General features: G+C 59.1%; 51 protein-coding genes and 1 other RNA gene. 17 read left to right on the plus strand and 35 right to left on the minus strand.

Annotated elements, in window-relative coordinates; genetic code table 11:
* Positions 1 to 58 precede the first annotated feature (58 nt).
* Positions 59 to 541, plus strand: a complete 483-nt coding sequence (locus D0544_RS09750; protein WP_125015750.1) for an RDD family protein — start codon at positions 59 to 61, stop codon at positions 539 to 541.
* Positions 542 to 575: 34 nt separating this feature from the next.
* On the opposite strand, the gene lptG is transcribed toward D0544_RS09750, so the two are convergent.
* The gene (gene lptG / locus D0544_RS09755) at positions 576 to 1,640 is read right to left on the minus strand and encodes an LPS export ABC transporter permease LptG (protein WP_125015751.1); all 1,065 of its coding nucleotides are present in this window, start codon (positions 1,638 to 1,640) and stop codon (positions 576 to 578) included.
* On the minus strand, positions 1,640 to 2,746 hold the full coding sequence (gene lptF, locus D0544_RS09760; protein ID WP_125015752.1) for an LPS export ABC transporter permease LptF: 1,107 nt from the start codon (positions 2,744 to 2,746) through the stop codon (positions 1,640 to 1,642). Before lptF ends, lptG begins: the two co-directional genes overlap by 1 nt.
* Positions 2,747 to 2,958: 212 nt before the next feature.
* Between lptF and D0544_RS09765 the strand changes: the two genes are divergently transcribed.
* The 5 genes from D0544_RS09765 to D0544_RS09785 all read left to right on the plus strand — a co-directional run bounded on the left by D0544_RS09765 (position 2,959) and on the right by D0544_RS09785 (position 8,920).
* Positions 2,959 to 4,452: a leucyl aminopeptidase gene (locus D0544_RS09765; RefSeq protein WP_125015753.1), complete on the plus strand. Its 1,494-nt coding sequence runs from the start codon at positions 2,959 to 2,961 to the stop codon at positions 4,450 to 4,452.
* Positions 4,453 to 4,468: 16 nt separating this feature from the next.
* The gene (locus D0544_RS09770) at positions 4,469 to 4,897 is read left to right on the plus strand and encodes a DNA polymerase III subunit chi (RefSeq protein WP_125015754.1); all 429 of its coding nucleotides are present in this window, start codon (positions 4,469 to 4,471) and stop codon (positions 4,895 to 4,897) included.
* 7 nt (positions 4,898 to 4,904) lie between these two features.
* Entirely contained in the window at positions 4,905 to 5,456 is a 552-nt protein-coding gene (locus D0544_RS09775; protein WP_125015755.1) for a hypothetical protein, read from the plus strand.
* Positions 5,457 to 5,630: 174 nt separating this feature from the next.
* Positions 5,631 to 8,480, plus strand: coding sequence for a valine--tRNA ligase (locus tag D0544_RS09780; RefSeq protein ID WP_125015756.1), 2,850 nt, complete (start codon positions 5,631 to 5,633; stop codon positions 8,478 to 8,480).
* 104 nt (positions 8,481 to 8,584) lie between these two features.
* Positions 8,585 to 8,920 (plus strand): hypothetical protein, encoded by a 336-nt coding sequence (locus tag D0544_RS09785; protein ID WP_125015757.1) that lies wholly within the window; start codon positions 8,585 to 8,587, stop codon positions 8,918 to 8,920.
* An 84-nt stretch (positions 8,921 to 9,004) separates the two neighbouring features.
* Here D0544_RS09785 and D0544_RS09790 read toward each other — a convergent pair whose 3' ends face one another.
* The gene (locus tag D0544_RS09790) at positions 9,005 to 9,463 is read right to left on the minus strand and encodes a CopD family protein (RefSeq protein WP_125015758.1); all 459 of its coding nucleotides are present in this window, start codon (positions 9,461 to 9,463) and stop codon (positions 9,005 to 9,007) included.
* 452 nt (positions 9,464 to 9,915) lie between these two features.
* Between D0544_RS09790 and D0544_RS09795 the strand changes: the two genes are divergently transcribed.
* The 4 genes from D0544_RS09795 to D0544_RS09810 all read left to right on the plus strand — a co-directional run bounded on the left by D0544_RS09795 (position 9,916) and on the right by D0544_RS09810 (position 16,205).
* Complete coding sequence (locus D0544_RS09795) at positions 9,916 to 10,908, plus strand: TRAP transporter substrate-binding protein (RefSeq protein ID WP_125015759.1); 993 nt, start codon at positions 9,916 to 9,918, stop codon at positions 10,906 to 10,908.
* Positions 10,909 to 11,071: 163 nt separating this feature from the next.
* The gene (locus tag D0544_RS09800; protein WP_243647278.1) at positions 11,072 to 11,653 is read left to right on the plus strand and encodes a TRAP transporter small permease; all 582 of its coding nucleotides are present in this window, start codon (positions 11,072 to 11,074) and stop codon (positions 11,651 to 11,653) included.
* 3 nt (positions 11,654 to 11,656) lie between these two features.
* Complete coding sequence (locus tag D0544_RS09805) at positions 11,657 to 13,054, plus strand: TRAP transporter large permease (RefSeq protein ID WP_125015761.1); 1,398 nt, start codon at positions 11,657 to 11,659, stop codon at positions 13,052 to 13,054.
* A 448-nt stretch (positions 13,055 to 13,502) separates the two neighbouring features.
* Positions 13,503 to 16,205 carry a bifunctional acetate--CoA ligase family protein/GNAT family N-acetyltransferase gene (locus D0544_RS09810; protein ID WP_125015762.1) on the plus strand — a complete coding sequence of 901 codons (2,703 nt, stop codon included), beginning with the start codon at positions 13,503 to 13,505 and terminating at the stop codon, positions 16,203 to 16,205.
* A 71-nt stretch (positions 16,206 to 16,276) separates the two neighbouring features.
* Here the strand turns inward: D0544_RS09810 and D0544_RS09815 are convergent, their stop codons facing one another.
* The 23 genes from D0544_RS09815 to rsmI form a co-directional block, all read right to left on the minus strand.
* Positions 16,277 to 17,209, minus strand: a complete 933-nt coding sequence (locus tag D0544_RS09815; RefSeq protein ID WP_125015763.1) for a histone deacetylase family protein — start codon at positions 17,207 to 17,209, stop codon at positions 16,277 to 16,279.
* Between the two features lie 100 nt (positions 17,210 to 17,309).
* Positions 17,310 to 18,257, minus strand: coding sequence for a Nudix family hydrolase (locus D0544_RS09820; RefSeq protein WP_207905815.1), 948 nt, complete (start codon positions 18,255 to 18,257; stop codon positions 17,310 to 17,312).
* A 9-nt stretch (positions 18,258 to 18,266) separates the two neighbouring features.
* On the minus strand, positions 18,267 to 19,484 hold the full coding sequence (gene argJ / locus D0544_RS09825) for a bifunctional glutamate N-acetyltransferase/amino-acid acetyltransferase ArgJ (RefSeq protein WP_125015764.1): 1,218 nt from the start codon (positions 19,482 to 19,484) through the stop codon (positions 18,267 to 18,269).
* 65 nt (positions 19,485 to 19,549) lie between these two features.
* A complete protein-coding gene (gene secA, locus D0544_RS09830; protein WP_125015765.1) occupies positions 19,550 to 22,243 on the minus strand; it encodes a preprotein translocase subunit SecA in 2,694 nt (897 codons plus the stop codon).
* A gap of 173 nt (positions 22,244 to 22,416) precedes the next feature.
* Positions 22,417 to 23,349 carry a M23 family metallopeptidase gene (locus D0544_RS09835; protein ID WP_125015766.1) on the minus strand — a complete coding sequence of 311 codons (933 nt, stop codon included), beginning with the start codon at positions 23,347 to 23,349 and terminating at the stop codon, positions 22,417 to 22,419.
* Positions 23,350 to 23,621: 272 nt separating this feature from the next.
* Positions 23,622 to 24,536: a UDP-3-O-acyl-N-acetylglucosamine deacetylase gene (gene lpxC / locus D0544_RS09840; protein WP_125015767.1), complete on the minus strand. Its 915-nt coding sequence runs from the start codon at positions 24,534 to 24,536 to the stop codon at positions 23,622 to 23,624.
* 103 nt (positions 24,537 to 24,639) lie between these two features.
* Positions 24,640 to 25,791 carry a cell division protein FtsZ gene (ftsZ, locus tag D0544_RS09845; RefSeq protein WP_125015768.1) on the minus strand — a complete coding sequence of 384 codons (1,152 nt, stop codon included), beginning with the start codon at positions 25,789 to 25,791 and terminating at the stop codon, positions 24,640 to 24,642.
* Positions 25,792 to 25,837: 46 nt separating this feature from the next.
* Entirely contained in the window at positions 25,838 to 27,073 is a 1,236-nt protein-coding gene (ftsA, locus tag D0544_RS09850; protein WP_125015769.1) for a cell division protein FtsA, read from the minus strand.
* Positions 27,063 to 27,923, minus strand: a complete 861-nt coding sequence (locus D0544_RS09855) for a cell division protein FtsQ/DivIB (protein ID WP_125015770.1) — start codon at positions 27,921 to 27,923, stop codon at positions 27,063 to 27,065. Before D0544_RS09855 ends, ftsA begins: the two co-directional genes overlap by 11 nt.
* Before the next feature lie 13 nt (positions 27,924 to 27,936).
* The gene (locus D0544_RS09860) at positions 27,937 to 28,851 is read right to left on the minus strand and encodes a D-alanine--D-alanine ligase (protein WP_207905816.1); all 915 of its coding nucleotides are present in this window, start codon (positions 28,849 to 28,851) and stop codon (positions 27,937 to 27,939) included.
* Positions 28,852 to 28,873: 22 nt separating this feature from the next.
* Positions 28,874 to 30,325 (minus strand): UDP-N-acetylmuramate--L-alanine ligase, encoded by a 1,452-nt coding sequence (murC, locus tag D0544_RS09865; RefSeq protein WP_207905817.1) that lies wholly within the window; start codon positions 30,323 to 30,325, stop codon positions 28,874 to 28,876.
* Positions 30,318 to 31,391 (minus strand): undecaprenyldiphospho-muramoylpentapeptide beta-N-acetylglucosaminyltransferase, encoded by a 1,074-nt coding sequence (murG, locus tag D0544_RS09870; RefSeq protein WP_125015772.1) that lies wholly within the window; start codon positions 31,389 to 31,391, stop codon positions 30,318 to 30,320. The genes murC and murG overlap by 8 nt, the downstream gene beginning before the upstream one ends.
* Positions 31,384 to 32,550, minus strand: a complete 1,167-nt coding sequence (ftsW, locus tag D0544_RS09875) for a putative lipid II flippase FtsW (protein WP_164880893.1) — start codon at positions 32,548 to 32,550, stop codon at positions 31,384 to 31,386. Before ftsW ends, murG begins: the two co-directional genes overlap by 8 nt.
* Entirely contained in the window at positions 32,543 to 33,862 is a 1,320-nt protein-coding gene (gene murD / locus D0544_RS09880; protein WP_243647279.1) for a UDP-N-acetylmuramoyl-L-alanine--D-glutamate ligase, read from the minus strand. The genes ftsW and murD overlap by 8 nt, the downstream gene beginning before the upstream one ends.
* 34 nt (positions 33,863 to 33,896) lie before the next feature.
* The gene (gene mraY, locus D0544_RS09885; RefSeq protein WP_125015775.1) at positions 33,897 to 34,979 is read right to left on the minus strand and encodes a phospho-N-acetylmuramoyl-pentapeptide-transferase; all 1,083 of its coding nucleotides are present in this window, start codon (positions 34,977 to 34,979) and stop codon (positions 33,897 to 33,899) included.
* Entirely contained in the window at positions 34,979 to 36,346 is a 1,368-nt protein-coding gene (locus D0544_RS09890; RefSeq protein WP_125015776.1) for a UDP-N-acetylmuramoyl-tripeptide--D-alanyl-D-alanine ligase, read from the minus strand. The genes mraY and D0544_RS09890 overlap by 1 nt, the downstream gene beginning before the upstream one ends.
* Positions 36,343 to 37,854, minus strand: coding sequence for a UDP-N-acetylmuramoyl-L-alanyl-D-glutamate--2,6-diaminopimelate ligase (locus D0544_RS09895; RefSeq protein ID WP_125015777.1), 1,512 nt, complete (start codon positions 37,852 to 37,854; stop codon positions 36,343 to 36,345). The genes D0544_RS09890 and D0544_RS09895 overlap by 4 nt, the downstream gene beginning before the upstream one ends.
* Positions 37,855 to 37,856: 2 nt before the next feature.
* A complete protein-coding gene (locus D0544_RS09900) occupies positions 37,857 to 39,578 on the minus strand; it encodes a peptidoglycan D,D-transpeptidase FtsI family protein (protein WP_243647280.1) in 1,722 nt (573 codons plus the stop codon).
* A complete protein-coding gene (gene ftsL, locus D0544_RS09905; protein WP_207905818.1) occupies positions 39,575 to 39,868 on the minus strand; it encodes a cell division protein FtsL in 294 nt (97 codons plus the stop codon). Before ftsL ends, D0544_RS09900 begins: the two co-directional genes overlap by 4 nt.
* Before the next feature lie 21 nt (positions 39,869 to 39,889).
* The gene (gene rsmH, locus D0544_RS09910) at positions 39,890 to 40,810 is read right to left on the minus strand and encodes a 16S rRNA (cytosine(1402)-N(4))-methyltransferase RsmH (protein WP_125015778.1); all 921 of its coding nucleotides are present in this window, start codon (positions 40,808 to 40,810) and stop codon (positions 39,890 to 39,892) included.
* A gap of 1 nt (position 40,811) precedes the next feature.
* Positions 40,812 to 41,270 (minus strand): division/cell wall cluster transcriptional repressor MraZ, encoded by a 459-nt coding sequence (mraZ, locus tag D0544_RS09915; protein ID WP_125015779.1) that lies wholly within the window; start codon positions 41,268 to 41,270, stop codon positions 40,812 to 40,814.
* A 285-nt stretch (positions 41,271 to 41,555) separates the two neighbouring features.
* An RNA gene (rnpB, locus tag D0544_RS09920) (RNase P RNA component class A) lies at positions 41,556 to 41,908 on the minus strand.
* Between the two features lie 8 nt (positions 41,909 to 41,916).
* Entirely contained in the window at positions 41,917 to 42,765 is an 849-nt protein-coding gene (gene rsmI / locus D0544_RS09925) for a 16S rRNA (cytidine(1402)-2'-O)-methyltransferase (RefSeq protein WP_125015780.1), read from the minus strand.
* A 132-nt stretch (positions 42,766 to 42,897) separates the two neighbouring features.
* Here rsmI and D0544_RS09930 point away from each other — a divergent pair, with 132 nt between their 5' ends.
* From D0544_RS09930 to D0544_RS09945, 4 genes are read left to right on the plus strand one after another with little or no spacing between them, the layout of a single operon-like run.
* Positions 42,898 to 44,835 (plus strand): penicillin-binding protein activator, encoded by a 1,938-nt coding sequence (locus D0544_RS09930; protein WP_125015781.1) that lies wholly within the window; start codon positions 42,898 to 42,900, stop codon positions 44,833 to 44,835.
* Entirely contained in the window at positions 44,738 to 45,115 is a 378-nt protein-coding gene (locus tag D0544_RS09935; protein WP_125015782.1) for a YraN family protein, read from the plus strand. The genes D0544_RS09930 and D0544_RS09935 overlap by 98 nt, the downstream gene beginning before the upstream one ends.
* Positions 45,116 to 45,144: 29 nt before the next feature.
* Positions 45,145 to 45,741 carry a phosphoheptose isomerase gene (locus D0544_RS09940; protein ID WP_125015783.1) on the plus strand — a complete coding sequence of 199 codons (597 nt, stop codon included), beginning with the start codon at positions 45,145 to 45,147 and terminating at the stop codon, positions 45,739 to 45,741.
* Entirely contained in the window at positions 45,738 to 46,307 is a 570-nt protein-coding gene (locus D0544_RS09945) for a BON domain-containing protein (protein ID WP_125015784.1), read from the plus strand. Before D0544_RS09940 ends, D0544_RS09945 begins: the two co-directional genes overlap by 4 nt.
* A 91-nt stretch (positions 46,308 to 46,398) precedes the next feature.
* Here D0544_RS09945 and D0544_RS09950 read toward each other — a convergent pair whose 3' ends face one another.
* From D0544_RS09950 to rplM, 7 genes are all read right to left on the minus strand, one after another.
* Positions 46,399 to 46,809 (minus strand): ClpXP protease specificity-enhancing factor, encoded by a 411-nt coding sequence (locus D0544_RS09950; RefSeq protein WP_424220781.1) that lies wholly within the window; start codon positions 46,807 to 46,809, stop codon positions 46,399 to 46,401.
* Positions 46,810 to 46,912: 103 nt separating this feature from the next.
* Positions 46,913 to 47,542 carry a glutathione S-transferase N-terminal domain-containing protein gene (locus tag D0544_RS09955; RefSeq protein ID WP_125015785.1) on the minus strand — a complete coding sequence of 210 codons (630 nt, stop codon included), beginning with the start codon at positions 47,540 to 47,542 and terminating at the stop codon, positions 46,913 to 46,915.
* Between the two features lie 87 nt (positions 47,543 to 47,629).
* Entirely contained in the window at positions 47,630 to 48,376 is a 747-nt protein-coding gene (locus D0544_RS09960; protein WP_125015786.1) for a cytochrome c1, read from the minus strand.
* Positions 48,376 to 49,587: a cytochrome b gene (locus D0544_RS09965; protein ID WP_125015787.1), complete on the minus strand. Its 1,212-nt coding sequence runs from the start codon at positions 49,585 to 49,587 to the stop codon at positions 48,376 to 48,378. The genes D0544_RS09960 and D0544_RS09965 overlap by 1 nt, the downstream gene beginning before the upstream one ends.
* Positions 49,587 to 50,180 (minus strand): ubiquinol-cytochrome c reductase iron-sulfur subunit, encoded by a 594-nt coding sequence (gene petA, locus D0544_RS09970; protein ID WP_125015788.1) that lies wholly within the window; start codon positions 50,178 to 50,180, stop codon positions 49,587 to 49,589. The genes D0544_RS09965 and petA overlap by 1 nt, the downstream gene beginning before the upstream one ends.
* Positions 50,181 to 50,488: 308 nt before the next feature.
* Positions 50,489 to 50,881 carry a 30S ribosomal protein S9 gene (gene rpsI, locus D0544_RS09975; RefSeq protein WP_125015789.1) on the minus strand — a complete coding sequence of 131 codons (393 nt, stop codon included), beginning with the start codon at positions 50,879 to 50,881 and terminating at the stop codon, positions 50,489 to 50,491.
* Positions 50,882 to 50,896: 15 nt separating this feature from the next.
* Positions 50,897 to 51,325: a 50S ribosomal protein L13 gene (gene rplM / locus D0544_RS09980; RefSeq protein ID WP_125015790.1), complete on the minus strand. Its 429-nt coding sequence runs from the start codon at positions 51,323 to 51,325 to the stop codon at positions 50,897 to 50,899.
* Positions 51,326 to 51,562: 237 nt separating this feature from the next.
* Here rplM and D0544_RS09985 point away from each other — a divergent pair, with 237 nt between their 5' ends.
* From D0544_RS09985 to D0544_RS09995, 3 genes are all read left to right on the plus strand, one after another.
* On the plus strand, positions 51,563 to 52,603 hold the full coding sequence (locus D0544_RS09985; protein ID WP_125015946.1) for an NADP(H)-dependent aldo-keto reductase: 1,041 nt from the start codon (positions 51,563 to 51,565) through the stop codon (positions 52,601 to 52,603).
* A 100-nt stretch (positions 52,604 to 52,703) separates the two neighbouring features.
* Positions 52,704 to 54,092, plus strand: a complete 1,389-nt coding sequence (locus tag D0544_RS09990) for a sodium:solute symporter family transporter (RefSeq protein WP_243647281.1) — start codon at positions 52,704 to 52,706, stop codon at positions 54,090 to 54,092.
* Positions 54,089 to 54,949 (plus strand): metallophosphoesterase family protein, encoded by an 861-nt coding sequence (locus tag D0544_RS09995; RefSeq protein WP_125015792.1) that lies wholly within the window; start codon positions 54,089 to 54,091, stop codon positions 54,947 to 54,949. Before D0544_RS09990 ends, D0544_RS09995 begins: the two co-directional genes overlap by 4 nt.
* A gap of 51 nt (positions 54,950 to 55,000) precedes the next feature.
* On the opposite strand, the gene D0544_RS10000 is transcribed toward D0544_RS09995, so the two are convergent.
* Both D0544_RS10000 and zapE read right to left on the minus strand, forming a co-directional pair.
* Complete coding sequence (locus D0544_RS10000) at positions 55,001 to 56,137, minus strand: acyl-CoA dehydrogenase family protein (protein ID WP_125015793.1); 1,137 nt, start codon at positions 56,135 to 56,137, stop codon at positions 55,001 to 55,003.
* Between the two features lie 141 nt (positions 56,138 to 56,278).
* The gene (gene zapE / locus D0544_RS10005) at positions 56,279 to 57,379 is read right to left on the minus strand and encodes a cell division protein ZapE (RefSeq protein ID WP_125015794.1); all 1,101 of its coding nucleotides are present in this window, start codon (positions 57,377 to 57,379) and stop codon (positions 56,279 to 56,281) included.
* Positions 57,380 to 57,671: the final 292 nt, after the last annotated feature.

Raw genomic sequence — 57,671 nt, forward strand, 5'->3', positions numbered from 1 at the left:
GGCGGGGGGTTCTGCTAGAATGGCGCCTCTTTCGCCCATACCCGGTATCCTGAGTTCCATGCACCAACCCGACCCTCAAACCCGACTCGCCAACGCCCCCCTGTGGCGCCGCTTCGCGGCCATGTTTTACGACAGCCTCCTGATCGTTGCGCTGTCGATGCTGGTCACCGCGATCTACATCGGCATTCGCGTACTACTGGGTGGCAGTGAGGCCACCGAGCAGCAACTCAACAGCTCCCACGGAGACGCCTTCCTGACCTCCCTGCTGTTTATGGTGGTGTTTGGGTTTTTTGCCATCTTCTGGACCCGCAGTGGCCAGACCCTGGGCATGCAGGCGTGGAGCATTCGTATTCAAAATGAGGATGGCAGTATGATCAGCCTCTGGCAGTGCCTGTTGCGCTACCTGGTGGCCATACCCTCGCTGCTGCTATTGGGCGCTGGCTTCTTCTGGGCCAAGTTCGACAAAGAGGGGCTAACCTGGCACGACCGCTACTCACTCTCACGCGTGGTCCTACTGCCCAACACCAAACGCAAGAAATAACCCGCGAACACCTGCTGAATGCCTTAGGGGCGGATCAGGCCGCCCCGCGCAGCAACCACCAGCCGAGCAGCAAACACAGCAGGATAGGGGCTGCCACCGCCAGTGCCGGCGAGAAACCGAACACCATGCTGGCCGGGCTCAAAAGGTCCTGGAAGATCTTGAAACCAAAGCCAAACAGCACGCCGATAAACACCCGCTGACCCATGGTCACCGAGCGCAAGGGGCCGAACACAAAGGAGACCCCGATAACGATGAGCGCAATAATGCCCAGCGGCTGCATCAGCTTCTTCCACATCTCGAGCTCCTGTTCGGAGGCATCGAGCCCCTGCCGCTCCAGGTAGTTGACGTAGGCATAGAGCCCACGGATGGAGAGATCCTCAGGGCTGACCGAGATGATATTGAGCGCATCGGTGGTCAGGCCGGTATCCCAGCGCAGGGTCTGGCTGTGCTCGCTCACCATACGTTGCTCCTCCAGGCGGCTGACCTGTACGTCCTCCAGAATCCAGTGATCCCCCTGGGAGATAGCCCGTTTGGCGTAACTGCTCTCCAGCAGGCGAAAGTTCTCATCGAAACGGAAACGGCTGACCCCGTGCAGCACCCCGTTGGGCTCCACCACGTTAAAGTACTGAAACTCATCCCCCTCCCGGTGCCAGACTCCGGCCTGCTGCAGGATAGAGTCCTGGTGCCCCGCCCGCTGCAGGGCGCGCTCGCTGTCCGCCAGGTGCTCGGTGTAGGGCATCACGTACTCACCGATGGCGGTACCGATCATCACCAGCAACAGCATCGGCTTGAACACGGCCCACACAATGCGCCACAAACTCACGCCGGCTGCACGCATGACCACCAGCTCGCTGTGGGTAGCCAGGCTGCCGACCCCCACCAGGCAGCCGATCAGGCTGGCAAAGGGCAGGTAGTCGTAGGTTCGCTGGGGCATCTTCATCAGCAGGTAGATCAGCATCTCGGGAACCTGGTAATCCAGCTTGAGGCGTCTTAACTCGGCTACCATACCCAGCACAAAGTCGAGACCCAGCAGCAGCACAAGCACCATCAGGATGGCAACGAATACCGTACGGCCTATATAGGCATCGAGCAATCTCATCAGGATGCTGCCCCCTTCAATGCCCGCCCGGGAAAGCGAAGCCGGGCCAGCAGCTCGCCACCCCAGCCCAGGCCCAGGCCCAATAACAGGAAGAACAGGTGCAGGGGCCACATCGCCAGGCTGGCATCCAGTCGCCCGGAGGCGACCGCGCTGCTGCTGGCCAACAAGCCCCCCAGATAGAGAAGGTAGAGTACAACCGCTGGCAGCAGTCGCATATAGCGTCCCTGGCGGGGATTCACCCGGCTCAGGGGGATCGCCAGCAGCACCAGAATCGGCACCATCACCGGCAGCGAGATGCGCCAGAGCAGCTCGCCGGTCTGCTCCCGGTCGCCATTGTAGAGGCGCGGAGTGCTGAGTGCCTTGACCTCGGAGATCTCGATCTCCTTATCGTTTCTTGGCAGTTTGACCCCGTAGGTATCGTATTGAATCGCGCGAACATCGGTGTCCCCCGGAATCAGATCGTAACGGTACCCATCGTGCAGCTCCAGGTAACGACTTCCGGTTCCCTCCATCAAACGCTGGTCACCGCGCTCGGCCAGCAGCAGGGTAAGCCGGCCGCGGGGATCCCGTGCGTCGAAGTGGGCAATAAAAACCCGGTCCATGGTTTTGAGGTCGTCGCTCAGGGCTTCGGTGTAGGTGACCCGGTCATCCGCCTCCATAAAGCGTCCCGGCAGCAGCATATCGAACTCGGTCAGGGTTTTCTGCTTCTCCAGAATCCACTCGGTGTTCTTGGCACTCCAGGGGGCCACCGAAAAGCTCAGCGCCGCCACCAGGCTCGCCACCAGTAACCCCGGCATCATCGTATAGGCCATCAGTCGACGCGAACTCATGCCGCAGGCTCGCAGCACCGTCATCTCGTTATCCACGTAGAGCCGGCCGTAAGCCAGCAGGATGCCCATGAAGATGGCCAGGGGGAGCAACAGCAGTAAAAATCCGGGAATCTGGTAACCCATGAGCGCGAACAGGTAATCGGAGTTCATTCGTCCGCTGGCCGCACGGGACAGGTAGTAGATAAAGCGTGCGCTGAGTATGATCAGCAGCAGCACGGCGGCGACCGCTGAAAAGGCAAGCATGACCTCTTTCGCCAGGTAACGGAAAATAATCAAACGAAACTCTCTCCAGCGTTCAAAACAGCGTCTCGGGAAGCGCCCGGCACTGACAAAAGGGGTTCGGTTGCGTACACTTGAACACCGGCAGCGACGACTCTCCAGGTGCCTCGAGGAGGTCCAATCCGACCGACGTTCTGCTGCTTCTGGATGGCTGCAACGGCAGCGCCAATTATCACTTAAAGCCACCTCTTTTGTCTTGCGGAGTATACATGGAATTTATCGCCAAAACCGGAGAACTGGAAAAACAAAGCACCGCCTGCCTGGCTGTTGCTGTTGGAGACAAGGGGGCCCTGAGCCCCGCAGCCCAGCAGATTGACCAACTCTCCGATGGTATGCTCTCGAGCCTGCTTAAAGCCGGCGATATCAAGGGCAAGGCGGGACAGTCCCTGATGCTGCATCGGGTTCCCGGGGTCAAGGCCGAGCGCGTGCTGCTGGTGGGCACCGGCCAGTGCGACACCTCCATCAGCCAGGCGGATTTCCTCAAGGCGGCCCGTGCCATGGCTTCCGCTATCAAGCAGGCGGCCTGCAAGGAGCTCACCCTGGCGCTGTGCGACCAGCCGGTGACCGATGCTGACGATTACTGGAAAGCGCGCCAGCTGTTGCAGGCCGTGGGCGAAGCCAACTACCGCTTCGACCAGCTCAAAAGCGAGCGCAGCAAAAAGCCGCTGCCGCTGCGCAAGGTTACCCTGCTGGCCAGTTCTCGCGCCCAGTCCACCCCACTCTCTAGCGCCAGCGAGCACGCCCAGGCGATTGTCTCTGGAATCCACGCCGCCCGCGACCTGGGCAACCTGCCCGGCAATATCTGTACCCCCAGCTACCTCGCCAAGCGCGCCAAGGGGATGGCCAAAAAGCACAGTGCCCTCAGCTGCAAGGTGCTGGACGAAAAACAGATGCGCGAGCTGGGAATGCACTCCCTGCTGTCGGTCAGTGCCGGCAGTGCCCAGGGGGCACGCCTGATCACCCTCGAGTACAAAGGGGGGAAAAAATCGGACCAGCCCATAGTGCTGCTCGGCAAGGGGATCACCTTCGACAGTGGCGGCATCAGCCTCAAGCCTGGCGCCGGTATGGATGAAATGAAGTTTGATATGTGCGGTGCCGCCAGCGTCATCGGCACCATGACCACCCTGTGCGAGCTGAAACTTCCCATCAATGTGGTGGGCATGATCGCCAGCGCCGAAAATATGCCCGGACCCACCGCCACCAAGCCCGGTGACATCATCACCTCCATGTCCGGTAAAACCATCGAGGTACTCAACACCGATGCCGAAGGTCGCCTCGTACTGTGCGACGCCCTCACCTACGCCGAGCGCTTCAAGCCCGCGGCGGTGGTCGACATTGCCACCCTCACCGGTGCCTGCATCGTCGCCCTGGGCCACCACATCAGCGGCATGATGAGCAACAATGACGCCCTCGCCGAGCGCCTGACCCGGGCCGGCAAACGGGCAGCGGACCTCGTGTGGCAACTGCCCATGAACGAGGATTACCAGAAACAGCTCGATAGTAACTTCGCCGATATTGCCAATATCGGGGGGCCCGGCGGCGGCACCATCACGGCCGGTTGCTTCCTCGCCCGCTTCGCCGAGAAGTTTGACTGGGCTCACCTCGATATCGCCGGTACCGCCTGGTTAAGCGGGCAGAACAAGGGGGCCACCGGGCGTCCCGTGGCACTGTTGAGCCAGTTCCTGCTGGACAGCCTGGACTGACCGGGGCGAGGCCGAGATGACCCGCGTCGACTTCTACCTGCTTCCGGGAGTGCAACGGCAGGATGCCCTGCTCTTCAGCTGCCGGCTGGCTGAAAAGGCTTACCAGCTCGGCCACCGGGTGTTCATCCATACCCAGGATGACACCCAGGCGCAACAGCTCGACGACCTGCTGTGGAGCTATAGAGGCGAGCGTTTCCTGCCCCACCAGATACGCAGTCTCACCGGCGAGGGTGCGCCCATCGAGGTGGGGCACACGGAGGAGGCCGGCGACCATCATGACCTGCTGATCAACCTCGCCGACCGCATTCCCGACTGTTTTGGTCGCTTTACCCGGGTCGCCGAAATTGTGACCAACCATGAGGATGCCAAGCGCCAGTCGCGGGACAATTACCGTTTTTACCAGCAGCGTGGCTACCCCATGCACACCCACCGCATAAGAGGCTAGGCGAGCCATGGCCAAAAAAGACCCTGCCGAGGACAAAGCACTGCTCGACGAGCTGATGTCGATCCGCCAGCTGCTCGACGACGAGCTGCAGGGCGAGCGCGCCCCCTCCGATAATATTCCGATCCTCAACGAGGTGGATAACGGCGAGCCCCCCCCTGCGCCGGCTAAAAAACCACAGCCCGCGACCGACAACTACCGGGCTCGGGCCGAAAGCGCCTTTGAGGCCAACGTCCAGCGCGGAAGCCCTCTTCTGAAGCCCCTGACCCGGGAGATGCTCGGTGAGAACCCCTTCCTCCCCAAACAGGCGCTGGACAAACTCAATGCCCGCAGGGCGATGCCGACGGCGGACTCTGGCCTACCCCAGGAGAGTCCTCTGTGGGAGGGACTGCGCGCACTGCCGAGCGACCAGCAACAACAGGTCAGAGCCCTGCTGGAGGGGCAAAGCGAGCAGATCCTGCAGCAGATGGTGGATGAGACAATGCCTCGCCTTGAAGCCCAGTTACGCGAGCGCTTGCGCCAGCAGCTTAAGCGCCTGATCGAGCAGATCGACAGGCTTTAGCCCCTCTTAAGGTGCAGGGCCCCCGCCGCGCTCGCGCTGCCCTCCCTGTCCGCCGCGGGCCAGCTTGCGAAACCGATTTCCCCTTCCAATCGGCCCTGAACTATGGCTCGCCGGGACAGGAGCCATGTATAATGCCCGGTTTGACCGATCCGACGAGAAGACCTGTAGCACACCATGGATAAAACCTACCAACCGAACGAAATCGAGCGTAGCTGGTACACCACCTGGGAAGAGCGGGGCTACTTTGCCCCCTCCGGAGAGGGCACCCCCTACTCCATCATGATCCCCCCTCCCAACGTGACCGGCAGCCTGCACATGGGGCACGCGTTTCAGGACACCATCATGGACACCCTGATTCGCTACCACCGGATGAAGGGCAACAACACGCTCTGGCAGGTGGGTACCGACCACGCAGGGATCGCCACCCAGATGGTGGTAGAGCGCCAGCTGCAGGCCCAGGGCATCAACCGCCACGACCTCGGGCGCGAGAAGTTCCTCGACAAGGTCTGGGAGTGGAAAGCAGAGTCCGGCGGCACCATCACCCGCCAGTTGCGTCGCATGGGCGCTTCGGTCGACTGGAGCCGCGAGCGCTTCACCATGGACGAGGGGCTTTCCAATGCGGTGAAAGAGGTGTTTGTCCGTCTCCACCAGGAGGGGCTGATCTACCGCGGCAAGCGCCTGGTCAACTGGGATCCCAAACTGCACACCGCCATCTCCGACCTGGAGGTGGAGAACCGCGATAGCAAGGGGCACCTGTGGCACTTCCGCTACCCCCTCGCTGACGGCGCCAAAACCGCCGATGGGCTCGACTACCTGGTAGTCGCCACCACCCGTCCCGAAACCATGCTCGGTGACACCGCAGTGGCCGTGCATCCGGACGATGAGCGCTACCGCGCGCTGGTAGGCAAGTTCGTCACCCTGCCGCTGGTCAACCGCCGGATCCCGATCGTCGCCGATGACTACGTGGATCGCGAATTCGGTACCGGTTGCGTCAAGATCACCCCGGCTCACGACTTCAACGACTACGAAGTCGGCAAGCGCCACCAGCTGCCAATGATCAACATCCTCACCATCAACGCCGATATTCGTGACCAGGCTGAGGTGTTCAATAGCGACGGCACGCCCAACAGCGAGCTGGATGCCTCCCTGCCCGAAAACTACCGAGGGCTGGAGCGCTTTGCGGCCCGCAAACAGATCGTGGCGGAGTTTGAATCCCTGGACCTTATCGAGAAGATCGACGACCACGCCCTCAAGGTACCCTACGGCGACCGAGGTGGTGTGGTGATCGAGCCCTACCTCACCGACCAGTGGTACGTTGCCGTGCAAAAGCTGGCGGAGCCGGCGATCAAGGCGGTGGAAGATGGCGACATCAAGTTTGTGCCCCAGCAGTATGAAAACATGTACTTTGCCTGGATGCGCGACCTGCAGGACTGGTGTATCTCGCGCCAGCTGTGGTGGGGTCACCGTATTCCCGCCTGGTACGACGAGGCGGGCAACGTCTACGTCGGCCGTGATGAAGCTGAGGTGCGCAGCGCCAATGGTCTCGGCGAGGAGATCACCCTGCGCCAGGATGAGGACGTACTCGACACCTGGTTCTCCTCTGCCCTCTGGACCTTCTCCACCCTAGGCTGGCCGGAGCAGACTCCGGAGCTCAAGACCTTCCATCCCAGCTCGGTACTGGTCACCGGCTTCGACATCATTTTCTTCTGGGTTGCGCGCATGATTATGATGACGCTTCACTTTATGAAGAACGAGGATGGCACCTCACAGGTACCCTTCAAGACCGTCTACGTACACGGTCTGGTGCGCGACCAGGAAGGACAAAAGATGTCCAAGTCCAAGGGTAATGTGCTCGACCCCCTCGACCTGATCGACGGTATTGACCTCGAGGAGCTGGTGGCCAAGCGCACCGGCAACATGATGCAACCTCAACTTGCCAAGAAGATTGAGCAGCAGACCCGCAAGCACTTCCCCGAGGGCATTACCGCCTCCGGTACCGACGCCCTGCGCTTCACCTTCTGCTCGCTGGCCTCTACCGGACGCGATATCAAATTCGATATGAGCCGCATGGAGGGCTACCGGAACTTCTGCAACAAGATCTGGAACGCCGCCCGCTACGTGCTGATGAACACCGAGGAGCAGGATTGCGGGCAGAGCGGTGGCGAAGTGGAGCTCTCGCTGGCGGATCGCTGGATCATCTCGCGCCTCCAGCAGACTGAAACCGAGATCGCCGAGGCGATGGACAGCTACCGTTTCGACCTGGCTTCCCAGGCCCTCTACGAGTTTGTCTGGAACGAATACTGCGACTGGTACCTGGAGCTCTCCAAGCCCGTACTCTGGGATGAGAACGCCAGCCCCCTGCTGCAGCGCGGTACCCGCCGTACCCTGGTGCGGGTATTGGAAGCGATCCTGCGACTGGCCCACCCGATGATGCCCTACATCACCGAGGAGATATGGCAGCGTGTCGCGCCCCTGGCCGGCGCGAGTGGTGAAACCATCATGTTGCAGCCCTACCCTCAAAGCGAGGCGGAACAGATCGACACCCAGGCGATTGCCGATATCGAGTGGCTCAAGGGGATTATCCTGGCGGTTCGAAACATCCGCGGGGAGATGAACATTGCCCCCGGCAAGGAGATCCCTGTACTGCTCAGCAACATTGATGCCGCCGGTATCGCCCGCCTTGAGCCCAACCGCACCTTCCTTTGCAAGCTGGCCAAACTGAACTCCATCGAGGTGATTGATGCGGCCGATGCTCCCATGAGTACCACCAGCCTGGTGGGCGAGATGGAGGTGCTGGTACCCATGGCAGGGCTGATCGACAAGGCGGCTGAAAGTGCCCGCCTTGCCAAGGAGATCGATAAACTGGGCAAAGAGGTGGCTCGATTTGAGGGCAAATTAAGCAATCCTCGTTTTGTCGATAAGGCACCGGCTGAAGTCGTCGAAAAGGAGCGCGCCAAGATGGCTGATGCCCAAACTGCGAAGCAGACACTGGAAGATCAGCTGAAAAAGATAGAATCTTTGTAGTCTCTCATTGGGGGGTGTTGGCCACCGACGGTTGCCTTCACCCCCCTAAACGCCTACCCTCTAGGCGAACACACAGATAATATGGGTACGATTCAGGAAAGATTATGAGCAAACTCGATAAAGAGCAGGTACTGGCAGAGTTCACCGCCGCTTACACCAAGGCTAATGGCAAGGCACCCGAGATCGACCAGAAGGGCAGCTGGTACAGCGTAGATGGCGGCAAGTCTGTCCGCCTGGCAGATCTGGCCGAAATGACCACTGAGCTGTCCGGAGCTCCAGCCAAGGCTGAGCCGGCCCCCAAAAAAGCGGCAGCCCCCAAGAAAGCCCCCGCCGCCAAAGCAAAAGCCAAGCCCGCTACCACCGGCGGTGGCCTCACCCCGAAGCAGCTGTGGAAACAGAAGCTGTCGGGTCGGGATACCCTCCCTCGCGGCGTTAACTAGAGCCACCCGGGGCACCGGCAAAACCGGTCACCCGCGCATAAAGGCGAGCCCCCGGCTCGCCTTTTTTGTGTCCCGATCCACCGCCTACAATAGGTAGCGCCCACCCGACGCAATCACCACCAACAACACCCCCAGCGACAGATTAAACGCCACCAGCCCCCGAATTCGGTTCAGGGCCGCACCCGCTTCAGGCCACTGCTCACCATCGACCGCCCGCTTCAGCGCCCGCCAGGGGCTGAGATACAGGCCCAAAAACAGCAGCGTCATCAGCAGCCCCAACCCGAGCATCAGGTGAACATGCAAGCCCACCCTGGCAAAGGAGCCAAACACCCCCAACACCATCCCGAGGCCTGTACCCCATAGCAGGAGCACCGAGGCCCACACCCAGCCGAAGAAACGCTGGAACACCCCCCGCCATAGTCTCAGCCTTACCGGCGGTTCCAGTTCCGTGGCCGCCACCGGGCGCAACACCACATACGCAAAGAACATCCCTCCCACCCAGATCACTGCAGCCAACAGGTGGAGAGCAAGCATAACCCCCATCACAGACTCCTTATCGATTAGCTTTTTGTGGTTCTCATTATACCCCCAGCCGCGACGCCGGGATCTCCTCTCTTGCCTGGAAAGTAATGGGTGAGTTTCGTACATCGCCCACAGGGCCAGGCGACAGGAGCGCCTAAACCGGCACAAAGGGGAGATAAAGCCGGGGATCCCGGTCAGGCCATTGATATCGATCAAGCAAAACGGGGCAAAATTGGGTGTATACCAACCCCTAAAATCACGTCAAATGGGTGGGTTATCACCCAAAAAATGCGTTAACCTAAAGTCTAATAAGAAACCTATCCATCTGTTTTATAAGCACTTATTGAAACCAAAAAAAAGTGGCACTCTCCTTGCTTATAAAATAGTAGCGTTGTTGATAATGCTAGCCGGGAGCGATTCGTCGCTACCCACACACTATAAAAACCAACACAACACTCGACAGGGTAGAAAGCATGAACCTTTTCAAGAAATCTCTGACCGCATTGACTGTCTGTGCCGCCGTCGCCGGCGCAACCGTGGCCCAGGCCGCGCCCGTTGAGCTGAAGTTCGCTCACGTTGTAGCTGAAAACACCCCCAAGGGACAGATGGCCCTCAAATTCCGCGACCTGGTTGCCGAGCGTCTCGCTGGCAAGGTAGAGGTCAAGGTCTTCCCTAACTCCCAGCTGTTCGGTGATAACAAGGTCCTTGAGGCCATGCTGCTGGGCGATGTACAGATGGCCGCTCCCTCTCTGTCCAAGTTCCAGAAATACACCGAGTCCCTGCAGATTTTTGACCTGCCCTTCCTGTTCAAGGATATGGCTGCTGTTGAGCGCTTCCAGAACGGTCCTACCGGTCAGGCGATGCTGAGCTCCATGAAGAACAAGGGTCTTATCGGCCTTGGCTTCCTGCACAACGGCATGAAGCAGCTGTCTGCTAACGACCCGCTGCGCACCCCCGCCGATGCGTCCGGCAAGAAGTTCCGTATCCAGACTTCTGATGTACTGCAGGCCCAGTTTGAAGCCGTCAATGCGGTACCCCTGAAGAAGCCCTTCTCCGAAGTGTTCACCCTGCTTCAGACCAAAGCCATCGACGGTCAGGAAAACACCTGGTCCAACATCTACTCCAAGAAGTTCTTCGAAGTTCAGCCCTACATCACCGAGTCCAATCACGGTGTACTGGACTACCTGATCGTAACCTCCACCGAGTTCTGGATGGGCCTCGATGACGATGTTCGTGCCGAGCTGAAGAAGGCCCTGGACGAGGCGATCGCTTACGGCAACAACATTGCTGCCGAAAAGGGTGACTCCGACCGTCAGGCGATCATCGACTCCGGCCGTTCCGAAGTACTCGCCCTGTCTGATGCAGAGCGTCAGCAGTGGGTAGAGGCGATGAAGCCGGTATGGGCTCAGTTTGCCAGCCAGATTGGCCAGGAAAATATCGACGCAGCCGTTGCGGCCAACAAGTAAGCGTCAGTACGCAGTACCCTGGCAGGGCGGCACCGACCGCCCTGCTTTTTTCCGGATAATTGGATACCTCGCCGTTTTTTACCTACCCGGTCTAAGCTGGGGTGTACGGCGCTGTTCCAGATCCACTATGGATCACACTTAAAGCACATATAGAGAGGCGATTATGAGGGATATCATTAACAGCCTGGAAGAGGGTTTCATCCGCTTTCTTCTGGTTGCAATGACCCTGCTGGTGTTCTTCGAAGTGGTTTTACGCTTTGGCTTCAACACCGGGATACACTGGGCACAGGAGGTTACCCTGCTGATGGCAGCCTGGTTTGTTCTGTTTGGCGTTTCCTACGGCATCAAGGTAGGGGCACACATTGGCGTTGACGCCTTCGTCAAACTGCTACCCGACAAACCCCGGCGTTATGCCGCTATACTGGCGGTGCTGCTATGCCTGTTCTATTGCGGCCTCTTTCTCTATGGCGGTTGGGTATATCTGGCCAAGCTCAAGATGATCGGCATCGAGCTGGAAGACCTCCCCTTCCCCAAGTGGATCGCCACCAGCATTCTGTTTATCGGTTTTATCCTGCTAGCGATTCGGTTTATTCACCTGCTATGGAATCTGGTTACCGGCAAGGCCGATGGATTCAAGCTGGCCGATGAAGCCAAGGAGAGCATGCATCTGGCCGAAGAGCTTTCCAAGGAGGCCACCGACTCCACTACCCATCCCCATAAAACGACTGCGCCGGGAGAGAAGTAGCCCATGACTACAGCCGCCCTTTTTATCATGCTCTTCGCGTTTATGCTGTTGGGCATGCCGATTGCCATCGCTCTGGGCCTCTCCAGCGTGGCAACAATACTGATGTTTTCTAATGATTCGCTGGCCTCCATTTCGCTGAAGCTGTTCGAGGCGACCTCCGAACACTACACGCTGCTGGCGATTCCGTTTTTTATCCTCTCCTCCGCGTTTCTCTCAACCGGTGGTGTAGCCAAGCGCCTGATCGACTTTGCCATCGATTCGGTGGGTCACATTCGCGGTGGCCTGGCGATGGCTTCGGTGCTGGCCTGTATGCTGTTCGCGGCGGTATCGGGCTCCTCGCCCGCCACCGTGGCGGCGATCGGTACCATCGTCATCGCGGGCATGGTGCGCGCCGGTTATCCGGAGTCCTTTGCGGCCGGTGTCATCGCCAATGCGGGCACCCTGGGTATTTTGATTCCCCCCTCCATTGTGATGCTGGTCTACGCGGCCGCCACCGAGGTATCAGCCGCCCGGATGTTTATGGCCGGTCTGATTCCGGGCCTGATGATGGGCGGTATCCTGATGATCGCGATCTACATCATTGCACGCATCAAGGGGCTCCCATCACAACCCTTCCCCGGCTTTCGCAAGCTGATGAAATCCGGCGCCATTGCCATGGGCGGGCTGATGCTGATCGTGATCGTGCTGGGCTCCATTTACGGCGGTATCGCCAGCCCAACCGAAGCGGCTGCCGTCGCAGCGCTCTACGCTTACCTGGTTGCAGTGATTGGCTATCGCGATATGGGACCGCTGAAAAAGACCGAGTGGAGAAATCAGGGGGAGAACCTGATTTCTGCCGGAGTACGCAACAGCGTCGCCATGCTGATTGCCCTGCCGCGGTCGGTGTTTGATAAAGAGGTCAACAAGGTGGTGATGGACGCCGCCAAAGTCAGCCTGATGCTGCTCTTTATCATCGCAAACGCCATGCTCTTTGCCCACGTACTGACCACCGAACGCATTCCCCACAGCATCGCGGAAACCATCGTTCAATGGGGGCTTCCAGCCTGGGGCTTCCTGATCGTCGTTAACCTGCTGTTACTGATGGCCGGTAACTTTATGGAGCCTTCGGCCATCCTGCTGATCATGGCACCCATCCTGTTCCCCATCGCCATGAAGCTGGGTATCGATCCGATCCATTTGGGGATCATCATGGTGGTCAACATGGAGATCGGTATGCTGACACCACCGGTCGGACTCAACCTGTTTGTAACAGCGGGGATTACCGGACGCAGCATGGGCTGGGTCATCAAGGCCTGCCTGCCCTGGCTGAGCCTGCTACTGATGTTCCTGATCCTGATCACCTATATCCCGGAGATCTCGCTCTTCCTGCCGGAGTATATCGATAAGCTCAAAGGCTACTGACCGACTTCGTTGTAAAGCCCTGGCGACTCCCCGAGTCGCCTTTTTTATGCCTAGGGACGGGCGGTAGATCGCAAGAGCCAGGGATGGCAGTAGCGATCACAGGGACGGGCGGTAGATCGCGAGAGCCAGGGATGGCAGTAGCGATCACAGGGTCGACCGGTATGCCGCGAGAGCCATGAATGGCGGTAGCGGCTTATGACCATGGATGGGCCGGACAATGCTCCTGCCTGACCGGCACTCCCCACGCCCCTGTGGGTCGGTCGCGGCAGCGATCACAGGGATGAACGGGGTGATAAAGTGCCTCACAGAGCGGGAGTGTGACCGTCCTCAGGTTCCCGCCGGCATCGACCAAAATAGGAGGAACCGGCGCCTTGATTGCGCTAAGTTAAGGTTTTATACCTCCACAGACGACTGCTTGCCCATTTACGGACCACACAGGCGCCCCTCTATGAGCCAGAAGAATATTGCACAACTACTTCGCCCGAAATCGGTGGCGGTAATTGGAGCCTCCAACAACCCCAAACGTGCGGGTTACATCATTATGCGTAACCTGCTGCAGGGTGGATTTTCCGGCCCCATCATGCCCGTTTCACCCAAATATGAAGCGGTCGGTGGCGTGCTGGCTTACCCCTCCATCGACACCCTGCCCACCATCCCCGACCTGGCCATTCTCTGCACCAGCGCACGCCGGGTTCCGGAGATCATCGAGCAGTTGGGCATCAAGGGGACCCGCAGCGCCATCGTGCTCGCCGCCGGCCTCTCTAACCGCATGAACGTGGAGGGGCAAACCATCAAGGAGGCGATGCTGGAGTCGGCCCGCCGCCACAAGGTTCGCATTCTGGGCCCCAACAGCCTGGGTATGATCATTCCGGCTATCGGCCTCAACGCCAGTTTTTCCCACACCCCGGCACTGCCGGGCAAGATCGCGCTGATCTCCCAGTCTGCCGCCATCTGCACCACCATTCTCGACTGGGCCAAACCCAAGGGGATCGGGTTCTCCAACTTTATCTCCCTCGGGGATGCCAGCGATGTCGACTTCGGCGAGTTGATCGACTACCTGTGCCGCGACACCCATACCCGGGCGATTCTGCTGTGCATCGACTCCATCCAGAATCGACGCACCTTTATGTCGGCGGCCCGCGCGGCCTCCCGCAACAAACCGGTGCTGGTGTTCAAGGCCGGGCGAACCCTCGAGGGCGCGATCGCGACTCACCTGCACACCGGCGGTATCTCCGGCTCCGACGCGGTCTACGACGCGGCAATCCGCCGCTCCGGTATGCTCCGGGTGAAAGACCTGCACGAGCTGTTTGCTGCGGTGGAAACCCTGGCCCACGACAAACCCCTGAAGGGGGAGAAGCTGGCGATTATTACCAACGGGGGCGGCCCGGCGGTGATGGCCATCGATACCCTGATTGAGCGTCAGGGCCGACTGGCCGAACTGAGCGATGAACTCAAGCAGAAGCTGCAACAATTGATGCCACCGGGCTGGGTACCCGGTAACCCGATCGACCTGCTGGGTGACGCACCGCCCAAACGCTACGGCGACATCCTCAAACTGCTCCTGGAATCCAAAGAGGCCGACGCAATCCTGGTGATGCATGCCCCGGCCGCCGCCGCGCCGGCGACCGACTTTGCCAACACCGTGATCGAGACCCTGAGCACCTGCAAACCCCGCCAGTGCCCCAACATCTTCACCAACTGGACCGGAGAGGAGACGGTGCAGGAGGCCCGGCGCCTGTTTGCCAAAGCCGACATCCCCACCTTCCGAACCCCGGCCGGCGCGGTGGGTGCCTTTATGCATATGGTGGAGTATCGCCGCAACCAGAAACTGCTGCTGGAGACCCCGGAGTCGGTGCCGGAAAACGTCATCACCGACACCGAGGCCGCCCACGCCACCATTGCCACGGCGCTCGAACAACAGAATATGCAACTGGAAACCTACGAGGCGGGACCAATACTGTCCGCCTACGGTATCCAGAGCATTCCAACCCTGATCGCAGAGGACCCGCAACAGGCGGCCAGCCTGGCCAAGCAACTCCAGTTCCCCGTCGCTCTTAAGCTATTGTGCGACGAGATCCGTTACAAATCGGAAGTCGGCGGGGTAGTGCTTAATCTCAACAGCACATCGGAGGTCCTGACTTCTGCCGAGGCAATGCTCAGCCGGGTAGCGAGCGCTTACCCCGCCGCCCGGGTCGACGGCCTGGTGCTGCAGCCGATGGCACAGCGAGCCGGAGCCCAGGAGATCCGCATCGCAGTACAGACCGACCCGGTATTCGGCCCTGTCATCCTGCTGGGAGAGGGGGGCTCGGACTGGGACGTTACCCGAGATGCTGCGGTCGCCCTCCCCCCTCTTAATATGGCACTGGCCCGCTACCTGGTGATCCAGGCGCTGGCGGACAACAAGCTCAAGGACCGCCGATTCCCCGAGGGGCTTGATCGCCACAGCCTCGGTATCCTGCTGACCCAGGTCTCTCACCTGATCACCGATTGCCCGGAGATCGTGGAGATCGACCTCAACCCGGCGCTGGTGACCGGCAGCGAGATCGTGGTGCTCGATGCCACCATCAAGCTGCAGCCCACCCCGGAGAATCCGGCACTGCGCATGGCGATCCGTCCCTACCCCAAGTCACTGGAGGAGGTGCGGACACTGCGCGATGGCAGCAGCGTGCTGCTGCGCCCCATTCGCCCCGAAGATGAACCCAGCCATAAGGCCTTTGACCTCAGCCTGACCCGGGAGGACCGCTACAAGCGCTTCTTCGGCGAGGTGGGTGAGATGACCCACGAGGATATGGCGCACCTCACCCAGATCGACTACGACCGGGAGATGGCTTTTATCGCGACCCGCAAGCAGTCCGGCGTCGATACCACCCTGGGGGTGGTACGGGTGCATGTCGACCCGGACAATACCGAGGCGGAGTTTGCTGTCATTCTCAGGCCTGACACTCAGGGTCAGGGGCTGGGGCGGATGTTGATGGAGAAGGTGATCAACTACTGCCGGCAGCAGCAGATCGACGAGATCATGGGCTATACCATGCCGGAGAACCGCGGCATGATTGAGCTCTCGCGCAAGCTCGGCTTCAAGGTGAAGTTTATGCTGGAGGACGGCATGGTGGAGATGCGCATGCCGTTGAAGGAGACCAGCGCAGACTGACCTCGTTCAACGCGGGGGCATCTTCGCCCCCTTGCGTCGCTATACCCGCGCCAGGGCGCACTTTCTATCTGCTATACCCGCGCCAGGGCGCGGATATGGGCAACGGCACTGCGACCCAGCGCCGAGGGGGAGTACCCGCCCTCCAGTACCGATACGATACCGTGACACCCCTCTACCCGGTCCACGATATGGGTCAGCTGCTCGGTGAGCCACTGGTAATCCCGCTCGACAAAACGCAGGTGTCCCATCTCATCCTCGCGGTGGGCGTCAAAGCCGGCGGAGACCATGATCAGTTGCGGTTTGAAGCGCTCAATGGCCGGCAGCCAGGCGCAATCCACCGCCAGCCGTAGCTCGGCACCATCAGTGCCACTGCCAAGGGGCAGCTTGAGGATATGGTCCCGGTCACTGTGGGGATCGGTGTGGGGGTAAAAAGGATGCTGGAAGAGGGAGCAGAAAAGTACCCGCGGTTCATCGTGAAAGATATCTTCGGTCCCGTTTCCGTGGTGCACATCGAAGTCGATGATCGCGACCCGCTCCAGCCCGTGGGCTTCAATCGCGTGGGCGGCACCCACCGCCACGTTATTGTAGAAGGAGAAGCCCATCGCCTTGTTGCGCTCGGCGTGGTGACCCGGGGGGCGAACGTTGCAGAACACCGCATCCATACGCCCACCGACCACCAGGTCCACCCCGTGAACGGCCGCCCCTGCGGCCCGTCTCGCAGCCTGCAGGGTATAGGGGTTCATGGCCGTATCATCATCCACTTCAACCAGTGCCTGCCCCTCGTCCGGCGCCATCTCCTCAAGCGAGTCAAGATAGGCTTTATCATGGACACGCAACAGCTGCTCCCGCTCCACCACCGGCGCATCTTCGTACATCAGGTAAAGATCGAGGCCACTGGCGATCAGTTGGTCGGATATAGCGTCGGTTCGACGCGGATCCTCCGGATGGTGATCGTGCATGCTGTGCTGGCGGCACTCAACGTGGGAGATGATCGCTGTGGGCATAGGGTCCGCTCGCCTTATCGTTATGGGTATACGCGGGCGGCCAGATTCCGCCCCAGCCACATGCTACCAGATTCCCCCTAAGCGACCACGAGACTAACGTCTACCCCCAGAACGCAGAGATCGCGGCAATACCCTGCCCCCCCAGAGCTCGCGCCCGCTCGAGGTCCGCCCCCGCCATCCCACCGAGCAGATAGACCGGCATAGTCGCCTGCTCTGCCAGTGCGCCGCTCGCCGACCAGCCAAGCCCCGCCTGCCCCGGGTGTGAGCGGGTGGGTTTAACCGGAGAGAGGGTTACAAAGTCCACCCCAAGGGTAGCGGCCCGCTCCAGCTCCGCCGCATCATGGCAGGATGCGCCCAGTAGTTGCTGGCGGTCGCGCCCCTGCGCCCAGAGGGCCACCGCTTCATCCGACAACTGCGCGGCACTGAGGTGCAAGCCGCACTGCGGGTAGTGCGCCAGTAGTGAGGGCTCACCTTTGAGTAGCAAACGGGCACCCGCGCGCGCGCAACGCTCCGCCAGGGGCGCGATCAAAGCATGGTAATCATGTGGGTCAAGCCAGGGGGCACGCCACTGCACCAGGCGCAGGCCGCGCTCAAGAGCACGCTCGAGACGTTCCAGCAACTGAGTCCGGCTCGCAAAGGGGCCGGTGATGAGATAGCCGGGCGGCAGGGTAAGGGCGAGGTTGAGGGCGCGATTCGCCTCGGGAAAGGGGTAATCCTTAAGCTGTTCGGGTCGAACCCAGCGCAGAGGTTGCCCCTCGCGCCCCCGGGGTATCCCTTTAAAGCGCTCGATACAGAACGCCTCCAGCTGGATATGACGGTCAGGGTAAGAGTGTTGCAAACTGATGAGGGGGCGCATGTGCAGGGGGGTAACCCCTAACTCCTCGTCCAGCTCCCGCGCCAGAGCCTGAAGCGGCGTTTCGCCGGCATCCACTTTGCCCCCCGGGAACTCCCAGAAGCCGCCCAGGTGGGCCGCCTGATCGCGGCGGCTGATCAATAGCTCACCGGCCCCGTTGACCAGCACACCGACCACCACATGAACCCGTTTCACCCGTGCCCCTTAGCTGCGGTACTCAGCGTTGATACGCACGTATTCGTGGGAGAGGTCGGTGGTCCAGATCTGCTCGCAAGCGTTGCCGCGCCCCAGATCCACCCGGATCAGGATCTCCTCCTGGTCCATGACCCGCTGCCCATCCGACTCCCGATAAGAGGAGGACCGCCCCCCGTCGGTGACGATCTGCACCTCATCCAGCCAGATCTGGATACGGCTCACATCCAGGTTCTCAAGCCCGGCGCGGCCAACCGCCGCCAGTACTCGCCCCCAGTTGGGATCGCTGGCGAACAGGGCGGTCTTGACCAATGGAGAGTGGGCGATGGTGTAGGCGACATCCAGCGCCTCCTGAGCGGTGGCCGCCTGCTCAACCCGGACCGTTACAAATTTGGTCGCCCCCTCTCCATCGCGAACAATCGCCTGCGCCAACTGCTGGAACACCCGGGTCAGGGCCTCCAGCAGGGCTTCATAGAGCGCCCCCTCGGCCCGCTCCAGTGGCGGATTACCCGCCGCCCCCGAGGCCATCAGGATGCAGCTGTCGTTGGTCGAGGTATCACCATCGATGGTAATGCGGTTGAAGGAGCGGTTGCTGACGATCGACAACAGCTGTTGAAGCACTTCAGGAGCCACCGCCGCATCAGTCGCCACAAAGCCAAGCATGGTCGCCATATCAGGCTTGATCATGCCGGCGCCCTTGGAGATGCCGGTGATCCGGTAGGTCACCCCATCGACGTCAAAGGCCAGACTCGCCCCCTTGGGCAGGGTATCGGTGGTCATGATGCCGCTGGCGGCTTCGGGCCAGCCCGCCTCGCGCAGGGCAGCAAGGGCCGCCGGCAACGCAGGGATAATACGCTGCACCGGCAGGGGCTCTCCGATTACCCCGGTGGAGAAGGGCAACACCTGGCCAACCTCCACGCCCGCTTCACGAGCCAACGCCTCGCAACAGGCCAGGGCATCGGTATGGCCGCTGGGGCCAGTTCCAGCGTTGGCATTACCGGTATTGATCAACAGATAACGGGGGCCATTGGCGAGGTGGGCACGCGCAATCTGGACCGGCGCGGCACAGAAAGCATTACGGGTAAAGACACCCGCGACCGAGCTGTTTTCACTCAGTTTGAAAATCACCAGGTCCTTGCGACCGGGGGTCTTTATCCCCGCGCTACAGGTTCCCACCTCCACCCCTTTGATGGGGTGCATCAACGGCAGCTCAGGCAGTCTGACAGCCATCACTCTCTCCTCAGGTTTGAGATGCAAAAAGGGCGGCCAATGCCGCCCCTTCCCTTAGCCCTGCTTCAGGCAATTTTGCCATGGCACTGCTTGTACTTCTTACCGGAACCACAGGGGCAAGGCTCATTGCGACCGACCTTGCGTCCCTCACGGGTGTAAGGTGTGGCATTGTCCTCTTGAGGCTCCTCCTGCGCCATGGCATTGGCCTGCTCGTGCTGATACTGCATACGACGCGCAGCCTCCTCCCGGCGCTGGCGCTCCAGCTCCTCGGTGTTATCGTCCTGGCGAACCTGCACATGGCACAGGATACGAATGGTCTCGTGCTTGATGTTCTCCAACAGCTGCTGGAACAGCTCAAAGGCTTCGCGCTTGTACTCCTGCTTCGGGTTCTTTTGCGCATACCCCCGCAGATGAATCCCCTGGCGAAGGTGATCCATGGTGGCCAGGTGCTCCTTCCACTTATCGTCCAGCACTCGCAGCAACATCTGCTTTTCAAACATCCGCAGCGCCTCGGCACCCGCCAGCGCTTCCTTGGCCTGGTAACTGGCTACGATCTGCTCAAGGATCTTGGCGCGCAGGGTCTCTTCGTGGAGCGAGTCATCCTCATCCAGCCACTGCTGCAACGGCATCCGCTCGTTGAACTCCGCCGCCAGCTGCTCTTCCAGCCCCTTGATATCCCACACCTCCTCCAGGGATTGCGGGGGGATATACTGGCTCACCAGCTCGTTCACTACCTCTTCACGGATGGCATTAACGGTTTCCGATACATCCTCGGTATCCATCAACTCGTTGCGTTGCTCGTAGACCACCTTACGCTGGTCGTTGGCGACATCATCGTATTCGAGCAGCTGCTTACGGATATCAAAGTTACGCCCCTCAACCTTGCGCTGGGCTTTCTCGATCGCGTTGCTCACCATGCGGTGCTCAATCGCCTCACCCTTCTCCATCCCCAACGCTTTCATGAAGTTTTTCACGCGATCGGAGGCGAAGATACGCATCAGGTTATCTTCCAGGGAGAGGTAGAAGCGACTGGAGCCCGGGTCTCCCTGGCGACCGGCGCGTCCCCGTAGCTGGTTATCGATACGACGCGACTCATGACGCTCGGTACCAATGATGTGCAAACCACCGGCATCCAGTACATCCTGGTGGGCCTGTTGCCAGTCCGCCTTGATCTTTTCGACCTGCTGCTCGGTGGGGTTCTCGAGCTTGGCAATCTCCGCCTCCCAGTTGCCCCCCAGCATGATGTCGGTTCCCCGGCCCGCCATGTTGGTGGCAATGGTCACCGCTCCCGGCTTACCGGCCTGGGCAATGATCTCGGCCTCCTGCTCGTGGTACTTGGCGTTGAGCACCTTGTGAGGGATCTTGGCCTTGTTAAGGGCCCCCGATACCAGCTCGGATGACTCAATGGAGGCCGTACCCACCAGCACAGGGCGCCCCTGCTCAACGGTTTGCTTGATATCCTCAATGACGGCATCGTACTTCTCGGGAATCGAGAGGTAGACCAGATCGTTGTGATCGGCCCGTAACATCGGTTTGTTGGTAGGAATCACTACCACATCCAGCCCATAGATCTGGCGGAACTCGAAGGCCTCGGTGTCGGCCGTACCCGTCATACCTGAGAGGGTATTGTAGAGACGGAAGTAGTTCTGGAAGGTGGTGGACGCCATGGTCTGGCTTTCAGCCTGAATGGGAAGCCCCTCCTTGGCCTCAAGAGCCTGGTGCAGACCCTCCGAAAGACGACGCCCCGGCATGGTACGCCCGGTGTGCTCATCCACCAGTAACACCTGGTTCTGCTGCACGATATATTCGACGTTTTTATGGAAGACCACGTGCGCCTTAAGTGCAGCGTTTACATGGTGAAGCAGCGACAGGTTGTTGGAGGCATAAAGGCTCTCGCCTTCCGCCAACAAACCCGCTTCGGAGAGCATCTCCTCAACGTGCTGGTGACCCTGCTCGGTCAGCTCGACCTGGCGGGTTTTCTCGTCGACGGTGTAATCGCCTTCGAGCTCCTCCTGCCGGGTCAGGTTCGGTACCAGCTTATTAATTCGCTTATAAAGTTCCGAACTGTCTTCTGCGGCACCAGAGATGATCAGCGGTGTTCTGGCCTCATCAATCAGGATCGAGTCAACCTCGTCCACCACCGCAAAGTTCAACCCCCGCTGCATCCGGTCTTCGGAACTGAAGGCCATGTTGTCCCGCAGGTAGTCAAAGCCAAATTCGTTATTGGTTCCGTAGGTAATATCCGCCTGGTACGCAGCCCGCTTCTCAAAGGGATCCTGGTTGGGTACAACCACCCCGACACTCAGGCCAAGGAACTCGTAGAGGGGACGCATCCAGTTGGCATCCCGGCGCGCCAGATAGTCGTTCACGGTCACGACATGAACGCCCTCGCCACTGATGGCATTAAGGTACACTGGCAGGGTCGCCACCAGGGTTTTACCCTCACCGGTACGCATCTCAGCGATGCGCCCTTCGTGCAGCGTGATACCACCGATCATCTGCACATCAAAGTGCCGCATCCCCATCACCCGCTTGCCCGCTTCCCGAACCACAGCAAAGGCTTCGGGCATTAGCTGGTCCAGAGTGCTGCCATCGGCCACACGCTGCTTGAACTCTTCCGTCTTCGCCGCCAGCGCTTCATCGCTCAGTTGCTCAAACTCGGCCTCAAAGCTGTTGATCGTCTTGACGATCTTGCCCATACGCTTCAACTGACGATCATTACGACTTCCAAAAACTTTTTTGAGTATTGGCGAAAACATAAGTACCGGGGTCTTTTAATTAGGTATCAATAATCGGCTCGCAGGGTTAAGCGAGCCAAAAGCAAGCAGGCATTCTAACGCTAAAGGGGGGCGGCAATAAACCACTGCAGGAGTGTTGATCGCCTTTATTTGATGCGGGTATGACAGGAGAGCCAATGCAGCCGTCGGCTGAATCAACGGCTGGCGCGATAGATGTACTTGGCCGGATCAACCGGACGCCCATTCCGAAAGACCTCGAAGTGGACATGGGGCCCCGTGGAGCGGCCACTACTCCCCATCAAGGCGATGGTTTGCCCCTTCTTGACCAAGTCTCCAACCTTAACAAGACTGGATTCGTTATGACCGTATCGTGTCACGTAACCACTGCCATGATTGATCTCCACCAGCAACCCATAGCCGGAGCGCTTGCCCGACCAGGTCACAACGCCAGAGGCAACGGTGATGACATCCGACCCCTTCTTGCCGGCAAAATCGACGCCCTGGTGCATAGCCAGGCGACCATTGATGGGATCAGTACGACGCCCAAAGCGGGAGGACATCCAGCCTTTCTTGACCGGCCTTCCGGCGATAAAGACATCATCCTGCAAACGCCGTTTACCCATCAGGGTTTCCAGCACTTCGAGCTGGGCTTCCCGGGACTCGATACGCTGCGTCAACTCGTCAATCACATCAGCAAAGCGGGGCTGCTGGTAAGCCTCACCCAGCTCTGAGGATTCGGGTCCACCGAGGGCTGGCGGAGCGCTGAAGTCAAACTCGCCCTTGTCGAGCTTGGCCATGGTGGTCATTCGCTCGCCCAGGGCGTCGAGGCGCAACAGGCGGCTCTGCAACTGCGCAACACGCAGCGATAACGCATCCACCTCGGCCATTGAATGCTCTTTAACCTGCTGGAGTTCGAGGCGCTGCTCCTCCAGCTGGGTGCGCCAGGTGGCCATGGTCTCACGGGTAAACAGGCCATCGGCATCGTCGGTCAGGTACTTATAGGTGCCATACCCACTCAGGGTAGCGGCCAGCAGTAGGGCAGCAAACAGGGCACAAACCAGACCGCGGCCACTGAGTTTCAGTGAGCGAGCCTGACTGCGGCTGTTTCGAACAATTATGATATTCATAAACTGCTTTACTACCTCGTCAATCCTGTCCCGGAATAGCGCAGAACTCAGATCTTCTTATACCACAGAGCCCTTATGGACACCTAAGAAGCCCTCCAGGCCAGCACTCATCACGTGAATCGAGTCACAACAGTAGGATCGGGAGCCAGCCAGCGAACAACCTTAGCATTAATAGGTGCTTTATATCCAGCCCCCTCCACCACCGCCCGCCCGGGGGCCCGTAAACAAAACGGGAGCCGAAAGGCTCCCGTAGAAAACAGGCAAAGAAGGTATCAGACCGCTGCGGCCGGCTTCATATAAGAGATGGGTGCGGTTTCGGCATCATCGAAGGTGACAACTTCCCAGGCATCCTCGTTGGCCAACAGTTCGCAGATCAGCTTGTTGTTCAGGGCATGACCGGATTTATACCCCTTAAACTCGCCAATCAAACTATTTCCCAACAGGTAAAGGTCGCCGATTGCATCCAGCATCTTGTGCTTGACGAACTCATCCTCGTAACGCAGGCCGTCCTCGTTGAGAATGCGGAACTCATCAACCACGATAGCGTTATCCACACTACCCCCCAAAGCCAGGTTCTTTGAACGCAGGTATTCGATATCACGCATAAAACCAAAGGTTCGGGCTCGGCTCACCTCTTTGACAAAAGAGGTGCTGGAGAAATCAACACTGGCTTCCTGGGTGCGCCCCTTGAAGACAGGGTGATCGAAGTCGATACCGAAGGAGACCTTAAAGCCATCGAAAGGGAGAAAAGTGGCTCGCTTGTCATCCTCTACAACAGAGACCTCACGCTTGATTCGAATAAACTCCTTGGGTGCCTCCTGCTCTTCGATCCCAGCCGACTGCAACAGGAACACAAAGGGACCCGCGCTGCCATCCATGATCGGAACCTCATGGGCACTGACCTCAATATAGGCATTATCGATACCCAACCCGGCCATCGCAGATAGCAGATGCTCCACCGTATCGACTCGCACCCCATCGGCATTCATGAGCGTGGTACACAGGAGTGTCTCACCCACATTTTCCGCCCGGGCAGGAATCTCCACCACTGGATCCAGATCGGTACGACAAAAAACAATACCCGTTCCCACAGGAGCTGGCTTCAGCGTCAGGTAAACCTTCTCACCTGAGTGCAAACCCACCCCTGTTGCCCGGATAATATTCTTTAACGTTCTTTGTCTAATCATGTAGTTACGCCGCAATTTGATCAATTTTTGCACAAGGCTGTTTCAATAGCCGGCCATTGTACCAAAGTCGCATGAATTCACCAACCATTAAGGCGGCAGGCCGTTAATCAGCCTGCCGACGCAGGAAAGCAGGGATATCGAGATAATCCATGTTTTCAGACTGCATATGCTCCGCCTTAACCGCGTTAGCTCCATTCACCAGCGCCTGGTTACGCATCACCGTGGGACGATCCAGCTTCTGGTAATCGACCGATCCGTCCTTACGGGTGTTGTCGACTACTTTGACGGGACGCTCAACTGCAGCTCCCAAACCGGTAGCTACCACGGTCACCTTCAACTCATCCTCCATCTCGGGATCGATCACGGTACCCATAATGACGGTCGCATTCTCGGAAGCGAAAGCTTCAATGGTGTTACCCACATCGGAGAACTCGCCCAGCCCCAGGTCCACGCCGGCGGTGATGTTGACCAGGATACCCCGGGCCCCCTGAAGATCGACATCCTCCAGCAGAGGACTGCGAATAGCCGCTTCAGCCGCCTCGACCGCCCGATTCTCGCCGGAAGCAACACCGGTTCCCATCATGGCCATGCCCATTTCAGACATCACCGTTCTGACGTCGGCAAAGTCGACGTTAATCATACCGGGACGGATGATTAAGTCTGCGATCCCCTGCACAGCTCCGAGCAATACATCGTTGGCCGCACCAAAGGCTGCGAGCAGGCTGGCGTCTTTACCCAGCACTGGTAACAGCTTTTCGTTGGGAATGGTGATCAGTGAGTCGACGTTCTCCGCCAGCTCCTTGATACCGGCATCGGCAATGGTCATCCGCTTGCGGCCCTCAAAGGGGAAAGGTCGCGTGACCACAGCCACGGTCAGAATCCCCATCTCCTTGGCCACCTGGGCAACCACGGGAGCCGCACCGGTTCCGGTACCGCCACCCATCCCCGCAGTGATGAACACCATATCGGCGCCACTAAGCACTTCGGCAATGCGGTCACGATCTTCCAGCGCAGCCTCACGGCCAATCTCCGGGTTAGCACCGGCGCCCAAGCCCTTGGTTACACCGGTGCCGAGCTGCAGTACCGTCTTCCCAGAAAGATCCTTCAGCGCCTGCGCATCAGTGTTTGCACAAACAAAATCGACGCCATCCACATTTCTGGACAGCATGTGGCCAACAGCGTTACCACCGCCACCACCTACGCCGATCACCTTAATGACTGCATTCTGAGGTACGTTATCCACGAGTTCAAACATGATCCTCTCCTTCTCCCTTTCCTGTTTAGTTCTTATTTCCGGTCACTTAAAAATTACCTTGAAACCAAAGCTTAAGCCGGCTTACAAGGCTTTCTCCTGCCTCCCGTTGGGGGACAGCAAAACTGATTTCTGCCTGGCGCTGGAAACCATTGAGTAACAGTCCAACGCCAGTTGAGTAAATGGGGTTACGTACCACATCGGATAACCCCATTACCTCTTGTGGTACGGCCAGGCGTACCTGCTTGTGAAATATCTCCTCGGCCAGCTCAACCACCCCTTCCATCTTGGCCGTGCCACCGGTCAGTACGATCCCCGCAGGGATCAGGTCTTCAAAGCCACTGCGGCGCAGTTCAGCCTGCACCAGAGTAAAGAGTTCGTCATACCGCGGCTCAACCACTTCAGCCAGTGCCTGGCGGGAGAGATTGCGTGGCGGGCGCTCTCCCACTCCGGGCACCTGAATGGTCTCTTCGGCACCGGCCAACTGGGTGAGCGCACAGGCATAACGAATCTTGAGTTCTTCGGCGTGCTTGGTGGGTGTACGCAACGCCATCGCGATATCGTTGGTCACCTGATCACCGGCGATGGGAATGACCGCGGTGTGACGAATCGAGCCTTCGGTAAAGATCGCAATGTCGGTGGTGCCACCGCCGAGGTCCACCATGCAAACACCCAGCTCTTTTTCATCGTCGGTCAGCACCGCATGACTGGAGGCCAACTGCTCAAGAATCACATCCTCCACCTCGAGACCGCAACGACGTACGCACTTTTCGATGTTCTGCGCCGCATTAACCGCACAGGTGACCAGGTGGACCTTGGCTTCGAGGCGGACACCGGACATGCCCAGCGGCTCCTTAACCCCCTCCTGATCATCAATCACGTATTCCTGTGGCAGCACATGAAGAATCTTTTGGTCGGCGGGGATGGCTACCGCCTTGGCCGCATCAATCACACGATCAATATCGGCCTGGGTGACTTCACGATCACGAATAGCCACGATGCCGTGGGAGTTGAGACTGCGAATATGGTTACCGGCAATGCCTGCGTAGACAGAGTGAATCTGGCAGCCTGCCATTAACTCTGCTTCTTCTACAGCGCGTTGGATCGATTGCACGGTGGACTCGATATTCACCACCACGCCCTTTTTCATTCCCCGGGAGGGGTGCGAGCCGATACCCACCACCTCAACGCGACCATCCGCATTCATCTCCCCGACTATAGCGACGACCTTGGAGGTTCCAATATCCAGACCTACGACCATTTTACCGCTGCCATTAGCCTTCATAATTTTCTGTTCCCACTGTTTCTGATACCAACGGATGGCTGTCACTTTGCGAGCCCCAGGCTACCGCGACACCGTTGAGATAGCGCACATCGACCTTCGTGATCGGGCGCCCATTATCCTTCAATGCGGCATCATATACCGCAACAAATCGCTGGATTTTATCGACCACATGACTGCGGCCAATCATGATGACAAAGTCATCGGTAAGCAGCTCCCAGCTGCCCCGGTTAGTCAAACGCAGCTCGCGGATATTGAGCCCGTTTGGACGCAGGAGGTTGCTCAGCGTTTGGTACTGTTCCATTACTTCGATCTCGCTGGAGTCCGGCCCGATCAAGTGCGGCAAGGTAACGAAATCGGCGGCATTTTCCACCACAAAGCTGTTGCCTTCGCTATTAAGAAGCGCACCGCTCTGCCAACGGGCAACCGGAACCTGCTCAGTAACACTAATCTCTATCACACCGGGCCACTGGCGACGCAGGCTCACCGTCTGCACCCAGGGAAGCGTCAGTAAGTCCGCCTGCATTGCATCCAGATCAACGGTAAAAAAGCGTGAGTTCAAGTAGGGCTGCATGGCGACCTGAACCTGCTCCTTCGGCATGTGCATCAGGCGTCCCTTGACGGCAACCCGCACGATCGGTTGGTTAACCACCTCAGCCACGGTGGGCACCATAAACCAGCCAGCACCACCGACCAGTGTCGAAACCAGCGCAACGACGCCCAACAGCTTACCGACCCGCAGCAAACGCTGCGGCCAGCGCCGCTCTGCGGAAGGCTGCCGACGGCTGGCACCACGAGTGGTCGCTCCCACCGGTCGCCCCTTTTTCGCCTTGCTGTCTCGAACCCGTTGCATCGTTAATGCAGTCCTATAGGGTGGTGGCCAGTATGGCCATCACCAGTTTTCCAAAGCTCATCCCCTCGGCCTTGGCGGCCATGGGTACCAGACTGTGATCGGTCATTCCCGGTGCGGTGTTGACCTCCAGCAGATAGAAATTCCCTTCACGATCCTGCATCACATCCACGCGCCCCCAACCGGAACAGCCCAATGAGGTGAATGCCTGCACCGCCAGCTCTCCGAGGGCATCCAGCTTTTCACCGGAAAGACCACAGGGGCACAGGTAGCGGGTTTCGTTGGAGATGTATTTCGCCTCGTAATCGTAAAAGCTGTTATCGGTTTCCAGTTTAATGGGGGGTAAAGCCCGTCCATCCAGAACCGCCACCGTGTATTCGTTGCCGGTGATCCACTCTTCCGCCAGCAGCTCGTTGTCATAGCGCGCTGCCTCGGCCACCGCACGGTCAAAATCACTGGCGTCCTCGACCTTGGTCATACCAATACTGGAGCCTTCGTGTACCGGCTTGAGAATGCAGGGTAGCCCGATCTCAAGGGTGGCCCTGTCACTGCCCTGAATCAGCTGGGAAGGGGGTGTTGGCAGGCCCAATGCACCCCAGATCAGTTTGCTGCGGTACTTGTCCATCGCCAGTGCGGAAGCCATCACGCCGCTGCCGGTGTAGGGAATGTTTGCCCAGTCCAGCACACCCTGCAGGGTGCCATCTTCGCCACCACGCCCGTGCAGGGCGATAAACACGCGATCAAAGCGATCGCCCAGCTGCTCCAGCACATCGGGGCCGCAATCTATAAGCTCAACGTCCACACCCTCTTCCAGCAGGGCGTTATAAACCGCCCGACCACTTTTCAGGGACACTTCACGCTCAGCCGACTGCCCGCCGTAGAGTACGGCGACCCTTCCCAGGAGGGCTGGATCTATAGGCAGAGTGGTCATCACTTTATCCATAATCATCAACCTAGTTTTCATCCAGCCAGCTCAGCTTGCTGGATGAAAGTTCAACGGCCAAGCCACCGATATCACCAGCTCCCTGCGTCAACAGCAGGTCGTCGCCCTCAACCACATTCTTCAGCACCTCTTCCACGGATGCGCCACGCTGTACAAAGATCGGATCCACCTTACCGCGCTGGCGAATACTGCGGCACAGGCTGCGGCCATCGGCACCGGCTATCGGCTCCTCACCGGCGGGGTAGATATCCATTAACAGCAGCACATCCACCTCCGACAGCACCTCGACAAAATCGTCATACAGGTCACGGGTACGGGTAAAACGGTGGGGCTGGTACACCATTACCAGGCGCTTATCCGGCCAGCCGCTGCGGATGGCGCGGATGGTGGCTGCAACCTCACTGGGGTGATGGCCATAGTCATCCACCAGCATAATCTCGCCCCGCTGACTGCCGAAGTGGCCAAGAACCTGGAAGCGTCGGCCCACACCGGCGAAATTGGCCAGGCCGGTGCAGACATCCACCACCGAGATCCCTTCATCAAGCGCCACAGCGATGGTCGCCAGGGCATTCAAAACATTGTGTTGACCCGGCATCTGCAACTTGACTTCGAAGGACTCACCGCTGGAACGAACCGTCACACGGAAGGAGGTGGTTAAGCCCTGCTGGGAGATTTCGCTAGCGCGAATATCGGCATCCTCATCAATGCCATAGGTGATAACCGGTCGCTTTATATCGCTAAGAATTTCACGAATAACCGGATCATCTACACAGAGCACGGCCAGGCCATAAAAAGGCAGGTTATGCAGAAACTCAATAAAGGTGTGCTTGAGTTTGCTGAAGTCACCGTCGTAGGTGGACATATGGTCCGCCTCGATATTGGTCACTACCGCCACCATCGGTTGCAGGTGCAGGAAGGAGGCATCGCTTTCATCGGCCTCGGCCACCAGGTAACGGCTGCCACCCAGCTGGGCATTGGTACCGGCAGAGTTGAGGCGACCACCAATGACGAAGGTCGGATCCAGACCACCCTGGGCCAGTACAGAAGCAATCAGGCTGGTGGTGGTGGTCTTGCCGTGGGTACCGGCCACCGCAATACCATGGCGATAGCGCATCAGTTCGGCGAGCATGGCCGCACGGGGTACAACCGGAATACGTGACGCCTGAGCCGCCAACACTTCGGGGTTTTCGCTGGCAACCGCGCTGGAGGTAACCACCACATCGGCACCGGCAATATTGCCTTCATCGTGACCAATCAAAATATTCATGCCCAGCGAGGCGAGGCGCTCGGTAACCGCAGACTGACGGATATCAGAGCCCGAAATCTGGTAGCCCTGGTTAAGCAGCACTTCCGCGATACCACACATCCCCACACCACCGATCCCTACAAAATGGATCTGGCGAATACGACGCATCTCGGGAACCGCAAAAACAGGTACCGCTTTATTCAGTGAGTTAGGCATGCGCAACCTCCAGGCACTGGTGAGTAACGATACGGGTTGCGTCGACACGGGCAGCAGTGCTCGCCGCTGCCGCCATTCTTTTGAGCTGCTCCCGGTGGGATGCGAAATCAGTTAACAAGGCGGCCACTCTCTCTTTGGTCATTTCGTTCTGGGGTAGCAAAACGGCCGCCCCACGGTCGGATAGGTGTCGTGCATTGGCTGTCTGGTGATCGTCGACGGCGAAGGGAAAGGGGACCAGAATCGAGGGCAGTTGCGCACAGGCCAGCTCTGCAATGGTCAAGGCGCCAGCGCGACAGATCACCAGATCCGCCCAGCTGTAGGCGGCCGCCATATCCTCAATAAAGGGCTCTACCCGCGCCTCAAGATGGTTATCACGGTAGCTCGCCATGGACCGCTCGCAGTCCCTCTGCCCGGTCTGGTGCCAGACCTTAATCTTGCAACCGGGCTCAACCAGCTTCAGGGCTTCGGGCATCACCTGATTAATCGCCAGCGCCCCCAGGCTGCCCCCCACCACCAGCACCCTAAGTGATTCCTCCAGCGGCAGGTGCTCGAGCGAAGCGATATCCTGGCGCACCGGATTACCGGTACAGATGCGGTTATTGAGCCCGGTAAAGGTTCCTTCAAAGGCTTCGAGAGTGCGGCTTGAGATCTTCGATAACAGCCTGTTGCTCATTCCTGCCACCGCATTCTGCTCATGAATCACCAGCGGTATGCCAAGCAGTTTGGCGGCCATACCCGCCGGTGCCGTAACATATCCCCCCATCCCCAACACGCAATCGGGCTGGAAACGACGCAGTAGGGCGAGCGCTTGCCACAGTGCGCGTGCAACCATGAAAGGGGCCTTGAGCAACTGCAAAACCCCCTTACCGCGCACCCCTTTCATCTGCACGAGGTCGATCTCCAGCCCCTGCTGGGGTACCAGGCGGGCCTCCATGCTTCCCGGGGTACCCAGCCAGCGGACGTCAACTCCCCGCTGCATCAACTCGTTGGCCACCGCCATCGCAGGGAAGATATGCCCTCCGGTCCCACCGGCTGCAATCAGGATACGAGGCGACCGATCAAGCATGTTGCCCCCCTTCAGCCTGTTGGCGCTGGCGACGCTCGTAATCGATACGAAACAGCAGTCCAATAGCGACACAGCTGACCAGCAGGCTACTGCCGCCATAGCTAAGCATTGGCAGGGTCAGCCCCTTGGTGGGCAGCAATCCGGTATTCACCCCGATATTGATGAGTGTCTGCATGCCAAACAGCAAACCAATGCCATAAGCGGCGTAACCGCCGAAGTAGAGACCCTGCTTCTCCGCACGATAACCGATCAGCAAGGCACGCACACAGAGGGTGACCAGCAGCAGGGTAATCAGGGTCGCGCCCACCACCCCCAGCTCTTCGGCGGCCACCGCAAACACAAAATCGGTGTGGGCCTCGGGCAGGTAGAAAATTTTCTGGATACTGTTGCCCAGCCCGGCCCCCATCCACTCACCACGACCGAATGCGATCAGGGACTGGGTCAACTGGTAGCCGCTGTCGAACTGATGCTGCCAGGGGTCGATATAAGTGGTCAGGCGTTTGAGACGATAGCTCTGGGAAACCGCCAATACCGCCATGGCCCCACCACAGCCGAGAATCAGCATCAGGAACTGGTGTAAGCGAACGCCGGCCAGGAACATCATGCCCATTGCTGCGCTCAGTAGGACCACCACAGCACCGAAGTCGGGCTCCATCAATAGCAGCAATACGGCCAGGGCGATCACCAGCATGGGCTTAAGGAAGCCGCGCCATTGGCTACGCACCTCTTCACGACGGCGCACCAGATAGCCTGCCAGGTAGAGCACCAGCGCAAACTTGGCCACTTCTGAGGCCTGCAGGTTGACCACACCAAGGTTGATCCAGCGAACGCTGCCGTTGATCTCCCGGCCCACCACCAGCACCAGGCAGAGCAGAACAAAGGTGACCAGCAGGTGCAACATCCCCATGCGCTCCCAGACAGTCACCGGCACCATCAACGTGCAGGCCATCGCGATTAAACCGATCATCGCGTACAGCACCTGACGGCTTGCATAGTAGAAAGGGTTACCCAGGCGGCCATAGGCCACCTCCATGGAGGCCGAGGTGATCATCACCGTACCCAGCAGCACCAGCATCAGGGTCACCAGCAGCAGCAGTCGATCGAAAGACGCTGACTGGATTGCCGGCTTGATCAGGGTGGTTGCTGCCATATCAGCCATGCGCCACCTCCTGCACCCAGCGCACAAACTGGTCACCGCGATCTTCAAAACCGCTGAACATATCAAAGCTGGCGCAAGCGGGTGCCAACAACACGGCATCACCCGCTTCTGCAATTTCCCATGCACGCACCACGGCATGGCGAAGATCTTCGCAACGTTCAGTCACCTGCCCACGCAGCGACGCTTCCACGGCCGGCGCGTCACGACCGATCAAAAGGGAGGCCTTTACATAGTTTTGAACACTCGGCAGGAGGCCGGAAAAATCAGCGCCTTTGCCATCACCACCGGCAATCAGCACAATGCGTCCCTTCAGCGTTTGGCCAATGCCTTCGATGGCCGCTACCGCAGCGCCGACGTTGGTTGCCTTGCTGTCGTTAATGAACAGCACACCCGCACTTTCGGCCACCCACTGACAGCGGTGGGGCAACCCACTGAATTCACGAAGCACATCCAGCGCTGGTTCCAGAGGAAGGTGCAGGTTGTTGACAATCGCCAGCGCCGCCAGGGCATTGGCCTGGTTGTGACGCCCAAAAATCTTGAGCTCCGTAACCGGCAGCAGCAGGTTCGAGCCTTGCGCCAACCACTGCTGTCCATTCTCTTCCCGAATTCCGAACTGCCCGAGATCGGGCGAGCCGAGGCCAAAGCTGCCGATCCTCACCGCCGAACCCACCAGCGGGCTACTCAGCGGATCATCCCGGTTGATGACGGCACTGCGGCAACCGCGGAAAATACGATGCTTGGCGCGATGGTAATCGGCCAGCCCCTCATAACGATCCATATGGTCTTCGCTGACATTCAGCACTGTCGCCACTTCGGCCCCGACCTTATCGGTGGTCTCCAACTGAAAGCTGGAGAGTTCAAGCACAAAAATATCGGCATCGCTGTGCAGCAGGTCCAGAACAGGGGTGCCTATGTTGCCGCCTACGGCCACCTTTAGCCCGCAGGCCTGCAACATCTCACCCACCAGCGTGGTGACAGTGCTCTTGGCATTGGAGCCGGTAATGGCCACCAGCGGTTTGGTCACGGCGCGACAGAACAGCTCAATATCGCCAACCACCTCTACCCCTCGCTCGATCGCACTCGCCAGGGCGGGCTCCCGGAGCGAAACCCCGGGGCTGACCACCAGCAGGGTGGCGTCGTCGAACTGCCCCGGCTGGAAGGGCCCGGCGCTCACGCTGACCTCAGGGAACTGTTCGCGGAACGCATCCAGCTGCGGTGGTGTCGGCCTGCTATCAGCGACCCTAAACCCGAGCCCCATATCCGAAAAATAACGGGCACAGGCGATCCCGGTTTTTCCCAAACCGACAATCACTCTCTTTGTGTCCGTTGATATCAGCATGCTTTGCCTACCGCAGTTTCAGGGTGGCCAGTCCGACCAGGACCAGCATCAGTGTAATAATCCAGAAACGCACAATAACCCGTGGCTCCGGCCAGCCCTTGAGCTCGAAATGGTGATGCAGGGGCGCCATGCGGAAGATGCGACGTCCGGTCAATTTAAAGGAGGCTACCTGCAGGATGACCGATACCGTTTCCATCACGAACACGCCGCCCATAATGAACAGCACAATTTCCTGGCGAACGATCACGGCGACCACCCCCAGGGCAGCCCCCAGCGCCAGCGCCCCCACATCACCCATAAAGACCTGGGCCGGATAGGTGTTAAACCAAAGAAAACCCAGTCCCGCACCGGCCAGGGCCGCACAGAACACCATCAGTTCACCGGCACCGGCGATATAGGGAATGTGCAGGTACTCGGCAAAGCCGATGTTGCCGCTGGCGTAGGCAAAGATTCCCAGTGCCCCGCCAACCATGACCGTGGGCATAATGGCGAGGCCATCCAGGCCATCGGTCAGGTTAACGGCGTTGCTCGACCCCACGATCACGAAGTAGGTCAGCACAATAAAGAGTGGCCCAAGATCCAGGGCAATCTCCTTGAAGAAGGGAACGATCAACTGGACTTCAGCAGGGCCACTGGCGGTAACGTAGAGCACTACGGCCGCGCCCGCACCGGCAACCGACTGCCACAGGTACTTCCAGCGCGCCGGCAAACCGCGGGGGTTTTTCTCCACCACCTTACGGTAATCATCCACCCAGCCCACGGCACCAAACAGAAAGGTGACCGCCAGCACGATCCACACATAGTGGTTACTGAGGTTGGCCCACATCAGGGTACTGAGACCGAGGGCAACCAGAATCAGGGCTCCCCCCATGGTCGGGGTACCGGCTTTGCTCAAGTGGGTTTGGGGACCGTCGTCACGCACCGCTTGCCCGATCTGGTAATGGCGAAGGCGGTTGATCATCAGGGGCCCAAGCCATAAACAGATGGCTAACGCGGTCAGCACCCCCAGAATCGCGCGCAGGGTCAGGTACTGCACCACGTTAAATGCACTGTAGTATTGCGCCAGATACTCGCTGATCCATACCAGCATTAGTGAGCCCCCCCGGAGACTTCATTGCTCATTGCGGCCACCACCTCTTCCATCTTCGAGCTGCGAGATCCCTTGACCAGGAAGGTGACGCCGCTTGCCGCCCTCTTGGTCAGTGCCGAGATCAGCTCCTGCTTATCAAGGGTTGAGAACGCACCGGCACCAAATGCCCAGGCCGCTTCTGCACTCAGCGGCCCCACCGCATAGAGTGCATCGATCCCCTGCTGCCGGGCATAACTCCCCAACTGCCGGTGCGCCTCTATGGCTTCGCTCCCCAGCTCAGCCATATCCCCTACTACCAGTACCTTTTCACTCCGGTACTTACTCAACAAATCAATAGCGGCCCGAAACGATGCCGGGTTCGCGTTGTAGGTATCATCGATAATCCGGCAGCCACCCACGCCTTGCAGGGACACCCCTCGTCCGGCAACAGGACGGGCCGCTTCCAGGCCCGCAACCACCTGCTCGACTTCGGCACCGGCTGCGATTGCCAGGCCGGCCGCCGCCAACGCATTGGAAACATTGTGTTCACCGGCTAACCCCAGCGCCACCGGGTATTCTGCACCGCCGTAGCAGAGGTTGAAGGTACAGCTCTCGCTGTCTGCGTGGATATTGGCCGCGTGCAGGTCTGCCTCGTTACGCCGCACCGAGAAGCAGATGATTCGATGCTCACCGCACAGCCCCTGCCAATACTCGTAAAACGGATCATCCAGGTTCAGGACCGCAGTGCCATCACTGGTCAACCCTGAAATAATTTCCCCTTTAGCCTGGGCGATAGCGCGCAGGGAGCCAAAGCCTTCGATGTGCGCTGCCGAAACGTTATTGACCAGAACAGCATTTGGCTCGACCAGGGCAACGCTGTATTCGATTTCACCCACAGCACTGGCACCGAGCTCAATCACCGCATACCGGTGCTGGTCCTCAAGCTGGCTAAGGGTCAAGGGAGCGCCGAAGTCGTTATTGAGGTTGCCACGGGTCGCATGAACGGAACCCATCTGTGCGAAGATTGAAGCGCAGAGCTCCTTGACAGTGGTTTTGCCACAGCTACCGGTGATGGCAACCACTGGCCCCTTAAACTGGCGTCGTACCCACCGCCCAACCTGGCCCAAGGCGAGCCGGGTATCGGCCACCTGCAGCTGTGGCAGCAGGGTATTAACGGGCGTCCGCACAATAGCGGCGGCCGCGCCTGCCTCACGGGCTGCTTCTACAAAGTCGTGACCATCGAACGAGGGCCCTTCAATAGCCACAAACAGGGCACCGGGCTGCAGGGTACGGCTGTCGATACTGACGCTGGAGAAACCGACATCGTCACCAAAGAGTTCGGCATCCAGAACGGGCTGCAATTGACTCAGCAAAGGGTGACCTATCATGACTGTGCTCCTTGCCACTGCTGCAGAGCCAGCTCGACCTGCTGCTGGTCACTAAAGGGGTAACGCACGCCCTTGATCTCCTGATACGCCTCATGGCCTTTGCCCGCCACCACCACGATGTCCTGTGGCGACGCGGTGGAGACTGCTGCGGCAATCGCCGCGGCACGATCACCCATGCTCAGGGTACGGCTGCGTGCCGCTTCGTCCGCACCAAGCAGGACATCCGCAATAATCTGTTCAGGATCTTCAGAGCGAGGGTTGTCGCTGGTGACAATCACTGAACCGGCCCCCTTCAGGGCAGCCTTCAGCATCAGCGGACGCTTGCCCGGATCCCGATCGCCACCACAACCAAAGAGGCAGGTTACCCGCCCCTCACAGTGGGTCGCCACTGCCGCCAGTAGACTCTCCAGAGCATCCGGTGTATGCGCATAATCCACGATCACCAGCGGACGGCCTCCCCCGCCAAAACGCTGCATGCGTCCATCCACCGCTTTCAAGCTGTTAGCCGCCTGCAGCAGATCATTGAGGGGGTAGCCCTGTAGCCCGAGGGCGCCGATCACTGCAATCAGGTTGGCCAGGTTAAATGCCCCCAGCAGCGGTGTGTTGAGCTCCACCTCCCCCCAGGGGGTCACCAGTATGGCCCGGATACCCTCGGCCAGGAACTGCACATCACGCGGATAGATATCCGCTGTGCCTGGGCGCAGACTATAACCGAGCGCCTCAACCCCGTTCCTGAGCTGGGTTTTCATCAGCGAGGCGTAACGGTCATCTTCATTAATCACGGCGTATTTCAGGCTTGGAGTGGAGAACAGCATCGCTTTGGCGCGCGCATACTCCTCCATGCTGCCATGGTAATCAAGATGGTCCCGGGTCAGGTTGGTGAAAATGGCGGTGGTGAAGCCCACCCCGGAAGTCCGTCCCTGCTCGAGGCCGTGGGAGGAGGCTTCCATGGAGAGGTTCAACACCCCGGCATCCACCAGCTCGGCCATAAAACGGTGGGTGGTCACCAGGTCTGCGGTGGTATTCAGGCTAGACTGGAGGTTGCCAATAAAACCTAACCCCAGCGTCCCCATCACCCCGCAGCGAACACCAAGAGACTCCAGTATCTGAGCCAGGTAATGGGAGCAGGAAGTCTTGCCGTTGGTTCCGGTCACGCCGTAGATGTTCAGGGCGTGAGAGGGGTTACCGTAAAAGGCTGACACAATCGAGCCCGCTTGCTGCGCCAGCGAAGGCAGGCCAACAACTGCGACCTTGTTCCTCCACTCCAGGGTCGGCACCGCCTCTTCCGTTTGAGCAACCACTGCAACGGCGCCCGCCGCAATGGCATCATCGATAAACTGGCGGCCGTCCACCTGGGTACCCGCCAGCGCCATAAAAAGATCGCCATCAGCCACTTGCCGGCTATCGAGACAAATACCCGCCACACTCAGCTCAGTCAAAAGCCCAAGCTGGCGCTCGGGCAGATAGGTTGATAGCAGCTGGGAAAGCGGCTGGATTCGGGGAGTCATTATCATGTCCTCTTCACCGAGCCCTGCCGTTGTTTGGCAGTTATGGTTTTCACATCTGCAGGCGTTTCTCCCAGCAGGTGTAAGGTGCCAGCAACCACACTCGAGAACACCGGGGCAGCGACGGCCCCACCGTAGTAGTCGCCACTCTTGGGGTTATCAATCATCACCACGGTGACGATACGGGGTTGATCAGCTGGTGCCATACCGGCAAAAGTGGACATGTATTGGTCCTCTTCATAGCCGGCGCTGCTGACCTTATGTACGGTGCCGGTCTTTCCGGATACGCTGTACCCTTCTACCGCGGCCTGGGTGCCTGTACCTCCCGCCTCAACCACAGCGCTCAACATGCGGCGCACATCACGGGCTACCCGAGGAGAGATGACCTGTTCGGGTCTGGCTTCACGATTGCCATCCCGTAGCAGGGTCACTGGCTTTTTAACCCCGTCACGGGCCAGCACGCTGTAGGCCGAAGCCAGTTGAAGCGCCGTTACGGAAATGCCATAGCCATAGGATAAAGTGGCTGTTTCAGTCGGCCGCCAGCGCCCCCTGCTGGGCAGGCTACCGCTGCTTTCACCCGGAAACCCACTGCCGGACGCCTGCCCCAGGCCGAGCTGGTAAAACAGATCCCAAATTGGCTCAGCGCCGATGTCGAGGGCGATCTTGCTGGTTGCCACATTGCTCGACTTGGCCAACAGCGTGGTCATATCGACCACACCGTAGTTGCGGTGATCCTTCACTTGCAGATGAGGCCCAACCCGGAAGAGGCCGGGCGTGGTATCAATTTTGGAGCCTGTGCCATATCGCCCGGTTTCGAAGGCCGCGGCTAGCGTCAGGGGTTTTACGGTGGAACCGGGTTCGAACACATCGGTCATGGCCCTATTGCGCAGGCTGGCCACATTAATGCGCTTGCGGTTGTTCGGGTTGTAGGCGGGCTGGTTAACCATCGCCAACACCTCTCCCGACTCCACATCCATCACCACCATCGAGCCACCATCGGCATTATGCTGGCTAACGGCCGCTTTCAATTCGCGATAGGCCAGGTACTGAACTCGCATATCGATACTGAGCATCAGGTCTTTACCGGGGTCTGCACTGGCAACCAGCTCAGCGCTCTTGACCAACCGTCCGCGACGATCCTTTAGCATACGATATTTTCCGGGGCGCCCCTCCAGCCAGTCGTTATAGGAGAGCTCAAGCCCCTCCTGCCCGTTGCCATCCACATCGGTAAAGCCCACCAGATGGGCGGCCACTTCTCCCGAAGGGTAATAACGACGGTATTCGTCGATGGAGTAGATGCCGTCTATATCAAGGTCCAGTACCGCCTTACCCTGATCCGGGGTCAGGTGGCGTTTGAGGTAAACGAACTCCCTGGACTCATTGCCCAACATTCTTGCCTTGAGGTAGCGCTCTGAAAGGTTGAGCTTTTTGGAGAGTTCTGCCCAGGGCAGATCATCCGCTTTAACCTCCTGTGGGTTTACCCAGATGGAAACCACCGGAGTGCTCACGGCCAGCGCGCGGCCGTTGCGGTCAAAAATAATGCCGCGGGTGGCTGCAATCCGGGAGTAGCGAACAGTGCGCTTGTCACCCTCGTCCTGCAGGAACTGTCGGTCAACAACCTGAAGATCGACGATGCGCCACATCACTACCGCGGTGGCAATAGCCACCAGCGTCAGCACGAAGGCAAAACGTGCCGGATAGGGACCATGGCGTGCGGCTTTACTCACCGGACCACCATAACCATATCTTTGGGATGAGGAATATTCATATTCAGTTGTTTGCTGGCCAGTAGCTCTATTCGACTCGGTGTGGTCAGGGTGCTGTGCTGAAGAAGCAGCTGCCCCCACTGCACCTGGGACAGGTGTTTGTAGTTGGTTTCTTCCATTAGCTGGTTAAATGCCAGGCGGTTCAGGTGGGCGACATAGGTCACTGCAAACGCTGAGGCAGCAACGGCAACCAGCAAGGCCAGCACCAACAGGTGCTGCTTGCAGATCAATTGTTGCCACACGGTTTTCACCCCATCCCCCCCTTGGCTCGACTAGCCTATTTTTTCTGCAACTCGCATCACCGCGCTTCGTGCACGGGGATTTCTATTGACCTCTTCGGCACTGGCTTTGATCGCCTTTCCTACCGAGCGCAAACGTTTGTTCAGCTGATCCTCGCGAACCGGCAACCCCGGGGGCAACTCATCCCCCTTCACATGCTTGCGGATAAAGCGCTTAACGATCCGGTCCTCCAGCGAATGAAAGCTGATAACCACCAGGCGTCCGCCCGGCTTCAACAACTCCAGCGCCTTATCGAGAACAACCTCCAGATCCTTCAACTCCGAGTTGATGTAAATACGAATACCCTGAAAGGCCCGGGTGGCGGGATTCTTGCCCTTTTCCCAGCGCGGGTTGGCCTCCGCCACAATACGCGCCAGCTGCGCGGTTCGGGTGATCGGCGATGAGGATCGAGCCTCAACGATCGCCCGCGCCATCCGCCGTGCAAATCGCTCCTCTCCGTAGGTTTTCAGCACCCAGGCGATATCCTCTTCCGAAGCCCGGGCAATCCACTCGGCGGCGCTCTCCCCACGCTCGGAATCCATTCGCATATCCAGCGGGCCGTCGTTAAGAAAGCTGAACCCCCGCTCCGGGTCATCGAGCTGGGGTGAAGAGACTCCCAGATCCAGCAGGATACCGTCGAGCGGACCACCCACCAGGCTGTCAATCTCGGCAAAGGAGCCTCGCTGGATGGAGAAACGGGCATCCGCCTCTGCCAGCTCAACCGCCGTTGCATAGGCTCGGGGGTCCTTATCAATAGCAACCAGCGATCCGGCCTCATCCAGCGAGGAGAGAATCAGCCGCGAGTGACCTCCGCGACCAAAGGTGCCATCCACGTAGCGTCCCGAGGGGCTAAGAATCAGTGACGACACTGCTTCGGTCAGCAGGACGGTTTCATGTTGATCATGGTTCGTCATTTTATAGTGACAGAGAACTCAGCTCTGCCGGCACCTCTTCGTCGCCATTGCCCAGCGCCAGGTCCTCGCTCAAACGGTCGGCCCAGCGCTCCTCACTCCATAACTCGAACTTCTTGCCCTGCCCCACCAGAATGCAGCGCTTATCCAGGCCCGCGTGCTCGCGCAACAGGGGCGGCACCAGGATCCGGCTACTGGAATCCATCTCAACGTCGGTCGCATGACCGATCAGCAGTCGCTGGATGCGACGCGTCAAGGGGTTAAAGCTGGGGAGCGCTTCGATCTTGGTCTGGATCTCTTCCCATTCAGCCAAGGGGTAGATCAGCAGGCAGGGCTGGTCGGTATCGATGGTCGCTACCAGGCAGCCATCATCGTGCGCAAGCAGTCGCTCGCGATACTTTGTCGGTATCGCAAGACGCCCCTTGGCATCGAGATTGATGGCGCTAGCTCCCCTGAACCTCACAACTCCCCCTTTTACCCACTTTTACCCACTTTATGCCACTTTGAGACACTATAGGAATGCCGGGGGGGACAGTCAACAGGCCGGATCGCAAAATTAGCTTTAAAATCAGGGCGATATGGCCAGTTTTGTCATCCCGTGAGGGTTTAGCGGGAAGCGCCTGAGGGATTTGTTTTTGCAATACAAGCAGATAAACCACCAACTTAAAGTGATTTATCAGGAGTAAGATTATTTTGGTCTATCCAGGGGATTTGTAGTACGCGTCTCATTCCTGCGAGACGGGGGGAGAATGTGAGTCAGCCGATAAGCCGGGTTCTGTCTTGGACAGTCATTCATCTAGGGTGTACATCACTGCACACCTCAAGCAACCTACCCGAATCCAGTGCGGGTACACACCTATAGGATTCCTATTTGGTCTTGCTCCAGACGGGGTTTACCATGCCATGACGTGTTACCACGCATGCGGTGCGCTCTTACCGCACCCTTTCACCCTTACCGGCAGAAAAATCTGCTTAGGCGGTCTACTCTCTGCTGCACTTTCCGTAGGCTTGCGCCCCCCAGGCGTTACCTGGCGTCTTACCCTATGGAGCCCGGACTTTCCTCCCCAACCTGATGGCTGCGGCGACTGCCTGGCTGACTCAGGGCTAGACTAACCGCCTTTCAACTGCAGGGCAAGCTGGTAGAGCGCCTTTTTCCGCACCCCGCTGATGCGCGAGGCCAGTGCACTGGCCTGCTTGAGGGGCAACTCCTCGAGCAGTATTTCCAGCATCCGCCGGGTCTCGGGATCGACCTCATCCTGCCCGCTTTGCGCAGGCGCTCCCCGCACCAGAACCACGAACTCACCGCGCTGCTGGTTGCTGTCGCCACGCATCCATTCCAGCACCTCGGCGACCGGCCCTCCCTGAATGGTCTCAAAGGTTTTGCTGATCTCCCGCGCCACCACCAGCTCCCGGTCATCCCCCAGCAGTTCGACCAGATCCTCCATACAATCGAGAATACGGTGGGTCGACTCGTAAAAGATCCAGGTGGCCTCAGCGCTCGCCAACTGTTCGATCCGCTGCCGCCGGGCACCGCGCTTGGCAGGCAGAAATCCCTCGAACTGGAAGCGGTCCGAAGGCAGCCCCGCTACCGACAACGCAGCGATCATCGCACTGGCACCTGGCACAGGCACCACCCGGATCCCCCGCTGGCGGGCTTCGCTCACCAGGTGGTAGCCCGGATCGGAGATCAGGGGCGTGCCCGCATCGGAGATCAACGCCACGCTCTCACCGGCCGCGATCCGATCCAGCAGACGGCCACTGCGCTCGCGCTCGTTATGGTCGTGATACGCGAGCATGGGGGTGGAGACCCCCAGATGGTCGAGCAGGCGCGCGCTGTGGCGCGTATCCTCGGCGGCAATCAGGTCCACCTCCCCCAAAACACGAATCGCCCGCGCCGAAATATCCTCCAGGTTACCGATCGGTGTTGCCACCACATATAGAGTTGCACCGCTTTCCATCAAGATTGGACTCCGCCCACAGAAGAAGACCTAGTATATAGGAAATCAAACAGCGTCTCGGTTAGAATGAACCTTCGCGCGGAGATCACCGATCCGCACCACCGCTTTCCTTAAGACCATTGCCGATCGCCCATGAGCCCGTCAGTACGACTTCCCATTCTGCTTTTGCTCAGCGCCCTGCTTGCTGCTTGCGCCAGCAGCCCCGACTACCCCAAGGTCCCCCCCCTTCCCGGCCAGGACCTGAACCAGATCCAGGCGCTGCTCAACCGGGCGGAGGAAGCAGCCCCCGAAGAGAGTGCGCGGCTGCGCATGGACGCAGCTCGCCTGATGATCGCCGAGCAGCGCCTTGACGAGGCCCGCACCCTGGCGGCAAGCCTGTTTCCCCACCAGCTGAACAATGAGAACAAAGCCCGCTATGCCTTGCTGCAGGCGGAGCTCTCCCTTGGGCGCAACAACGTACTCGCCTTCACCTGGCTGGACCACCCCTACCTGCTCGCCGCCGAGGAGAGCGATATCCGGGTGAGCGCATCGGCCCTGCGAGCGCGCGCACTGCATCTCACCGGCAACTCCGCCGCCGCAATTGATGAGCTGATGCTGGCACTGGAACTGGTCAGTGCCGACCAGCGAGCGGCGATCGAGCAGCAGCTGTGGAGCACTCTTCTGGAGATGGACCTGGCAGAGCTGCAACAAAGCCGGGATTACCACAACCAACCCTACCTTACCGCCTGGATTGAGCTGGCCGAGATCCTCAAAAAGCCCGCCAGCCTGGCCAGCCAGCTGGAGCGCATCAACCAGTGGGCCAGCAGCTGGCCCACCCACAGCGGCCAGGAGATGCTGGTCGAGATCGAACAGATCATCAGGGAAAGCGCCGCCAACCAGCCCAAGCACATTGCCCTGCTCCTGCCCCAAAGCGGTAACCTGCAGGCCGCCGGTGACGCTATCCGTGACGGTTTTATGGCCGCCTACTACAGCGCCGCCGAGACAGGGGCTGAGCTTCCAACCCTCAGCATCTATGACAGCGAACAAAGCACAGTCACTCAGCTGATCAACCAGGCAATCAACGACGGCGTTGAGATGCTCATCGGGCCATTGCGCAAAGGTCAGGTCGATGAGCTGGCCGCACAACCCCTGCTCCCCCTGCCGACTCTCAGCCTCAACTACAGCTCCGACCCCCAGGTCGCCAGCGAAGGGCTATTCCAGTTCGGCCTGGCAGCCGAGGACGAAGCACGCCAGGCCGCCCGCCGCGGCCGCCAGGAGGGCTTTGATCGCGCGCTGGTACTGACCCCCAAAACTCCCCGCGGAACCCGAATAGCAGACGCCTTTGCGCAGGAGTGGGTCAGCCACGGCGGCGCCCTGGTAGACCAGCGCCAATTTACCGGTGAGAACGATTACCGCCAGGTTGTGGGCTCTCTGCTGGGTATCGACCAGAGCCGGGGACGCGCTCGCCGGCTGGCCAACCTGATTGGCGAGTCTCCCGTGTTCGAGCCCAGGCGGCGCCAGGATGTCGATATGGCGTTTATCGCCGCCTCCGCTGAGCAGGGCCGAATTCTCAAACCCACCTTTGCCTTTCAATACGCTAGCCAGCTCCCCGTTTTCAGCACCTCGAGTATCTATACCGGGCAAACGGATGCTGCCAGGGACAAAGACCTGGACGAGATCAAATTTACCAGTTACAGCTGGCTACTGGCCGATAGCCACCCACTCATGAAGAGGATTCGGGCGCAGTGGGCACAGGCGAACGGCAATTACGGCAGGCTGTATGCCTTGGGCGCCGATGCCTTCCTCCTCTACCCCCGCGTGCGCCAGATGAGCAGGATCGAGGGAATTGAGCTGGACGGCGCCACAGGCACCCTCCGCATGAGCCCGCAACAACGGATCGTGCGGGAATTGGGCTGGTATCAGTTCAAAAATGGACGGCCAGTGCACCTTGAGGAGCTGCCTCCCCTGGCGGCACCGGTCACGGAGAGCATGGATGCGATGGATACTGAAACAGAAGTTCAACCGGGGACAGTTGGCGGAGAACCAGGCTCTGAGCTTTCTCCAGCGCCAGGGTTTGCACCTGTTAACTAGAAACTACGCATGGCGCGGCGGCGAACTGGACCTGGTGATGGAGACCGAAGGCACCATCGTATTTGTTGAGGTCCGCCAGCGCACCAGCGCATGCTACGGCACTGCCCAGGAGAGCCTCAGCAGCCATAAGCGCCAGCGCCTGATCCAGTGCGCGCAGCACTACTTGCAGACGCAACAGCTTTGCCACAAACCGTGCCGCTTTGATGTACTGGCCGCCAACGGCAAGCCCAGGTCCGGTCAGTTCGACTTTGACTGGATCCAAAATGCCATTACCCTGTAACAACCGCCTTACCGCGATAAAGGTTCACAATGAGTATTCAGGATCGTATTACAACTCACTTTTCAGACAGCATCGATGTAACCATTCAATGCGCTGAAACACTGCCACCCCTGTTAGCCGACGCGGGCGAAATGATGGTGCAGTGCCTGTTGAACGAAGGTAAGATCCTCAGCTGCGGAAATGGCGGCTCCGCATCCCACGCACAGCATTTCGCCTCACTACTGCTCAACCGCTTTGATCGTGAGCGTCCAGCCCTGCCAGCCATTGCCCTGACCGCCGACTGCATCACCCTCACTGCCATCTCCAATGATTACAGCTACCACGACGTTTTCTCTAAACAGGTGAGGGCTTTGGCCCACCCCGCCGATGTGCTGCTGGTGATCAGTACCAGCGGGAACTCCGCCAGTGTTGTACAGTCCATACAGGCAGCACACGACCGCCAGATCCCGGTCATTGCCCTGACCGGGCGAGATGGAGGCAACGTGGCGTCGTTACTTGGGCCTGAGGATATCGAAATTCGTGTCCCCTCCTTCGACCCCTCCCGCATCCACGAAGTACACATGATGGTCATTCACTGCTTTTGCGACCTCATAGACGAATACCTGTTTGGAGAGATGATGCAATGAAGTACCTGCTCACAATAACGATTCTGGGCAGCCTGTTACTCTCGGGCTGCGCTTCCACCATCAGTGCGATCCGTGACGAGCCGATCCAGCAGGACCCGGGAAAGCGAACCACCGGCCGCCTGGTGAGCGACGAGACCATAGAGACCATCGCACTGGTGAATATCGATAAAGCGGACCCTGGCTTTAAACAGACCCGGATATCCGTAGTCAGCTTCGACGGCACCGTACTTATCGTCGGGCAAGTACCTAACGAGCGTCTAAAAGGGATAGCCGGGGATACCGTGCGTAATGTGCGGGACGTCAAGCAGGTGTACAACGAACTGGAAATCTCCGGACCGATCAGCCTGGTGGCCGCCACCAGCGACAACTGGCTCACCACCAAAGTGAAAGCCAAGATGCTGGGTGATGAGTCGGTGCCATCGAGTCGCATCAAGGTAGTCACGGAAAACGGTACCGTCTTCCTGATGGGACGGGTCACCAATGCCGAGGCCAACCGGGCTGTGGAGCTGGTACGAACCACCTACGGCGTGCAACGCATCGTAAAGGTGTTTAATTACATCAATTGATGCTCCACGCTGCCCCTTCGCAGGAAACGCCCACAAAAAAGGGAGGCTTTGGCCTCCCTTTTTTATTCCCGCTACAGAGCCGCAGCAGCAACTACTTCACCACTTTCAGGCTCGGTCGACCAGAAGGCTTGCCTGGCTGTTTGTCGGGGCCCTTGTTACCGCTTTCGCGCGGATCCGGTTCGGGGTCATCCTCCACCTCAAACACCATGCCCTGCCCGTTCTCCCGGGCATAGATCGCCATCACCGCGCTTACCGGAATGTAGATGTGCATCGGTCGCCCCCCAAAGCGCCCATTGAACTCCACCTCCTCGTTGGTCATCAGCAGTTCCCGCACCGCGGTCGGAGACACATTAAGCACTATCTGGCCATCATTAACGAACTCCTGGGGCACCAGTACCCCCTCCGGCTGGGCATTCACCAACAGGTACGGGGTGCACTCATTATCCACAATCCACTCATAGAGCGCCCTCAGCATATAGGGGCGACTCGGACTCATCGACATACTTCACTCCAACATTTCCACCACGGGAGGACTCTCAATCCCGCACCAATAAAAAAGGGGAAGTTTAGCTCCCCCTCTCTTATAGCCCAGATCGCGCCTGAAATCAGAGACGCATCTCGCGTTCTACCTCGGACAGGCTCTCCTTGAAGGACTCACGCTCAAACAAACGCTCAGCATAGTCCAGCAACGCCTTGGCCTGCTTCGGCATTTCGATACCCAGGTCGGTGAGGCGCCACAGGATAGGAGCCACACAGCAATCCACCAGGGTGAACTCGTCACTCATGAAGAAGGGCTTTTCCTCAAACAGAGGGGCAATGCCAACCAGGCTGTCGCGCAGCTCCTTGCGAGCCTTGTTAACGGCCGCTTCACGGGACTTGGGGTCCAGGATGGTGGCGATCAGCTCGCTCCAGTCCTTATCAATGCGGTGAATCAGCAGGCGGCTCTGGGCCCGGGCAACCGGGTAGACCGGCAGCAGCGGAGGATGCGGGAAGCGCTCATCGAGGTACTCCATCATCACATTGGGCTCGTACAGCACCAGGTCACGATCAACGAGGGTAGGCAGGGAGTTGTAGGGATTCAGCTCTGCGACCTCTTCAGGCACGTTTTCCGGATCGATGTCCTGCACATCAACAGTGACACCCTTCTCGGCGAGCACGATTCTGACACGGTGGCTCAGGTGGCCGGCCGCATCAGAGAAAAAGATCATTGAAGAACGCTTGGCAACTACGCCCATTGTTACCCCCAAAATGTGGAGTCAAAAAACACAAAAACGCGCGCAGCCGATTGCTCAGCCGCGCGCCCATTTAAAGTACCGATCCGATCAGTGAACGTCTTTCCAGTACTCTTTCTTCAGCAGGTAAGCAGGTACCAGCAGTACCAGCAGGAACAGCAGTACCCACATACCGATGCGCTGACGCTCCAGCTGCATAGGCTCGGCGGCGTACACCAGGTAGTTAACCAAGTTGTAAACGGCCTGGTCATACTCCGCAGGTGTCATGATACCTTTTTTCACCAGATCAAAGCCGCACAGCTTATCACCGGTCAAGTTATCCCGCTCCTGGCTGCTGTCGCCTGCACAGTTATCCACTTGCAGACCCTGCAGTTCGGCCAACACATGGGGCATACCCACATCGGGGAACACCTTGTTGTTAACGCCCCAGGGACGCTTGGGATCCACGTAGAAGGTACGCAGGTATGTGTAGAGCCAGTCGGCACCTCGAACACGAGCCACCAGGGTCAGATCGGGCGGAGCCGCACCGAACCAGCGCTTGGCCTCTTCGGCATCCATGGAGTTGCCCATGAGGTCACCGATCTTGGAGCCATCGAATACGATGTTTTCCCTCATCAGGTCATGGGGAATGCCCAGGTCATCAGCCACTCGCTCATAGCGCTGGAACTTGGTCGAATGACAGCCGGCGCAGAAGTTAGTGTAGGTCTTGAGACCATCCTGCAGCGATGCCTGATCCGCCACGTTGGCTTCAAAATGATCCAGCGGATAGCCCGACTCTGCGGCAAAAACAGAAACAGGCAATACCGCAAACAATAATGCAATCAGTTGCTTTTTCATTAGCCTGTCACCCTCTCTGGTACGGGTTTGGTTTTTTCCATTCTGGTGTAGAACGGCATCAACAAGAAGAACGCAAAGTACACCACGGTACAGATCTGAGAGTACAGAGTACGCTCAGCTGTCGCAGGCATCGCGCCCAACCAACCCAGCCACACAAAGGAGATGGCGAACAGCACCAAAGCAATCTTGCTCAGGACACCCTTGTAGCGCATCGATTTGACCGGGCTACGGTCGAGCCAGGGCAGAACAAACAGCACCGCAATAGCCGCGCCCATGGCGATGACACCCAGCAGCTTATCAGGAACCGCACGCAGGATGGCGTAGAACGGAGTGAAGTACCACACCGGCGCAATGTGCGCAGGGGTCTTCAGGTTATCCGCCTGCTCGAAGTTGGCGTACTCGATGAAGTATCCACCCATTTCAGGGAAGAAGAACACTACCGTACAGAATACGAAGAGGAATACCACCACACCCACGATATCTTTCACGGTGTAGTAAGGGTGGAAAGGAATACCGTCTTTCGGAATACCGTTCTCATCCTTGTTCTTCTTGATCTCGATACCATCGGGGTTGTTGGAACCCACTTCGTGCAGGGCAATGATGTGCATGACCACCAGCGCCAGCAGGACGATGGGAAGCGCCACCACGTGCAGGGCGAAGAAGCGGTTCAGGGTGATGCCGGAGATCAGGAAGTCACCACGGATCCACTGCTGCAGGTCGGGACCGATCACCGGAATCGCACCGAACAGGGAGATGATGACCTGGGCACCCCAGTAAGACATCTGCCCCCAGGGCAACAGGTAGCCCATGAAGGCTTCAGCCATCAGCGCCAGGTAGATCGCCATACCGAAGATCCACACCAGCTCGCGGGGCGCACGGTAGGATCCGTACAACAAACCGCGGAACATGTGCATGTAGACCACCACGAAGAACATGGAGGCGCCTGTGGAGTGCAGATAGCGCAGAATCCATCCGTACTCGACATCACGCATGATGTACTCGACAGAGGCAAACGCCTCCTCGGCGCTGGGCACGTAGCTCATGGTGAGCCAGATACCGGTCAGCAGCTGGTTAACCAGCACCAGCAGTGCCAGCGAACCGAAGAAATACCAGAAATTGAAGTTTTTGGGAGCGTAGTACTTGCTCAGATGCTCTTCCCACATTTTGGTGGCGGGAAAACGCGCATCAACCCATGCCATAAAGTCTTTCATTACGCATTCTCCTCGTCGACGCCGATGATGAGGGTTTTGTCATCGATATAGGAGTACGGAGGCACCGGCAGATTGGTCGGCGCAGGGACCCCCTGGTGCACACGGCCCGCCAGGTCAAACTTGGAGCCGTGGCATGGGCAGTGGTACCCCCCCTGCCAGTTGGCCTCAAAATCCATGGGCTTTACTTCAGGGAACAGCTTGGGCGAGCAACCCAGGTGGGTACAAAGGCCGACCATCACCAATACTTCCGCCTTACGGGAACGGTATTCGTTCTTGGCGTATTCAGGCTGTTCAGACTCATCGGAAGCGGGGTCGCGCAGGTAATCGTTCTGCCCGGGCAGACCGTCCAGCATCTCCTGGCTACGGCGCAGGACGAACACTGGCTTACCACGCCACGCAGCAACGATCTGCTGACCTGGCTCTACCTTATCGATTTTCACCCTCACCGGCGCGCCAGCAGCCTTGGCTTTGGCACTGGGATTCCAGGAGGCAACAAAAGGGACTGCTGCGCCGACCGCGCCGACAGCACCCACCGCAGAGGTGGCTCCTATCAGCAGGCGACGACGACCCTTATCTACGCCGTCATTACTCATTAATCTTATCTCCCCATAAGAGCAAGTTTACTGTCCACCCTGTGACATCAGGCGGGCAATGTGAATCCTGTTGTATTGCTTTGGGACCCGCAAAATAAATCCTGCGAATGGTAAAGAAAACCGCCCCAGCAAGCAAGTACGGCCCCTGCCAGCGAGCTGACCCAGATCAAAGCGGGCAGCCCTGTGCAGCGGGGCGCTCTCCATCCATCCCTTCGGCGATCCATCGCCAGAAAAAAAAACGCCCTTTGAAACAAAGGGCGTTTTTGATACCAATTCGCAGAACCGCAGCCCTGCGGGGCAGGCAACCCTTAACGCTTGGAGAACTGAGGACGCTTACGCGCTTTGCGCAGACCGACCTTCTTACGCTCAACCTCACGAGCATCACGGGTAACAAACCCAGCCTTACGCAGCGAAGGACGAAGCTCCTCGTCGTACTGCATCAGGGCACGGGTAATGCCGTGGCGGATCGCACCGGCCTGACCAAAGCCACCGCCGCCAGCGACAGTTACCTTGATGTCAAACTTGTCGGTCAGTTCAACCAGCTCAAGCGGCTGACGAACGATCATGCGAGCGGTTTCGCGACCGAAGTACTCGTCCAGAGGGCGACCGTTAACAACGATTGCGCCAGAGCCAGACTTGATAAACACACGAGCGGTCGAGGTTTTACGACGACCAGTTCCATAGTATTGAGTGGTAGACATTGCAATCGCTTCCCGTTAGATATCCAGAGCCTGGGGTTGTTGAGCGGCATGGGGATGCTCGGCACCCGCATAGACCTTCAGCTTGGCGTGCATGGCACGACCCAGCGGACCCTTGGGCAACATGCCCTTGACGGCCTTCTCGATGATACGCTCGGGAGCGTGATCAACCAGCTCATTGAAGTTCATGCTACGCAGACCACCCGGGTAACCGGTGTGACGGTAGTACATCTTGTTCTGCGCCTTGTTACCGGTTACACGAACCTTCTCGGCATTGACAACGATGATGTAGTCACCGGTATCGACGTGAGGGGTATACTCAGCCTTGTGCTTTCCGCGCAGACGATGCGCGATTTCGGTTGAAAGACGACCCAGGGTCTTGCCGGTCGCATCTACAACGAACCAGTCACGCTTAACTGTTTCTGGCTTTGCAGTAAAAGTATTCATCAATTAAAACCTGCCTCAAATGACCAGCCTACTGGCCAGCATCATAATTAAAGACTAACCCGAGCCGACTCCCCTTAAGGGCGTCCGGTGACGGATTCACTGTCTTAGGGCATATAGTGTAGGAAACGGGAGCGCTATTATACTCAGGGAGGCGGAGAAAAAAAGCCCCAATCGCGCTTTTTTTTCCTCACACGCCATGCTCTTATAATCGTCTCGACGATGAGGAGCGATGTGACGATGTTATATGGAGATCTTGGCGGTACCGGACTGAAAATCAGCCGTTTGTGTCTGGGAACCATGACCTGGGGCGAGCAGAATACCCCCGAAGAGGGCTGGCGGCAACTGGATATCGCCCGCGCCCATGGCGTCAACTTTATCGATACCGCCGAGCTCTACCCGGTCCCCCCCAAAGCCGAGACCTATACCCGCACCGAGACCATCCTCGGTCAATGGCTCAGCCGCCAGTCCCGGCGTGAGGAGCTGGTGATCGCCACCAAGGTGGCGGGGCCCGGCGAGTGGGTGAGTTACATGCGCGAGTCCGGTGCCCGGCTGGACCGGGCCAGCGTCATCGCCGCCTGCAACGCCAGCCTGAAACGGCTGCAAACCGACTACATCGATCTCTACCAGGTGCACTGGCCGGAGCGCAGCACCAACTTCTTCGGTCAGCTCAGCTACCAGCACCAGCCCGGCGATGACGGCTACCCAATCGAAGAGACCCTGTCGGCCCTTAACGAGCTGGTGCAGGCTGGAAAAGTGCGCCACATCGGTATCTCCAATGAAACCCCCTGGGGGACCATGGAGTACCTGCGCCAGGCCGAGCGTCACGGCTGGCCAAGGCCCGTGAGCATCCAGAACCCCTACAACCTGCTTAACCGCAGCTTTGAGGTCGGGCTGGCCGAGATCGCCCACCGTGAGCAGCTGGGGCTGCTGGCCTACTCACCCCTGGCCTTCGGCACCCTCAGCGGCAAGTACCTGCACGGAGCCCAGCCCCCCCAGGGACGCCTGACCCTGTTCAGCCGCTTCAGCCGCTACAATAACCCCCAGGCCGTCAAGGCAACCGAAGCCTACGTCGCCCTTGCCAACGAGCGGGGGCTGGACCCGGCCCAGATGGCACTGGCCTATGTCACCAGCCGTCCCTTCGTTGACAGCAACATCATTGGCGCCACCACCGAGGAGCAGCTCCTGAGCAACCTGGCCAGCATCGACCTGGCGCTGGATGAGCAGACGCTGGAGGAGATTGAGGCGATCCATACTCGCCAGCCCAACCCCGCGCCCTGATCATCACCCCGAAACAATTGTGGCGCCGGCGGGGTCTCTCTCTTCAGGCCTCGCCGTCGAGGTACCCGCGCGCCCACTCACCATTTCAAAGGGGACTCCCGTGAGTTTTGAACTGACCTTGATTGCCGGCCTCATTGCCCTGGCCTCCCTGCTCCTCTCACGCCGCACCAGCAACCCTGACACCTTCTTTCGCGGCCATTCTGAACAGGGAACAGCACCGGGGCTCTGGACCCTCGTATTCTCCCAGGTCACCACCTGGATCTTTGCCCGTTCGCTGCTCAATGCGGCCATTCTCGGCTATTACTACGGGATCTGGGGAACGCTCGCCTACGCCCTCTACTACCTCTCCTTCATTACCGGCGGCATCATCATCGACCAACTGCGATTCCGTCACGGCTTCAACAGCATCCAGGCGTTCCTGGAGGATCGATTCGGCAACTGGGGTAGCCGCTGCTACAACCTTGTGATTGGGGTTCGCCTGATCAGTGAGGTGTTTGCCAACCTGCTGGTGATCGGTATTCTCTTCGGAGCGGTCGGCAGCCAACTTTATACCGCTGCCATTATCGGTTTTGCCGCGGTGACCCTGCTCTACTCCATGCTGGGTGGCCTTCACGCCAGCCTGCGCACCGACCTGTTACAGATGCTGGTGTTTATCGCCACCCTGGCACTACTGATAGGGCTGGCTACCCACAGCGGCGTCCTAAGCCTGGATAACCTGCTTTTTAAGGAGTTCCAGATTAGCGATCCCGGCCCGGTACTGATGTTGGTAGCCCTGCTGCAGGTGTGGAGCTACCCCATGCACGACCCGGTGATGATGGACCGGGGGCTGCTGGCCGACCGCCCGACCACCCGCAAAAGTTTCCTCCACGCCGCCTGGATCAGCATCCTCTGTATCCTGGCTTTCGGCTCACTGGGCATTGTCGCAGGGGCACAGGCCCAGAGCGGCGAAGCGATGACCGACGCCCTGCAGCGCCTGTTGGGAGACCTGCCGATGCTGCTGTTCAATGCTGCCCTGGTGATCTCGGCCATGTCCACCCTCGACAGCACCCTCTCCAGCTCCTCCAAACTGGTGATCATCGACATGAAGCTGCTTCCCACCCGTGTCAGCAATGGCCGCGGGGTGATGCTGCTGTTTATGCTGCTGGGGGTCTGGCTGGTCTTTGTCGGCAATAAAGACCTGTTCAGCGCCGTCGCCGTCAGCGGTACCGCCTCCATGTACCTGTTACCCGTCATCTTTTTCTCTCTGCTGGGCGGGCGTCGCGACATCCCCCTGTGGAGCTACCTGGGCAGTTTCGCCCTCGCACTTGCGGGTGCTGCCCTCTACTTCACCGAATCCTCCGGCTACAGCCAACTGATGGGCGATGCCCATAAATACAGCAAGTTGCTGCTGATCTGCCTGGTGGTGCTGGTCGGTGGCTGCACACTCTTTGCCCTGGGAGTGGTCACCGGCGCCCGCCAGCGCCTGGCCAATGAAGGGTCGCCTGCATGAGCCCTTTCAAGCTGCCCGGGCCGGGCCCCCTGCTGGTTTTTGGCGGCCCCTACAGCAACCTGGAAGCCACCCGGACCCTGCAGGCCCGGGCCGAGGCGCTGGGGGTGCCTCCCGAGAACTGCCTCTGCACCGGCGACCTCATCGCCTACTGCGCCCGCCCCGCAGAAACCCTCGACGCGATTCAGGCGTGGGGCTGCACCAGCATCATGGGCAACTGTGAAGAGTCGCTGGTCCAGCAGGCCGCCGATTGCGGCTGTGGCTTCGAAGCGGGCAGTGCCTGCGACGCACTCTCCCAGGGCTGGTTTCGCTTTGCCCGTGCCCGCATCAATGAGCAGCAGCGGGCGTGGATGGCCACCCTCCCCCAACAACTGCAGTTTCGCTGGCACCAGTTTACGGTGACGCTGGTCCATGGTGCCCCCTCCCGCATCAACCGCTTTCTGTTCGCCTCCAGTGAAACAGCGGAAAAACAGAAGGAGCTGGAGTCGAGTGGCGCCCAGCTGCTGCTGGCCGGTCACTGCGGGCTCCCCTTTGGGCAAACCATAGCCGGGCCCGAAGGCTCAAGATATTGGCTCAACAGCGGCGCCATTGGCATGCCCGCCAACGACGGCACCCCCGACGGTTGGTATCTGCTGCTGGAACCGGAGGGGGATAGCGTTCGCGCCAGCTGGCACCGGCTTCCCTATAACGCCCCTTCCGAGCAGCAGGCGATGAGGGCGGCAGGACTGGACAACGGCTATGCCTCCGCCCTCACCAGTGGTCTCTGGCCCAGCATGGATGTGCTGCCCGAGCCCGAGCGCCTGCAACAGGGCACCCCCCTGCAACCCCAAGCGCTAATGCTCACCCCGAATACTCCATGAAAAAGGGGCATCGAACGATGCCCCTCGGGTAGCGCTACGAGCTGCTGAGTATCAGAGCGCGCGGGCGATGATCTCCTTCATGATCTCATTGGTGCCGGCGTAGATCTTCTGTACCCGGGCGTCGGCCCAGGCACGCGCCACTGGGTACTCCCACATATAGCCGAAGCCGCCGTGCAGCTGCAGGCACTCATCGATCACCCGGCACTGCACCTCGGTGGCGTGCAGTTTGGCCTTGGCGGCGGTGGGCACATCCAGCTTGCCGGCCACGTGCAGCTCCAGGCACTTGTCGACGAACACCCGCGCCACGGTCAGCTCGGTATCCATCTCCGCCAGCTTGAAGCGGGTGTTCTGGAACTGGGAGATGCTCTTGCCAAAGGCCTGCCGCTCCTTTACGTACTCGCGGGTCTGCTCAAAGATCGACTCGGCGCTGGCAATGGCATTAACCGCCACTGACAAACGCTCCTGGGGCAGCTCCTGCATCAGGTAGATAAAGCCCATCCCCTCGGCACCCAACAGGTTCTCCCGGGGCACCCGCACATCCTGGAAGAAGAGTTCGGAGGTGTCCTGGGCCTTCATACCGATCTTTTCCAGGTTACTGCCCTTGGTAAAGCCGGCCATGCCCGCCTCCACCAGCAACAGGCTGGTGCCCTTGGCGCCCGCCGACGGGTCGGTCTTGGCGACCACCACCACCAGGTCGGCCAACTGGCCGTTGGTGATGAAGGTTTTGGAGCCGTTAAGAACGTACTCGTCTCCGTCCAGCACGGCGGTGGTCTTGATCCCCTGCAGGTCGGAGCCCGCCCCCGGCTCGGTCATGGCGATGGCACTGACCATCTCACCGCTGACCAGCTTGGGCAGGTACTTCTGCTTCAACTGCTCGGAGCCATAGTTGAAGAGGTAGGGAACCGAGATATCGGAGTGCAGGCCAAAACCGATTCCAGAGAGGCCAAGGCGCGCGATCTCTTCATCCACAATGGCGTTGTAGCGAAAATCGACCCCCACCCCGCCGTACTCCTCGGGGATGGTCGGGCACAACAGTCCCTGCTCGCCGGCCTTGCTCCAAAGGGCCCGGTCGACCTGACCCTCTTTCTCCCACTGCGCGTGGTAGGGCACAGCCTCCTGTTCGAGAAACTTGCGTACGGAGTCGCGGAATAGCTCCTGGTCGGAGTCGTAGACGGTTCTTGGAATCATTGTTCGCCTCGATAGTCAGTAGGGATGGAGCCGGTCGCCTCGCAGGGCGCGCCGGTAGATGTTTCCACTATAAGGGGCAAACGGGAGAAAGGGGCTGGCCAATCCACTCAAACGGATTGGCCATTTTTAATGCAGGTGCCCTCAGGCTTTGTGCTCGAGCGCCAGGTACTCGTGGGACTGCATCTCCTGCAAGCGGCTCTTGGTGCGCTCAAACACGAAGGCCAGCTGGGTGCCGACATAGAGCTCCTCCACCGCGACTTCGGCGGAGATGATCAACTTGACTCCACGGTCGTAGAACTCATCCACCAGGTTCACGAAGCGCCGCGCCTGGTCATCCTTGCTGCCATCCATCTGCGGCACGTCGCTGAGCAGGATCGCATGGAAGATGCGCCCCAGCTCGATGTAGTCGTTCTGGCTGCGGGGGCCGTCGCACAGCTCTGTGAAGGTAAACCAGGCCACATCGTCACACACCTGGACCGAGAGGATATCGCGCCCCTCGATCTGCAACACCTCACCCCGATGGACATGCTCCACATCCGGGGTCAGCTGCTCAAAACTCTGCTGCAGGCTGTCCTGGGCCGCCTCCCCCAGGGGGAAATGGTAGATCTCCGCCTGCTCCAGTACCCGCAGCCGGTAGTCGATGCCACTGTCGACATTGACCACAGTGGTGTGCTGCTTGATCAGGTCGATGGCGGGCAGGAATTTGGCTCGCTGCAGGCCATCCTTGTAGAGGTCGTCGGGGACAATATTGGAGGTAGCCACCAGCGTCACCCCCAGGTTAAAGAGCTCGCTGAACAGCCCTGCAAGGATCATCGCGTCAGTGATATCGGTAACAAAAAACTCATCAAAGCAGATCACCCGGGCCTCACCGGCAAAGCGGCGGGCAATAATGATCAAAGGGTTCTTCTCCCCTTTCAGGTCGGTCAGCTCATGGTGAACCCGGCGCATGAAACGGTGAAAATGGGTGCGCATCTTCTGCTCGAAGGGAAGACTGTCGTAGAAGGTGTCCACCAGGTAGGTTTTGCCGCGCCCCACACCGCCCCAGAAGTACAGCCCCTTGAGTGGCTCCGGGCGCTTCTTTTTCAACAGTCCCTTGATCAGCTGGCGCTTCCCGGGCTTGGCGGTTTGCGCGACCAGATCGTCGTAGAGCCGCTGCAGGTGGCGCACCGCCTGTTCCTGGGAGGCGTCGTGGGAAAATCCCTCGCGTTGAAGATCCTGCTGGTAGCGTTCCAAAGGCGTCATGAAAAGTTCACCGTATTTACTGATACACCCGGATCGGGCCTCAATGAGCGGCAGATCGCTCTGCACATCGAAAGTGGGGCGCACACTCTACCCCCAGCGTAGGTTTTAGGCAAATGACCCCGTCCCCCTGAACTGTCCCCCGGATAGTCCGCCAGTGTGGCCAAGCCCGCCCGCTGGGTAAAGGCTACAAATGTATAACACAGCGATACCCCAGGGCCCCTGTACAGGGGAGGGAAAAGCCTTTAACTTAAGGGCTGCGGGGGATATACACCCTCTCCCCCCCACTCCCCCG

It is taken from the genome of Aestuariirhabdus litorea (assembly GCF_003864255.1).
In the GTDB taxonomy this organism is placed as follows: domain Bacteria; phylum Pseudomonadota; class Gammaproteobacteria; order Pseudomonadales; family Aestuariirhabdaceae; genus Aestuariirhabdus; species Aestuariirhabdus litorea.

What these genes read in the sequence shown, in the direction of transcription:
- ftsW (WP_164880893.1), bottom strand. Translation starts at nt 32,550, where the DNA reads ATGGCTGATATGGCAGCAACCACCCTGATCAAGCCGGCAATCCAGTCA.
- D0544_RS09860 (WP_207905816.1), bottom strand. Translation starts at nt 28,851, where the DNA reads ATGACCACTCTGCCTATAGATCCAGCCCTCCTGGGAAGGGTCGCCGTA.
- D0544_RS09765 (WP_125015753.1), top strand. Translation starts at nt 2,959, where the DNA reads ATGGAATTTATCGCCAAAACCGGAGAACTGGAAAAACAAAGCACCGCC.
- secA (WP_125015765.1), bottom strand. Translation starts at nt 22,243, where the DNA reads ATGTTTTCGCCAATACTCAAAAAAGTTTTTGGAAGTCGTAATGATCGT.
- D0544_RS09795 (WP_125015759.1), top strand. Translation starts at nt 9,916, where the DNA reads ATGAACCTTTTCAAGAAATCTCTGACCGCATTGACTGTCTGTGCCGCC.
- D0544_RS09770 (WP_125015754.1), top strand. Translation starts at nt 4,469, where the DNA reads ATGACCCGCGTCGACTTCTACCTGCTTCCGGGAGTGCAACGGCAGGAT.
- D0544_RS09955 (WP_125015785.1), bottom strand. Translation starts at nt 47,542, where the DNA reads ATGGGCGTAGTTGCCAAGCGTTCTTCAATGATCTTTTTCTCTGATGCG.
- lptG (WP_125015751.1), bottom strand. Translation starts at nt 1,640, where the DNA reads ATGAGATTGCTCGATGCCTATATAGGCCGTACGGTATTCGTTGCCATC.
- argJ (WP_125015764.1), bottom strand. Translation starts at nt 19,484, where the DNA reads ATGGCTGTCAGACTGCCTGAGCTGCCGTTGATGCACCCCATCAAAGGG.
- lpxC (WP_125015767.1), bottom strand. Translation starts at nt 24,536, where the DNA reads ATGATTAGACAAAGAACGTTAAAGAATATTATCCGGGCAACAGGGGTG.
- D0544_RS09785 (WP_125015757.1), top strand. Translation starts at nt 8,585, where the DNA reads ATGAGCAAACTCGATAAAGAGCAGGTACTGGCAGAGTTCACCGCCGCT.
- petA (WP_125015788.1), bottom strand. Translation starts at nt 50,180, where the DNA reads ATGAGTAATGACGGCGTAGATAAGGGTCGTCGTCGCCTGCTGATAGGA.
- D0544_RS09815 (WP_125015763.1), bottom strand. Translation starts at nt 17,209, where the DNA reads ATGCCCACAGCGATCATCTCCCACGTTGAGTGCCGCCAGCACAGCATG.
- D0544_RS09945 (WP_125015784.1), top strand. Translation starts at nt 45,738, where the DNA reads ATGAAGTACCTGCTCACAATAACGATTCTGGGCAGCCTGTTACTCTCG.
- D0544_RS09780 (WP_125015756.1), top strand. Translation starts at nt 5,631, where the DNA reads ATGGATAAAACCTACCAACCGAACGAAATCGAGCGTAGCTGGTACACC.
- D0544_RS09775 (WP_125015755.1), top strand. Translation starts at nt 4,905, where the DNA reads ATGGCCAAAAAAGACCCTGCCGAGGACAAAGCACTGCTCGACGAGCTG.
- rsmH (WP_125015778.1), bottom strand. Translation starts at nt 40,810, where the DNA reads ATGACGAACCATGATCAACATGAAACCGTCCTGCTGACCGAAGCAGTG.
- D0544_RS09855 (WP_125015770.1), bottom strand. Translation starts at nt 27,923, where the DNA reads ATGCAACGGGTTCGAGACAGCAAGGCGAAAAAGGGGCGACCGGTGGGA.
- D0544_RS09800 (WP_243647278.1), top strand. Translation starts at nt 11,072, where the DNA reads ATGAGGGATATCATTAACAGCCTGGAAGAGGGTTTCATCCGCTTTCTT.
- rplM (WP_125015790.1), bottom strand. Translation starts at nt 51,325, where the DNA reads ATGAATACTTTTACTGCAAAGCCAGAAACAGTTAAGCGTGACTGGTTC.
- rsmI (WP_125015780.1), bottom strand. Translation starts at nt 42,765, where the DNA reads ATGGAAAGCGGTGCAACTCTATATGTGGTGGCAACACCGATCGGTAAC.
- zapE (WP_125015794.1), bottom strand. Translation starts at nt 57,379, where the DNA reads ATGACGCCTTTGGAACGCTACCAGCAGGATCTTCAACGCGAGGGATTT.
- D0544_RS09750 (WP_125015750.1), top strand. Translation starts at nt 59, where the DNA reads ATGCACCAACCCGACCCTCAAACCCGACTCGCCAACGCCCCCCTGTGG.
- D0544_RS09985 (WP_125015946.1), top strand. Translation starts at nt 51,563, where the DNA reads ATGTTATATGGAGATCTTGGCGGTACCGGACTGAAAATCAGCCGTTTG.
- mraY (WP_125015775.1), bottom strand. Translation starts at nt 34,979, where the DNA reads ATGCTGGTATGGATCAGCGAGTATCTGGCGCAATACTACAGTGCATTT.
- ftsA (WP_125015769.1), bottom strand. Translation starts at nt 27,073, where the DNA reads ATGAAGGCTAATGGCAGCGGTAAAATGGTCGTAGGTCTGGATATTGGA.
- D0544_RS09995 (WP_125015792.1), top strand. Translation starts at nt 54,089, where the DNA reads ATGAGCCCTTTCAAGCTGCCCGGGCCGGGCCCCCTGCTGGTTTTTGGC.
- D0544_RS10000 (WP_125015793.1), bottom strand. Translation starts at nt 56,137, where the DNA reads ATGATTCCAAGAACCGTCTACGACTCCGACCAGGAGCTATTCCGCGAC.
- D0544_RS09950 (WP_424220781.1), bottom strand. Translation starts at nt 46,809, where the DNA reads ATGTCGATGAGTCCGAGTCGCCCCTATATGCTGAGGGCGCTCTATGAG.
- murC (WP_207905817.1), bottom strand. Translation starts at nt 30,325, where the DNA reads ATGCCTAACTCACTGAATAAAGCGGTACCTGTTTTTGCGGTTCCCGAG.
- D0544_RS09960 (WP_125015786.1), bottom strand. Translation starts at nt 48,376, where the DNA reads ATGAAAAAGCAACTGATTGCATTATTGTTTGCGGTATTGCCTGTTTCT.
- D0544_RS09930 (WP_125015781.1), top strand. Translation starts at nt 42,898, where the DNA reads ATGAGCCCGTCAGTACGACTTCCCATTCTGCTTTTGCTCAGCGCCCTG.
- ftsZ (WP_125015768.1), bottom strand. Translation starts at nt 25,791, where the DNA reads ATGTTTGAACTCGTGGATAACGTACCTCAGAATGCAGTCATTAAGGTG.
- murG (WP_125015772.1), bottom strand. Translation starts at nt 31,391, where the DNA reads ATGCTTGATCGGTCGCCTCGTATCCTGATTGCAGCCGGTGGGACCGGA.
- D0544_RS09940 (WP_125015783.1), top strand. Translation starts at nt 45,145, where the DNA reads ATGAGTATTCAGGATCGTATTACAACTCACTTTTCAGACAGCATCGAT.
- D0544_RS09805 (WP_125015761.1), top strand. Translation starts at nt 11,657, where the DNA reads ATGACTACAGCCGCCCTTTTTATCATGCTCTTCGCGTTTATGCTGTTG.
- D0544_RS09835 (WP_125015766.1), bottom strand. Translation starts at nt 23,349, where the DNA reads ATGAATATCATAATTGTTCGAAACAGCCGCAGTCAGGCTCGCTCACTG.
- D0544_RS09965 (WP_125015787.1), bottom strand. Translation starts at nt 49,587, where the DNA reads ATGAAAGACTTTATGGCATGGGTTGATGCGCGTTTTCCCGCCACCAAA.
- D0544_RS09890 (WP_125015776.1), bottom strand. Translation starts at nt 36,346, where the DNA reads ATGATAGGTCACCCTTTGCTGAGTCAATTGCAGCCCGTTCTGGATGCC.
- D0544_RS09790 (WP_125015758.1), bottom strand. Translation starts at nt 9,463, where the DNA reads ATGGGGGTTATGCTTGCTCTCCACCTGTTGGCTGCAGTGATCTGGGTG.
- D0544_RS09895 (WP_125015777.1), bottom strand. Translation starts at nt 37,854, where the DNA reads ATGACTCCCCGAATCCAGCCGCTTTCCCAGCTGCTATCAACCTATCTG.
- D0544_RS09810 (WP_125015762.1), top strand. Translation starts at nt 13,503, where the DNA reads ATGAGCCAGAAGAATATTGCACAACTACTTCGCCCGAAATCGGTGGCG.
- rpsI (WP_125015789.1), bottom strand. Translation starts at nt 50,881, where the DNA reads ATGTCTACCACTCAATACTATGGAACTGGTCGTCGTAAAACCTCGACC.
- D0544_RS09935 (WP_125015782.1), top strand. Translation starts at nt 44,738, where the DNA reads ATGCGATGGATACTGAAACAGAAGTTCAACCGGGGACAGTTGGCGGAG.